The 57,671-nt window shown below is 56.9% G+C and carries 45 protein-coding genes and 1 pseudogene (2 of these 46 cut by a window edge); 25 read left to right on the forward strand and 21 right to left on the reverse strand.

Translation table 11 applies throughout. From position 1 onward, the window contains the following. From BXP70_RS16260 to BXP70_RS16270, 3 genes are all read left to right on the forward strand, one after another. On the forward strand, positions 1-5,379 hold the 3' portion of the coding sequence (locus BXP70_RS16260; RefSeq protein ID WP_086595161.1) for a carboxypeptidase-like regulatory domain-containing protein. 585 nt of this gene lie to the left of the window's left edge; only the last 5,379 of its 5,964 coding nucleotides appear in the window; its start codon lies beyond the left edge, outside the window; it ends in the stop codon at positions 5,377-5,379. Positions 5,380-5,518: 139 nt separating this feature from the next. Further along, positions 5,519-7,993: a M1 family aminopeptidase gene (locus BXP70_RS16265; RefSeq protein ID WP_086595162.1), complete on the forward strand. Its 2,475-nt coding sequence runs from the start codon at positions 5,519-5,521 to the stop codon at positions 7,991-7,993. A 187-nt stretch (positions 7,994-8,180) separates the two neighbouring features. Next, the gene (locus tag BXP70_RS16270) at positions 8,181-8,540 is read left to right on the forward strand and encodes a hypothetical protein (RefSeq protein WP_086595163.1); all 360 of its coding nucleotides are present in this window, start codon (positions 8,181-8,183) and stop codon (positions 8,538-8,540) included. Positions 8,541-8,631: 91 nt separating this feature from the next. Here BXP70_RS16270 and BXP70_RS16275 read toward each other — a convergent pair whose 3' ends face one another. Next, the gene (locus tag BXP70_RS16275; RefSeq protein ID WP_086595164.1) at positions 8,632-9,072 is read right to left on the reverse strand and encodes a winged helix-turn-helix transcriptional regulator; all 441 of its coding nucleotides are present in this window, start codon (positions 9,070-9,072) and stop codon (positions 8,632-8,634) included. A gap of 99 nt (positions 9,073-9,171) precedes the next feature. Here BXP70_RS16275 and BXP70_RS16280 point away from each other — a divergent pair, with 99 nt between their 5' ends. From BXP70_RS16280 to BXP70_RS16290, 3 genes are all read left to right on the forward strand, one after another. Beyond that, complete coding sequence (locus BXP70_RS16280; RefSeq protein ID WP_086595165.1) at positions 9,172-10,032, forward strand: SDR family oxidoreductase; 861 nt, start codon at positions 9,172-9,174, stop codon at positions 10,030-10,032. Between the two features lie 639 nt (positions 10,033-10,671). Next, positions 10,672-13,305, forward strand: a complete 2,634-nt coding sequence (locus BXP70_RS16285) for an MGH1-like glycoside hydrolase domain-containing protein (RefSeq protein WP_086595166.1) — start codon at positions 10,672-10,674, stop codon at positions 13,303-13,305. Positions 13,306-13,530: 225 nt separating this feature from the next. Further along, positions 13,531-14,313: a S1/P1 nuclease gene (locus BXP70_RS16290; protein ID WP_086595167.1), complete on the forward strand. Its 783-nt coding sequence runs from the start codon at positions 13,531-13,533 to the stop codon at positions 14,311-14,313. A 74-nt stretch (positions 14,314-14,387) separates the two neighbouring features. On the opposite strand, the gene BXP70_RS16295 is transcribed toward BXP70_RS16290, so the two are convergent. After that, entirely contained in the window at positions 14,388-14,591 is a 204-nt protein-coding gene (locus BXP70_RS16295; RefSeq protein WP_086595168.1) for a hypothetical protein, read from the reverse strand. Between the two features lie 246 nt (positions 14,592-14,837). Here BXP70_RS16295 and BXP70_RS16300 point away from each other — a divergent pair, with 246 nt between their 5' ends. Further along, entirely contained in the window at positions 14,838-15,557 is a 720-nt protein-coding gene (locus BXP70_RS16300; RefSeq protein WP_086595169.1) for a dienelactone hydrolase family protein, read from the forward strand. 57 nt (positions 15,558-15,614) lie between these two features. Here the strand turns inward: BXP70_RS16300 and BXP70_RS16305 are convergent, their stop codons facing one another. Next, entirely contained in the window at positions 15,615-16,604 is a 990-nt protein-coding gene (locus BXP70_RS16305) for a helix-turn-helix transcriptional regulator (protein WP_086595170.1), read from the reverse strand. 263 nt (positions 16,605-16,867) lie between these two features. Between BXP70_RS16305 and BXP70_RS16310 the strand changes: the two genes are divergently transcribed. The 3 genes from BXP70_RS16310 (at position 16,868) to BXP70_RS16320 (ending at position 18,260) form a co-directional block, all read left to right on the forward strand. Then, the gene (locus BXP70_RS16310) at positions 16,868-17,098 is read left to right on the forward strand and encodes a hypothetical protein (protein ID WP_245849656.1); all 231 of its coding nucleotides are present in this window, start codon (positions 16,868-16,870) and stop codon (positions 17,096-17,098) included. Positions 17,099-17,141: 43 nt separating this feature from the next. Then, positions 17,142-17,798 carry a head GIN domain-containing protein gene (locus BXP70_RS16315; RefSeq protein ID WP_179197717.1) on the forward strand — a complete coding sequence of 219 codons (657 nt, stop codon included), beginning with the start codon at positions 17,142-17,144 and terminating at the stop codon, positions 17,796-17,798. 141 nt (positions 17,799-17,939) lie between these two features. After that, a complete protein-coding gene (locus BXP70_RS16320) occupies positions 17,940-18,260 on the forward strand; it encodes a hypothetical protein (protein ID WP_143436532.1) in 321 nt (106 codons plus the stop codon). A 20-nt stretch (positions 18,261-18,280) separates the two neighbouring features. Here BXP70_RS16320 and BXP70_RS16325 read toward each other — a convergent pair whose 3' ends face one another. From BXP70_RS16325 to BXP70_RS16355, 7 genes are all read right to left on the reverse strand, one after another. Further along, positions 18,281-18,733 carry an ankyrin repeat domain-containing protein gene (locus BXP70_RS16325; protein ID WP_086595173.1) on the reverse strand — a complete coding sequence of 151 codons (453 nt, stop codon included), beginning with the start codon at positions 18,731-18,733 and terminating at the stop codon, positions 18,281-18,283. Between the two features lie 206 nt (positions 18,734-18,939). After that, positions 18,940-19,530 (reverse strand): DUF4202 domain-containing protein, encoded by a 591-nt coding sequence (locus BXP70_RS16330; RefSeq protein ID WP_086595174.1) that lies wholly within the window; start codon positions 19,528-19,530, stop codon positions 18,940-18,942. A gap of 88 nt (positions 19,531-19,618) precedes the next feature. Continuing rightward, complete coding sequence (locus tag BXP70_RS16335) at positions 19,619-20,686, reverse strand: bile acid:sodium symporter family protein (protein ID WP_086595175.1); 1,068 nt, start codon at positions 20,684-20,686, stop codon at positions 19,619-19,621. A 103-nt stretch (positions 20,687-20,789) separates the two neighbouring features. Then, positions 20,790-21,095: a DUF3861 domain-containing protein gene (locus tag BXP70_RS16340; RefSeq protein WP_086595176.1), complete on the reverse strand. Its 306-nt coding sequence runs from the start codon at positions 21,093-21,095 to the stop codon at positions 20,790-20,792. A gap of 36 nt (positions 21,096-21,131) precedes the next feature. Then, positions 21,132-22,436, reverse strand: a complete 1,305-nt coding sequence (locus BXP70_RS16345; RefSeq protein ID WP_086595177.1) for a PepSY-associated TM helix domain-containing protein — start codon at positions 22,434-22,436, stop codon at positions 21,132-21,134. Between the two features lie 119 nt (positions 22,437-22,555). Beyond that, complete coding sequence (locus BXP70_RS16350) at positions 22,556-25,060, reverse strand: TonB-dependent receptor (protein WP_086595178.1); 2,505 nt, start codon at positions 25,058-25,060, stop codon at positions 22,556-22,558. 250 nt (positions 25,061-25,310) lie between these two features. After that, positions 25,311-26,348 carry an LLM class flavin-dependent oxidoreductase gene (locus BXP70_RS16355; RefSeq protein WP_086595262.1) on the reverse strand — a complete coding sequence of 346 codons (1,038 nt, stop codon included), beginning with the start codon at positions 26,346-26,348 and terminating at the stop codon, positions 25,311-25,313. A gap of 183 nt (positions 26,349-26,531) precedes the next feature. Here BXP70_RS16355 and BXP70_RS16360 point away from each other — a divergent pair, with 183 nt between their 5' ends. Next, on the forward strand, positions 26,532-27,293 hold the full coding sequence (locus BXP70_RS16360) for a sulfite exporter TauE/SafE family protein (RefSeq protein ID WP_086595179.1): 762 nt from the start codon (positions 26,532-26,534) through the stop codon (positions 27,291-27,293). Between the two features lie 494 nt (positions 27,294-27,787). On the opposite strand, the gene BXP70_RS29520 is transcribed toward BXP70_RS16360, so the two are convergent. Further along, a complete protein-coding gene (locus BXP70_RS29520) occupies positions 27,788-28,162 on the reverse strand; it encodes a hypothetical protein (protein WP_143436533.1) in 375 nt (124 codons plus the stop codon). 532 nt (positions 28,163-28,694) lie between these two features. On the opposite strand from BXP70_RS29520, the gene BXP70_RS16365 reads away from it, so the two are divergent. Together BXP70_RS16365 and BXP70_RS16370 are read left to right on the forward strand one after the other, a co-directional pair. Beyond that, entirely contained in the window at positions 28,695-29,273 is a 579-nt protein-coding gene (locus BXP70_RS16365) for a TetR/AcrR family transcriptional regulator (protein WP_086595180.1), read from the forward strand. 86 nt (positions 29,274-29,359) lie between these two features. Next, on the forward strand, positions 29,360-30,151 hold the full coding sequence (locus BXP70_RS16370; RefSeq protein ID WP_086595181.1) for an SDR family oxidoreductase: 792 nt from the start codon (positions 29,360-29,362) through the stop codon (positions 30,149-30,151). Between the two features lie 545 nt (positions 30,152-30,696). On the opposite strand, the gene BXP70_RS16375 is transcribed toward BXP70_RS16370, so the two are convergent. The 3 genes from BXP70_RS16375 to BXP70_RS16385 form a co-directional block, all read right to left on the reverse strand. Continuing rightward, positions 30,697-31,638 (reverse strand): quinone oxidoreductase family protein, encoded by a 942-nt coding sequence (locus tag BXP70_RS16375; protein ID WP_086595182.1) that lies wholly within the window; start codon positions 31,636-31,638, stop codon positions 30,697-30,699. 43 nt (positions 31,639-31,681) lie between these two features. Further along, a complete protein-coding gene (locus BXP70_RS16380) occupies positions 31,682-32,419 on the reverse strand; it encodes an SDR family NAD(P)-dependent oxidoreductase (protein WP_086595183.1) in 738 nt (245 codons plus the stop codon). 76 nt (positions 32,420-32,495) lie between these two features. Further along, positions 32,496-33,065, reverse strand: coding sequence for a Crp/Fnr family transcriptional regulator (locus BXP70_RS16385; protein WP_086595184.1), 570 nt, complete (start codon positions 33,063-33,065; stop codon positions 32,496-32,498). Positions 33,066-33,585: 520 nt separating this feature from the next. On the opposite strand from BXP70_RS16385, the gene BXP70_RS16395 reads away from it, so the two are divergent. Further along, on the forward strand, positions 33,586-34,566 hold the full coding sequence (locus tag BXP70_RS16395) for a hypothetical protein (protein ID WP_143436534.1): 981 nt from the start codon (positions 33,586-33,588) through the stop codon (positions 34,564-34,566). A gap of 278 nt (positions 34,567-34,844) precedes the next feature. On the opposite strand, the gene BXP70_RS16400 is transcribed toward BXP70_RS16395, so the two are convergent. Beyond that, positions 34,845-35,258 (reverse strand): hypothetical protein, encoded by a 414-nt coding sequence (locus BXP70_RS16400; protein WP_143436535.1) that lies wholly within the window; start codon positions 35,256-35,258, stop codon positions 34,845-34,847. Positions 35,259-35,510: 252 nt separating this feature from the next. Between BXP70_RS16400 and porV the strand changes: the two genes are divergently transcribed. Next, positions 35,511-36,656 (forward strand): type IX secretion system outer membrane channel protein PorV, encoded by a 1,146-nt coding sequence (porV, locus tag BXP70_RS16405; RefSeq protein WP_086595188.1) that lies wholly within the window; start codon positions 35,511-35,513, stop codon positions 36,654-36,656. Positions 36,657-36,738: 82 nt separating this feature from the next. Here porV and BXP70_RS16410 read toward each other — a convergent pair whose 3' ends face one another. Beyond that, complete coding sequence (locus BXP70_RS16410; protein ID WP_143436536.1) at positions 36,739-37,233, reverse strand: hypothetical protein; 495 nt, start codon at positions 37,231-37,233, stop codon at positions 36,739-36,741. A 174-nt stretch (positions 37,234-37,407) separates the two neighbouring features. Here BXP70_RS16410 and BXP70_RS16415 point away from each other — a divergent pair, with 174 nt between their 5' ends. The 8 genes and pseudogenes from BXP70_RS16415 to BXP70_RS16455 all read left to right on the forward strand — a co-directional run bounded on the left by BXP70_RS16415 (position 37,408) and on the right by BXP70_RS16455 (position 43,023). Beyond that, entirely contained in the window at positions 37,408-38,442 is a 1,035-nt protein-coding gene (locus BXP70_RS16415; RefSeq protein ID WP_086595263.1) for an SDR family NAD(P)-dependent oxidoreductase, read from the forward strand. A gap of 206 nt (positions 38,443-38,648) precedes the next feature. Further along, positions 38,649-39,227, forward strand: a pseudogene (locus BXP70_RS30945) (DUF6770 family protein). Next, a complete protein-coding gene (locus BXP70_RS16430; protein WP_143436537.1) occupies positions 39,166-39,573 on the forward strand; it encodes a DUF6770 family protein in 408 nt (135 codons plus the stop codon). The pseudogene BXP70_RS30945 and the gene BXP70_RS16430 overlap by 62 nt, the downstream one beginning before the upstream one ends. Before the next feature lie 91 nt (positions 39,574-39,664). Beyond that, entirely contained in the window at positions 39,665-40,417 is a 753-nt protein-coding gene (locus BXP70_RS16435) for a prolipoprotein diacylglyceryl transferase (RefSeq protein ID WP_086595264.1), read from the forward strand. A 106-nt stretch (positions 40,418-40,523) separates the two neighbouring features. Continuing rightward, a complete protein-coding gene (locus BXP70_RS16440) occupies positions 40,524-41,039 on the forward strand; it encodes a hypothetical protein (protein ID WP_143436538.1) in 516 nt (171 codons plus the stop codon). Positions 41,040-41,063: 24 nt separating this feature from the next. Then, the gene (locus BXP70_RS16445) at positions 41,064-42,464 is read left to right on the forward strand and encodes a radical SAM protein (RefSeq protein WP_086595194.1); all 1,401 of its coding nucleotides are present in this window, start codon (positions 41,064-41,066) and stop codon (positions 42,462-42,464) included. Further along, on the forward strand, positions 42,461-42,739 hold the full coding sequence (locus BXP70_RS16450) for a hypothetical protein (protein ID WP_086595195.1): 279 nt from the start codon (positions 42,461-42,463) through the stop codon (positions 42,737-42,739). Before BXP70_RS16445 ends, BXP70_RS16450 begins: the two co-directional genes overlap by 4 nt. 17 nt (positions 42,740-42,756) lie before the next feature. Next, positions 42,757-43,023: a hypothetical protein gene (locus BXP70_RS16455; protein ID WP_086595196.1), complete on the forward strand. Its 267-nt coding sequence runs from the start codon at positions 42,757-42,759 to the stop codon at positions 43,021-43,023. A 41-nt stretch (positions 43,024-43,064) separates the two neighbouring features. Here BXP70_RS16455 and mutM read toward each other — a convergent pair whose 3' ends face one another. From mutM to BXP70_RS16480, 5 genes are all read right to left on the reverse strand, one after another. After that, positions 43,065-43,898, reverse strand: a complete 834-nt coding sequence (mutM, locus tag BXP70_RS16460) for a DNA-formamidopyrimidine glycosylase (RefSeq protein ID WP_086595265.1) — start codon at positions 43,896-43,898, stop codon at positions 43,065-43,067. Positions 43,899-44,224: 326 nt separating this feature from the next. Then, the gene (locus BXP70_RS16465) at positions 44,225-45,118 is read right to left on the reverse strand and encodes a PhzF family phenazine biosynthesis protein (RefSeq protein WP_086595197.1); all 894 of its coding nucleotides are present in this window, start codon (positions 45,116-45,118) and stop codon (positions 44,225-44,227) included. 116 nt (positions 45,119-45,234) lie between these two features. Next, positions 45,235-48,963, reverse strand: coding sequence for a PKD domain-containing protein (locus BXP70_RS16470; protein WP_086595198.1), 3,729 nt, complete (start codon positions 48,961-48,963; stop codon positions 45,235-45,237). A gap of 215 nt (positions 48,964-49,178) precedes the next feature. Beyond that, positions 49,179-52,901, reverse strand: a complete 3,723-nt coding sequence (locus tag BXP70_RS16475) for a PKD domain-containing protein (RefSeq protein ID WP_086595199.1) — start codon at positions 52,899-52,901, stop codon at positions 49,179-49,181. A 211-nt stretch (positions 52,902-53,112) separates the two neighbouring features. Then, complete coding sequence (locus BXP70_RS16480) at positions 53,113-54,003, reverse strand: M48 family metalloprotease (protein ID WP_086595200.1); 891 nt, start codon at positions 54,001-54,003, stop codon at positions 53,113-53,115. Between the two features lie 356 nt (positions 54,004-54,359). Between BXP70_RS16480 and xrtK the strand changes: the two genes are divergently transcribed. Together xrtK and BXP70_RS16490 are read left to right on the forward strand one after the other, a co-directional pair. Beyond that, positions 54,360-54,884 carry an exosortase K gene (xrtK, locus tag BXP70_RS16485; protein ID WP_086595201.1) on the forward strand — a complete coding sequence of 175 codons (525 nt, stop codon included), beginning with the start codon at positions 54,360-54,362 and terminating at the stop codon, positions 54,882-54,884. Continuing rightward, positions 54,868-57,671, forward strand: the 5' portion of a protein-coding gene (locus BXP70_RS16490; protein WP_086595202.1) for an MSEP-CTERM sorting domain-containing protein. It continues 55 nt past the right edge of the window; the window shows 2,804 of its 2,859 coding nt (coding positions 1-2,804); the start codon lies at positions 54,868-54,870; its stop codon lies off the right edge, out of view. Before xrtK ends, BXP70_RS16490 begins: the two co-directional genes overlap by 17 nt.

Below are 57,671 nucleotides of genomic sequence, written 5' to 3' on the forward strand. Positions count from 1 at the left end.
TACCTGAAGCGCCCGTTGCGGACCTTCTGGCAAGAACTTGCCCATGCCTCCTATACCAGTTCGGGACTGGTTGGGCTCTTGCGCTCTGCCTTCAACGAGGAGGTGCGGGACGAACGCCAGCAGCGCCGCGACGACAAGCGAGAACGAACCTGGACAGGGTACCTCGTCCTAAGCAAGCCGCGCTACCGCCCCACCGGCGATACGCTTCGGCTGAAAGCCCGCGTATTGCGCCGCCGTAACGGCCGACCTAGCTCCGCGCCACTTACGCTGTGGTTGAGTAGCAATGGTCAGGCTAAAAAGATAGTGACGTTGCACGCCGTCCGACCCGGCTCGTACATCTACGATTTGCCCCTGACCGATACCCTAGGTTTCCAGGCTGACCGCACGGTGCAAGTGCGCCTAGAAGATGAGCAAGGACTCACCCGCGCTAGTACGTCGTTTTTGTTGGAAGATTACGAGTTAAAGAGCACGCACTACAGCCTACGGGTCGCGGAGGCGGAGCAGCGTCGGGGCATGCCGCAAGCCTTGTTTCTGCGGGGTACTGATGCTAATGAACTGCCGCTACTAGATGCCCGCGTGCGGGTGGCAGTGGTGCCCGAGGGCTTAAAGGAGCTAGCCGCGCCTGTGGTGTTTGTGCCCGATACGCTTTGGACCGCCACCCAGCCGCTCGACCCGGTAGGCGAAACCCGTCTAAACTTACCGCCCCAGGTACTGCCGGCGGCGGAACTGCGCTACCGTGTAATTGCCACCTTTCTCAATGCCGATAACGAACGGCGCGTCGAGCAGCAAACGGTAGAATATCACCTAGACCCGGCTGAGCTACAGCTCACGCTGCGCCATGATTCGTTACAATTACGCTACTCCGAGCGCGGACAAAGCGTGCCACACGCGGCCACTTTGGAACTGTGGGCAGCTGGTTCTGCCACGCAGCCGTTGACGCAACAAGCGGTACAGCTTCCCTTGCTGCTGCCCGTGCAACCGCAGGTAGTGCGCTACGTGCTGCGAGACCTAGAAGGCCGCCGCGCCGAGTTACGGCTGAGCAGCAGCAACGCTGAGTTGGCGCTGCGCTCAGACCGCACCCGCGACTCGCTCCAGCTAGAAGTAGACAATCCGCGCCGATTACCCTTCTGGTATTTCCTTTATCGCGGCAATACGCTGGTGCAGCGTGGCTACGGCAAAAGTTGGCACCTAACTACCCGTACAGCCAGCCCAGAGCCATGGTTTGTATCGCTGCATTATTTCTGGGGCGGCCAGATGCAGGCGGCGGAATACAAGGTGCCGCTGCCGCAAAAGGCGTTACACATTCGGGCTGAGCAGCCCACAGTTGCCTATCCTGGCCAGCACCTGCGCCTGCGCTACACCGTGACCGATGCCAGCGGCGAACCAATGCCCGGCGTGGATCTGACGGCGTACGCCTACACCACCAAGTTTGAGCAAGCCGAAGCGCCCAACCTACCTAGCTTTGAACCGTCGGTGCTAGGTCGCTCCACGCGGCGGCGCTTCTCGCTCGGGGCTACGTTCGACAACAATCCGGCGCACGCCGCTACCCGGCCATTAGCCGCCGACTGGCCACATTGGCGCACGCAGCTAGGTCTCGACTCTCTGCTGTTCTATCAATTCCTGTATCCGGCTACCGGGCAGTTTCGCGAGTACCGACCCGCGCCGGGCGGCATTACGCAGCTAGCGCCTTTCGTCGTCGATTCGGGCCGCGTGGCGCCCGCTGCCGCCGTGTACATTGATGGCGTGCCGGCTTACATCCGGGAAATAAACCACACGGAACCCTACGCCATCGTGGCGGACAGCGGCTACCACACCGTCGCTATCCGGACGGCTACGCGGCTCGTGACCTTGCAGCGCGTGTATTTGCGCCACCTGCAAAAGCTCACGTTGAGCGTAGACCCCGCTCGCGTCCAACCGGAAGTGCAGGTAGTTCAGCAACGCGCTGTGTTTACCCCAGCCGAACAGGCCAACCTAGGGCGGTACGTGCTGCCAGTGTCGGTGGGCGTATCGGCTTGGCCCGGTGGAGCAACGCTGCGCCAAGGGAACCGCTTGCAAGTGATAAATCAGGGCAGCTACCAGTACGCAGGAGGTACCCGCTTGGCGGGTCCTTTCCGGCCTGATTCCGTGCTGTACCGGGAGGCAGCGGGCGGGCGGCGGAAGTTCTTATTTGAGCCCTACTACCGCTACCACTTTGCGCCGGGTTTGGTGAAGATGACCAGCACGGCGCCTCACCATTTTGCGCCGCTCAGCACCTTAGCGGGGCTCAACGATTCGGTGCCGCTGAAGGGTTTTGCCCTGACCGAAGCTGCCGTGCGGGCGCAAGTTGGCCGTTTGGTACCCGTGCAGCGCCTTGTGTTGGACGACACCATCCAGACCCGAGCCGGGCAGGGCACTCTGCAACTGTGGGTGCCACCAACAGAGCACGCGGCAGAAGCTGTGCCAGCGCCTCTATTTACCTTGTTAACGCAGCCGAGCAAACCTAGCTTCACTCGGTTGCTGCGCGGGCTAATGCCTGTGCGCGGACTGGCGCCCGGTCGCTACCAAGCAGTCGTGCTGCTGGCCGACAGCACTTGCCTCGTACCCGCGCAAGTGCAGGTGCAGGCCAATGGCACCACTTATCTGCAACTACGCCGCACCGATCAGCGGCAAGGCGACTCCGAACGGCAGCGCATTCGGCGCGTGGTGCAGCAACGGCAGCAGCTAGCCGCCGCTCAACCTGCTTTGCCAACTGTGCGCCCGCTAGCGCCACGTCCCAAAACCTCAACGCTGGTGCGAAACCCCGACTGGCTCATCGTGCAAGGTCGGGTAGTAGATCAGGGCTCAGAAGAGGGATTGCCGGGGGTGACGGTACTCGTGAAAGGCATTACCATAGGTGTCTCAACCAACGCCGATGGCAGCTTTGAGCTGGCCGTGCCGCCGCATAGCCTGCTCACGTTTGCTTCTGTTGGCTACGTCACTCAGGAACAATTAGTGGGCAGCGGCGGCGCGGTAGAAGTGCGCCTGCATCCGGACACTAAAGCGTTGGATGAAGTTGTAGTGGTCGGCTACGGCATGCAGCGCGTTGGGCAACTTCTGAGCGGTAAAGTTGCCGGTGTATCGGTTGCCTCCAGCGCGTCGATTCAAATTAGGGGCAATGCTTCTACGGTGGTTAGTATGCGCCCATTGCTGATTGTGGATGGGGTGCCTTTCGAAGGTCAGCAGAGCGACCTAGACCCTTCGGCCATTCGCTCGCTCAAAGTCCTGAAGGATGAACAAGCTGTGGCGCTCTACGGTGCCCGGGCAGCGGCCGGGGTAATCATTATCCAAACAAACGGAAGCGCTGCCCGCCGCGCACCTAGCCTTGCGGATGCGGCAACGCCCGCAGGAGCGACTGGGCAAGACACTCACTTTGCGCTTCGTCGCCGCTTCTCAGATTATGCCTGGTGGCGCCCGGTGCTGTTCACCGATAGCCACGGCCAAGCCACTACCGAAGTCACGTTGCCCGACGATGTTACCGGCTGGAATACCTTTGTACTAGGCTCCGACGACCACGGCCGCACGGGTAGTGCTACCGGGCGCTTGCGTTCCTTCAAGACATTGCTCGCTGAGCTGGCCGTACCCCGCTTTCTGGTGCAGGGCGACCGGGTGCAAGTGCTAGGCAAAGCTTTGAACTATCTGCCTGACTCAACGGTGGTTACTACCTCGTTTAGTCTGAATAAAAACGCGCCATCAACTCGGCAGCATCAACTAACCACGGCCGTCATCGATACGCTGACCCTGACAGCCCCCACGGCGGCCGATTCGTTGCAACTTACCTATAAATTGCAGCAAGCCAACGGCTACCATGATGGCGAAGTGCGCACGATTCCTGTGCTGCCACAGGGTAGCCGCGAACGGGTGGGCACCTTTGTCGTGCTCACCGCCGCCGATACTACCCTGCAACTGCCTATCAACCCGACGCTAGGGGAGGTGACATTGCGGGTGGAAAGTGACCCGCTGCCTCTGTTACTGGATGAAATCCGGCAAGTGCAGGCATACCCGTATTTGTGTAACGAGCAGGCGGCTTCCAAGCTCAAAGCCCTGCTGGTGGAGCAGCGCATCCGGAAAGTGCTTCAGCAGTCTTTCACTGCCGGCCACCAGATTCAACAGCTGATTCGCACGCTGTTACGAGGTCAGCACCAGCCCGAAGGGCTCTGGGGTACTTGGCCGGCTTCGCCCGTTAGCCCGTGGGTAACGCTGCACGTGTTGGAAGCCTTATTGGCCGCTGAGCAGCAGGACTTTGCGGTGAAGCTAGATCGTAAGGTCATGCAACAGTACCTGCTAGGGTTGCTTGATGCGCTTTTCGCCGATGATGCTTCGCGGGAGGACCCTCGCCGGTCGCGGCTCGCGGCCGACCGTATTCGGCTATTACAGCTGCTGCACCAACTCGGCACCGAAATCGATTATGCGACGTACCTGAAGCGGTTGGATCAGTTGGGGCGTAGCCGGCAGCTGCTCGATGTGTACCTAGCTGCCACGACGTTGCGCCAGCAGCTACACTTACCGTATCAGGTGGATACATTGCGCCGCTTTCGTCGTGCTACTGAGCTAGGAGGCATATTCTACGAGGACACGTTGCATGCGACCAATTCCTACTACCAGCAGCTACTACCAACTCGCATTGGTAATACCCTTCTGGCCTACAAAGTATTACGCGCAAAAGGCGGCTATGAGACGGAGCTGTTGCGCCTGCGTACGTTCTTGCTGAACCAACGCGTGGGTGGTCACTGGAGCAGTACCTACGAAGCGGCCTGTATTCTCGAGACGATTAGCCCTGAGTTGCTGCTAGGAAAGCAGTCTATCAAAGAAGTAGCGAGCACCGTAAAGTTGAGCGGCCCACTCACTCAGGAAATTGCCCGCTTCCCTTTCCAAACTACACTACCTGCCACCAGTAGCAGCCTGTCGTTACGGAAGCAAGGCCCCTTGCCGGTGTATGCTACTGCGTATCAAACCTTTCTCAATCCTAAGCCTGCCGCTGTTCAAACACCTTTCCGAGTAACTACCGCTCTTGCCGGCCAGACGGGGGCCCGCGTATCGTTGCGCACCGGCCAGCCCGTCGAGCTGGTAGTGACGGTGGATGTGCCGGCGGAGGCCCGCTACGTGCTGGTGGAAGTGCCGATTCCGGCCGGCTGTTCTTATGGTTCGGCGGCGCCCACCAACCGCTACGAAGTACATCGTGAATACCTGCGCCAGCAAACTGGCATCTTCTGCGACGTCTTGCCGGCTGGTCGCCACGTTTTCCGCGTGGCGCTGCAACCTAGGTTTCGGGGGCATTACACACTTAATCCAGCCAAAGCAGAGCTTATGTACTTCCCGACCCGCTTTGGCCGGGCGGCTAGCAAGCAAGTTGTGATGGAATGAGCTAGGGGTTTACGAGCCTACCTAATTGCACAAGGGCGCGGGGTTTGAAATTGCTGTTCGTTGAAGACAACCCGTACTTAAATCGCTGCATCTGATAGGTTATACTACCTTGCTGTTCCAGATCAGCTCTCCCAATTCCATGAAGAAAATCTACCTGCTCGCCTTTGCTGCCAACATCAGTGCTTCGGCATCGGCGCAACAGCCAAGCGCTGCAACTGCTAACACCTTTGCGACCAGCTACCGCGCCACGCCCGCCAAAGTTAACGACTTGGTACACACCAAGCTGGATGTGCGCTTTGACTATGCCAAGCGCTACCTCTACGGCAAGGAGTGGGTGACGCTAAAGCCGCACGGCTACGCTACTGATTCGCTCCGGCTCGATGCCAAGGGCATGGACATCAAAACGGTGGCCTTAGTGCAGAACAGCAAGCAGCAACCGCTCAAGTACGACTACGATCAGCAGCAATTGCTCATCCACCTAGGTCGGACGATGAAGGCAGGGGAGAGCTACACCGTTTACCTGGAGTACACCGCCAAGCCCGATGAGCTGGAGGTGAAAGGCAGTGCCGCCATTAGCGACGCGCGAGGCTTGTACTTCATCAATCCCGATAGCACCGTGAAGGGCAAGCCCGTGCAGATCTGGACGCAAGGCGAATCGGAGTCGAACTCGGCGTGGTTCCCGACCATCGACAAGCCCAACCAGAAAACCACCACGGAGCTGAGTATGACGGTGCCCAGCAAGTACGTCACGCTGAGCAACGGCCAACTCACGTCGCAGACGCCGGCCGGGGCAGGGCTGCGCACCGACACCTGGAAGATGGACCAGCCCTACGCACCCTACCTGGTGATGATGGCCATTGGGGACTTCAAAATTGCGAAGGAGCAGTGGCGCGGGAAGGAAGTGAGCTACTATATGGAGCCGCAGTATGCTGCGCAAGCGCAGCGGATATTCGGGCGCACGCCGCAGATGCTGGAGTTCTTTTCGAACAAGCTAGGGGTGGAGTTTCCCTGGAATAAGTACGCTCAGATTGTGGTGCGCGACTACGTGAGCGGGGCCATGGAAAACACCACCGCGTCGTTGTTCGGAGAACAAGCCCAGGGTACAGCCCGCGAGCTGCTCGATTGGGAATACGCGGGCGTGGAGCGCGAAATTGCCCACGAGCTGTTCCACCACTGGTTCGGCGACTACGTGACCTGCGAAAGCTGGAGCAACTTGACGGTGAATGAGTCCTTCGCGAATTTCTGCGAAACCGTGTGGGCCGAACACGCCTTTGGTACCGACGCTGCCGAGGCTCAGGGCTACCGCAGCATCTCGCGCTACTACGGCAACCCGGCCAATTTCACCAAGCCACTCGTGCGGTTTCAGTACGCCGACAAAGAGGACATGTTCGACGCGGTGACCTACCAGAAGGGCGGCAACATCCTGAACATGCTGCGCGTGTACCTAGGTGACGACGTATTCTTTAAAGGCTTGAACCTGTACCTCAAGCAAAACGCCTTTGGCAACGGCGAGGCTCAGCAAGTGCGCTTGGCGCTGGAAGAAGCGTCGGGTCAGGATCTAAACTGGTTCTTCAACCAATGGTACTACCGCGCCGGCCACCCCATCGTTACTATCGACTATCGTTGGGATGCGGCGCGCAAGATGCAAGAAGTAACCATCAAGCAAACGCAAGCGGGTCAGCCCTTTGTCTTGCCGTTGAAGGTAGATGTATACGTGAATGGCAAGCCCGAGCGCCACGCCGTATGGGTGCGCGACGCCGTAACGACGCTCCAGCTCCCGGCCGCTTCGAAGCCCGATCTAGTGAACGTCGACGCCGAAAAAGTGCTAGTGTGGCAAAAAACCGATAATAAGAGCCTCACCGAATACGCCTACCAGTACGCCCACGCGCCGCGCTACCTCGACCGCCTCGAAGCGCTGAAAGCGGGCAAGGAAAAGCAAACCGACAAGCTAGCTCGCCAAACCGCGGTAGCCGGCCTCAGCGATAAGTTCTACAACATCCGCGTGGCCGCCATCGAAAACCTAGACCTGAAGAACAAAGCCACCCGCAAAGCCGCCGCGCCGGCCTTACAAAAGCTAGCTGCCGCCGATTCTTCGTTGAAGGTGCGGGCGGAAGCACTTAAGGCATTAGCCGAATTCAAAAGCAAACGCTACGAAAAGCTGTTCGCCGACGCCCTGCGCAGCCAATCCTACGCCGTGCAAGGTGCTGCATTGCAGGGGCTAGCTTCGGTAAACTTAAAGCAAGCGCAAGCGCAGGCCAACACCTTGGAAGCCGATAACAAAGGGGAGCTAACCCAGGCCCTCGTGGCAGTATACGGCCAAAGCGGCGACCCAGCAAAGTGGCCTTGGGTGCTAGCTCGGTTTGACGCCGGCGATGCAAACGACCGATTCGGCATGATGCCGGGCTTCAGCAGCTTACTAGCCCGGGTGCAAGAGCCGGCAGCCTTTGCCCAAGGCGTGAGCCGTATTAAAGACCTAGGTGTGAAATACAAGCAGTTCGGAGTGGATAAGCGGCTGCTGCCGCTGCTGGAATCGTTGAAAGCGGGCAAAAGCAACGACGCGGCTGCGCAGCAAGTTGTTGATCAGGCAATAAGCGCAATACAAGCAGCGAAGTAGAAAAATAGAACCGCGTGCTATATAGTTTGGCTGCTATTTTGACGGGGACGATGCTCACCATTTTATTCTTCAAAAATAGCTCGTGAGAAAAGTTCTATTCTTAGTAGCAGCAGGCTTACTGCCTTTTTGCGCATCAGCCCAGTTGTCGGTTGGAGGGTTCACGCACTTAGCCAGTGCCGGCGTTAGTATGGCCACGCGTAAGCACAACCCGAAGGCTAGCTCAAACAAGCCAGACGCAACCGTGACGCACTTCCGGGCGGGTAACAAATCTATTCCGCAGAAGCGCACCCCAGAAGATCAAATTCGCGGCAGAGCAGCCGAAGACATCAAGACGTTGGAAGGATTCCTGACGGCTGCGCAAGAGGCGTATGCTCGCCCTGAGGAGAAGAATGTCTGCCATGATCCTTCGTTGGCCCAAGCTCTTATCGCTAACATCAAGAAGCTACAGCCCAGTTGGAGTGTGGTTCCTTACCAACAGGAGCTAGCTTTTTACGTGCAAGAACAGAAGCGGCGTCAGCAGCCAGAGCCAGGAAGTGTGACTCCGTAGCCTTTTAGCTTTGCTAATTACCAAAACAACAGAGCCCAGGACTGCGGTCCTGGGCTCTGTTGTTTTGGCTGCGCCGTGCGGATGCTTGTACCTAGCTTTCCACTTCCTCCTTTTCTCTGGCTGCGAAGGCTTTACGAGCTTGTGCAATAGCGGGCGCGTGCTGGCTGGCCCAGTTGCCAAACTCGATAACAGCTCCCAGCAAACCCTGACCTAGCTCGGTGAGGCGATACTCTACGCGGGGCGGCACCTCGGCGTATACGGTGCGCGTCACAAGGCCGTCGGCTTCCAGGGTGCGGAGCGTCACAGTGAGCATGCGCTGCGAAATACCGTCGATGCGCTTGCGCAACTCGTTGAAGCGCAGACTACCCGCGCTACCTAGGTGCAGGATGGAAAACAACGACCACTTGTCGCCGAAGCGGTCGAGGATGTCGCGTATGGGGCATAGGCCGGGGCCATTTTCCGGAACGGCGAGGATTTTTTGCGCGGCAGCCGCAATTTTATCTACCTGATTATCAGCAATAGTTACGTACATGTGCCTTAGGAAGCGAAAGATGCCTTCTTGTACCAGGCTGACTAGCCCAGTACCTTTGAGTTACTAAAAGTAACCATTGAACTTTTACTCTCCAAACATATGCTAGCTATTACCGGCGCCACCGGCCACCTTGGCCGTGCTACCATCAACGCCTTACTGCCCAAAACTGCTGCCGATCAGATTGTAGCTCTTGTTCGCGACCCGCAAAAAGCCGCTGACCTTAGCCAGCAAGGCGTGCAGGTGCGGCAAGGCGACTACAGCGACCTAGCTTCCTTAGAAGCTGCCTTCCAGGGTGTGGATACGGTGCTGCTCATTTCCGGCGACGACCTCGCCAACCGCGCCCAGCAACATAAGAACGTGATTGACGCCGCTAAGCAGGCTGGTGTGAAGCATGTTATCTACACCAGCGTGGTGAAACCCTCACGTGAATCGCACTTCCCGGCCTCGCCCAGCCACGTCGATACGGAAGAATACCTAGTGGCTTCGGGCCTCACCTACACGCTGTTCCGCAATGCCCTCTACCTGGACTTTGTGCCGATGATCATTGGGCAGGAGGCAGTGCCGAGCGGCAAAATCTATTCGGCCGCTGGCGATGGCAAAACGAGCTACGCCCTACGCAACGACATTGCCGAAGCGCTAGCTAACGTGCTGACCTCCAGTGGTCACGAAAACCAAACCTACGACATCAGCCTAGGTACCGCGTATTCCATTCAGGATATTGCCACGGCGCTGAGTGAAGTAACGGGCAAAACCATTGAGTACGTACCGATTTCGGGCGACGACATGGCCGCCAGTATGCGCCAGCACCACGTGCCCGAGCCCATTGTGTCGATGATGGTGGGCATGACCGAAGCCATGAAGCAAAACGAGTTCAACGAGCCTAGCCCCACGCTCGAAAAGCTACTCGGTCATAAGCCAACCGATTTGAAGCCGTTCCTCACCAGCGCATACGGCAAGTAAGCAGCCAGCTAGTCATTCCGAGCAGCACCCTAAAGCTGAGTTGGTAGTAGCAAACTATCACGCTTGCTTACTTGCGTCGCCCGAAATGACTAGCATGCATCAGAAGCGCCCAATAGTACTAATTTAGGTTGCACAGCCACTACGCCTAGCCCCAGCAGGGCGGCATGTTGGTAGCAACCAGCACACCAATACACCCGAGCCCCAGCAGGGCGACCCATCGTTCAACGAGAGGTGTCGCTCCGCTGGGGCTCAGTCGTTTTTGCAGGGTAGCTTCTGTTGGTATAGCCTGCTGAAATTCGGTCCAATGACTGCGCAACTTCTTGGAATAGCAATACTGGACGCCTTCGTTTTACGAAGGTCTCCTACGGGTTGAGGAGCTTTTTGGGAAGACAGGCGCCGCTTGGCGGAAGCAGCAAGCGCTCAATAGAAATAATTAACCCTACCTTCACACAGCCGTATTGGCAAACCAAAAACGGCCTGAAAACTACTGCTGAGCTTGCTTTCAACCTGAATAGCTCGCAAAATCGGCGGTACAGAATGCCGGCAGGAGCCTGGCTAATTTCCGTATTTTACGGCCTCCCTATTCGAAAAGCCAGCTGCTGAAGGTAGCAGCCACGCCGCGCGCCCCACCTACGTTGCATGACACAAGAACAAATACGCTTAGCGGAAACCAAGACCAAAGAAATCGATTGGCAGCGCTTTGGCCCTTACCTCTCTGAGCGGCAGTGGGGCACCGTACGCGAAGACTACAGCGCCAACGGCGACGCCTGGAACTACGTGACCCACGAAATGGCCCGCAGCTACGCCTACCGTTGGGGCGAGGAGGGCATTGGTGGCATCAGCGACCATCGGCAACTGCTGTGCTTTTCGGTGGCGTTGTGGAACGGGCAGGACCGCGTCCTGAAGGAGCGCCTGTTTGGCCTGACCAATAACCAAGGCAACCACGGCGAGGACGTGAAGGAGTGCTACTATTACCTTGACAGCACGCCTACGCACTCCTACATGAAGATGCTGTACAAGTACCCGCAGCGGGAGTTTCCGTACGTGGAAGTGCGCGACGAAAACATGCGCCGCACGCGTCAACATCCGGAGTTTGAGCTGATGGATACCGGTATCTTCAATGATGGGCGGTACTTCGACGTCTTCATTGAGTATGCTAAAGCCGGCCCCGAAGATATTCTCATCAAGATAACAGCCCATAACCGTGGCTCCGAGGAAGCTAGCCTGCACGTGCTGCCGCAGCTCTGGTTTCGCAACACGTGGGCCTGGGGACACGATGATTATAAGCCGCAACTGAGTACGTCCGCGCCCGGCGTAGTGCAGATCGACGAGCGGGAGCTAGGTCGCTACAAGCTCTACTGCGACCAAGCGCCCGACCTGCTCTTCTGCGACAACAGCACGAATGGGGCAAAGCTCTACGGGCTAGATCCGGACGGCCACTACTTCAAAGACGGCGTCAACGATTACCTGATCGACGGTGATACGGCAGCCCTTAACCCGGCCCAAAAGGGTACGAAGGTAGCCGCGCATTATCCGCTGACCCTAGGTCCTGACGAGGCGTACACCGTGCGTTTGCGCCTGAGCAAGGAGCGGCAGGAAAGCCCGTTCGAGGACTTTGAAAACCTGTTTGCACTGCGGCAGCACGAGGCCGATGAGTTTTATCACTGCATTCAGCAGGAGATAAAAGACCCCGATGCGCGCAACGTTCAGCGACAGGCATTTGCGGGGATGATGTGGAGCAAGCAGTTCTACTACTACGACGTAACGCAGTGGCTCGACGGCGACCCGGCCGTGCTAACGCCCCCAGTGGAGCGCCTGAAGGGGCGCAACAGCACCTGGCGTCACCTCTACAACGCCGACATCATCTCGATGCCGGATAAGTGGGAATACCCGTGGTACGCGGCTTGGGACTTAGCTTTTCACTGCATCTCGCTGGCCATGATCGACTCGCAGTTTGCCAAGAGCCAACTGCGCCTGCTCACCCGCGACTGGTACATGCACCCCAACGGCCAGCTGCCGGCCTACGAGTGGGCCCTCGGCGACGTGAACCCGCCGGTGCACGCCTGGGCTACGTGGCGCGTATATCAGATGGACCAGAAGCAAAATGGAGGCGAGGGCGACACGGCCTTTCTGGAGTCCGTATTTCACCGTCTCACCCTCAACTTTACGTGGTGGGTGAACCGCAAGGACCGCCACGACCACAACATCTTCGAGGGTGGCTTCCTGGGGCTGGACAATATTGGCGTATTCGACCGCTCGGCGCCGCTACCCACAGGCGGCTACATCGAGCAGGCCGATGGTACCTCCTGGATGGCTATGTACGCCCTGAATTTGATGCGCATGGCCCTGGAGCTAGCCAAAACCAGCCCCGTTTACCAGGACATTGCCAGCAAGTTCTTTGAGCACTTTCTCTACATCGCCGAGGCCATGACCAAGGTCGGCGATGAAGCCTTCAACCTCTGGGATGAGGAAGACGAGTTCTTCTATGATGTGCTGCATACCCCTGATGATCAGCGTGTAAAGTTGAAGGTGCGCTCCATCGTAGGGTTGATTCCGCTGTTTGCTGTGGAAGTACTCGATGAAGAGCTCTTGGAAAGCATGCCCGACTTTACGCGCCGGCTGAAGTGGTTCCTGGAAAACCGCCCCCACCTAGCCGAGCTGGTTTCGCGGTGGCAGGAGCCGGGTAAGGGCGAGCGGCACCTGCTGTCGTTGCTGCGGAGCCACCGCATGAAAAAGCTGCTGCAGCGCATGCTCGACGAAGGCGAGTTCCTGGCCGACTACGGCATTCGAGCCCTCTCGCGCCATCACCTAGATCACCCGTACGTGTACCGCACGCTGGAAGCCGACTTCACGGTGAAGTACGTGCCTGGCGAGTCAGAGTCAAGCTTGTTTGGCGGCAACTCCAACTGGCGCGGCCCGATTTGGTTTCCGATCAACTACTTGCTCATCGAGTCGTTGCAGCGGTTTTACTTCTACTACGACGATTCCTTTCAGGTGGAGTACCCCACAGGTTCGGGCGAGATGCATTCGCTCAAGGAGGTAGCCGGGGCCCTTTCTCAGCGACTCACGCGCCTGTTTTTGCGCAACGCCGAAGGTAAGCGGCCAGCCATGGGCGACAACCCCTTGCTCCAGCACGACCCACACTTCCGCGATTATTTGTGGTTTCACGAATACTTTCACGGCGAGAGTGGCTGCGGCCTAGGTGCTATTCATCAGACGGGTTGGACGGGACTCATTGCCAAGCTGTTGCAGCCCAATGGAAAGGACCAGTAGGCAAGACTGCGTACCTACTGTCTAGAAGTAAGCAACAGTGTTGAAAAGAGCAGCCTGGCTGTGCTGCCCCTAGGTTGTGCCATAAATTTGTGACTAGATGCAGCCTTTGGGCAGCTAGGTTGTTCTTGTGCTTTACTTTTTCTTTGCACCTGCACTTTCCTATAGAACGAGTCCTGCCACTGGGTATTCGCTACTCAGTACCAAAAACTCACTACGCACACCTTCATGCTCAAAAAGTATTGCGCGCTGTTTTTACTAGCGCTGTTGCCCTTTAGCCTTCGGGCGTGGGGCGTAATGGGGCACCGCACGGTGGCCAAGATTGCCCAAAACCATCTGAAAAAGAGCACCAAGCGGCAAATAGCCCAGCTGCTTGGCACCGAAACCATTCCGCTGGTAAGCACCTGGGCCGATGAGGCCCGCTACTCTTCTGAGTACAAGGAAACCGCGCCCTGGCACTTCGCCAACCTCCCCGACGGCCTAGGCTACGAGCAGTTTTCCACCCAACTCAAAGCCCTAACGGTGCCAAACGCCTACCAAGCGTTGCAGCAGAACATCCAAATCTTAAAAGACCCAGCAAAGAGCAAAGACGAGAAGGTAGTAGCCCTCAAATTCGTCATTCACCTCGTTGGTGATGTGCACCAGCCCATGCACGTGAGCCGGGCCGAGGACCAGGGCGGCAACAAGATTCAGGCGAAATACCAGGGCAAAGAAACCAACCTGCACAGCCTCTGGGACAGTGGGTTGGTAGAATACCAAGGCTACACGTACAGCGAAATGGCCCAGGCCTACGACCACGTGCGCGGCAGCCAGCAGAAGCAGTGGCAAGCCGCCGACCCCGTGCAATGGATGTTTGAGTCGTACCAAATCAGCCAGCAACTCTACGCCGAGGCCGCGAAGGGCACCGACTTCGACTTCCGTTATACGCCCGCCCACCTGCCTACCGTGCAGGAGCGTATCACCCAGGCCGGTATCCGGCTGGCGGGCGTGCTCAATAGCATTTACGGTTAAGACCTAGGCTAGACCTTAACTGCACGTCCCTATAAGCCGCTGCTCTTCAGAAGAGTGGCGGCTTTTCTATGTGATTATTTTTTTCGGTTTTGCACCGTAATAACTGATTTACCGGCGGTGTCGCGGCGAGCTATATGGTGTTGCTGCGCGCGTTGCTCATCGGTTTCGCTGTGGATGGTGTTCTCCCTGGTAGCCCAGAAGAGCGCCAACACGGCTACTACCACCATCAGAACGTAAATAACCCGGGTCTGCCGCGGGATGATCTCGCTTGGTTTCATTGTCGTAGGCGATGCGTACAACCCCCTAACGGCAATGGCGCATTGGAGTTGCTGCGACCAGCCAAACGGCCGAGCTTGTACCTCGGCTACGCGGGGCGGAGGCGAGGAAAGCTAGGCCGTGACTCGAAACCGAGAGCCAGAATTTGAGTTTAAGCTAGCAAACGCGCAAAACAAGCCACTGCCTAGCAGCACTGAGCTAGGTTGCGGAGTTCAAAGACAACATCAACCAACCCCTCTAGCCTACCCATGAGTTATCCCAATGCCGTGTCGCTGCAAGTCAGTGACGGCACCGAAATGCAAGCCTACACGGCGCGCCCCTTAACGGCCGGCCCTTTTCCCGGCGTCATCTTACTTCAGGAGGCCTTTGGCGTAAACCACCACATCCGCAGCGTGGCCGACCGGCTTGCCGAAGAAGGCTACGTGGTAGTTGCGCCCGAGCTGTTTCACCGCACGGCCGCGCCCGGCACCGAAATCTCGTACTCCGACTTTGCCAGCGCCGCGCCGCACTACCAGGCCATCAATCCCCAAGACCTCACGGCCGACTTGCAAGCCGCGCACGACTGGCTGCAAAACGAACCCGGCGTGGTGAATGACCGCATAGGCAGCATTGGTTTTTGCCTCGGTGGGCGTGTGTCGTTCCTGGCCAATGCGGTGTTGCCGCTCGCGGCGGCTGTTTCATATTATGGCGGTGGCACGCACCTGCTCAAAGATCGGGCGTCGGCGTTGCATGCGCCGCACTTGTTTTTCTGGGCTGGGCAAGACCAGCACATCTTGCCCGCGAACGTGGCCGAAGTGGTGCAAGCGCTGGATGCGGCCGGCAAACCGTACATCAACACCGTCATCTCCTACGCCGACCACGGTTTCCACTGCGATGAGCGCCCTAGCTACAATCGGGAAGCCGCTCAGGAAGCATGGGCCTTCACCATGAGCTTTTTCAACGAAAAGTTACGCTCCCCCGAGTTTTAAGGCTTAACATCAGCTTGCAAGACAAAAAGCGCCGGATCGACACGTCCGGTGCTTTTTTTATGTCCTGTGCTCGCGCAACTCCCGCGGCGATACACCAAATTTCTTTTTGAACGCCGCGCTAAAGTGTTGCAGCGACGAGTACCCTAGCTCAAAGGCAAGCTCACTGGCGGTTTTGTGGCCGTCGAGTAGCTGCGCCTTGGCCTCCGTGAGTCGAAAATCGGCTAAGTAGCCAAACACCGTTTGGCCAAACTGCCCCTTAAATCCTTTCTTCAGCTTGAACTCATTGAGGCCAGCCAAGCGAGCGAGCTCAGGGAGCGTGGGTGGGAGCTGCAGATGCTGAACGAGGTAGTCGCGAGCAAACAGCAGCCGCTCCTGGTCGTATTCGGTGCGGGCAAAGCGACGGGGTGTACTGGCTTGCGCAAAGGCATCCGCCTGCAAAACCAGGATTTCGATGGCTTTGGAATACAAAAACAGCTTCTTGAGGCGACCCTGAAAACGACACGTAAGTACCTCCCGGATAGCCGTGTGCAAAGCCAGACCTAGGTGCAGGCTCTCTTCCCGGAGCACCGCCGGTCGGCCGCGCCGTACGTCATTGGCAAGTTGACGTAGGGGCGCAGAAGCTTCCTGGGCCAGCGCCAGGAAAGCCTCTTTGCTAAATTGTAGGATGAACGTTTCCGATTCCAGCTCCTCGTAGCGCATAGTGGCTTCGAAGCCGGGGTGGTAGGCGAGGTAGTGCTGGTAGCTCGCCAGGGTGTGCACCCGCCCCGACAGCTTATTTTCAATAACCACCCGGCCGCGCAAATTGAAGTGCAGGTGTACCACATCGAGGTCGGTACGCCAAGTCGTTTCGAAGGGCTGATGGTAGTGCCAATGCGAATAGCCCATCCGGATGCCATCGAAGTACCAATGCGCCATGTAGCCGCGGCCCACGGGCAAATCTAGCGTCTGGGACGCTTCCACTAGCTCCGACGAGTCAAAGTCCGCCGTTACGTAGTCGTTCTGATGAACGAGGCTGTGGTCGGTACGATGTCGAACTTCGAGCGGCATACTAAGTCAAGAAGTGAAGCTAGCTAACCAGGAGTAGGCACAAGCCAAAAGTCGTTGCCTGCGCAGGCAAAGGTGCAAACTCCTGCCGCGAATAAGTTATGAATAAAGGAGTTGTGTTTACGCCAAACGGAGCCTTTACCGAGGTGCAAGCAAGCGTTAAGATAGTCCGGCGCTTGTAACTGAGATTCCCGCTGGTGTAACGCATTAGCTAGCCACCCAACGCAATTTTGCACAGGCTCCGAGCAAGGTAGCAAGCGGAGCCCATGGCTATGCAAGAAATAGAAGTCTTTCGGACCAACGTAACGTGCCGCCGGGTGGCGGCCGGGCTCCTGCGGCAACTACTGGCGCGCTATCCTGCCTGGGGCATCACCTTCGACCTCACCGATTGCGACCGGGTACTGCGCGTGCAAACCCCCGGCTGCCCCATCGACTCTGCCACCATCATCCATGTACTGCAGGCCAGTGGTTACTTGTGCGAGCCGCTGCCCGAGTGACCCGCTTTGTCTTATGGTCTCCTTCAAACAACTTCGTCAGCTTATGAAAACGCAAGGAAGCGGCACGATTGCCAGCCAGCAACACGTAGTGAGTTCCTTTACCCGCCTCCACCTCAGCGTGCGTGGCACGGTGGAGCTTTACCAAGGCCTTGAGGAAAAAGTAGTTGTAGAAGCCGATGATAACCTGCTCGACTACGTGCAGGTGGTCAACTCCGGCCGCACGCTCTACGTGACCAGTGAAAACAAGCTGCGGGCGCCGGCCTTCACTCGCCTGCGCGTGCAAGTGTACTTGCGCCAGCTCGATGAGCTCTATATTGCCTCCCAAGGCGCTGTGGTGTGCGCAACGCCGTTAGTGGCGGCCGAGTCGCTGACGATCAAAGTGTACGCGCAGGGCGATACGGCGCTCCATATCGTTGCTCCCAAGCTGGCGCTCACGGCGGCCAGCCAGGGCAACCTGAGCGTCGCCGGCCAAGCAGATGAGGTAGTCATTAAGCTAGCCAGCGAAGGCAACTTCGACGGCCGCGACTTGCGCGCTCAGCACCTGCGCCTGCGCAATATGTCGGAGGGCAACATCGACTTGTACGCCGAGCAGACCATTGCCCTTACCCACCTAGGGCAGGGCTACATTCATTACGGTGGCTCCGCCCGGCTCGCCGACGTGCACCAGTACGGGGCCGGTGAAATCTGCCACGTAGCCTAGCTAACCTTATGACTGCCAAACGAATCTTGCTAGTGGGTAAACGCCCACGACTTTGACCTGATCGGGCTAGGAGGCGGGCTTGAGCAACCGGAGCGCCAAGCCCTGACGGCGGAGTTTCGGCGTTGTAACCCCACGGTGGAAGTGGTGGATTTGGTCGCGCCGCTCGTGGTAGAACAATTGCGCTATCATATCCAAAAAGTGGCCGCGCCGCTATTGTCCGACTTAAAAGCGCGCGTGCTACGCGAAGTAGAAATCAGCTTTAGCGTGGCGGAAGCGTGCACGCTGGAAGCTAGACTGTACCACTACAATCCGCAGCCAGTGATGCAAGTAGTATTTGTCGGGGAGGTGCCACGGGGGCTAAATATGCTGGAAATCAGTAAAAGCCTGCTAGGTGCCGGACCAAACTTTGTGGCGCTACAAACAAAGACCGGCGAGATTCTCGCCGGTCGGGTTGGTGGATAGCCTTGGCAACGCTGCTTGCCTTACTTCATCTTTTGTTCTAACAAGGCCGTTACGTCTGGCTTGCCAGCTTCTTTGGCTAAGGCCAAGGCATCTTTGCCATCGTCGTCTTTGACTTTGGCATCGGCGCCGCTGGCTAGCAGAAACTCTACCACGGCCTTATGGCCTTTGCTCGCCGCCGTCATGAGCGCGGTAGCTTTGAAGGCATCCGCCTGATTTACTTGCGCTTTGTGCTTCAGCAGGAGCTTGACCATATCTAGGTTGCCACTACCCGCGGCGGTGATGAGGTAGGTGGTCGGCACGCCCGGTACAATCTCGATGGTGGTGTTGGGATTAGCGCCCGCCACTAACAATGGCTCGGCGGCGGCGGCATTGTTTTTCATAATGGCCGCGAAAAGCTCTTTATTTTGAGATTGGCCTTTCGTAACGAGTGTAAAACACAAAAGCGTAGCAACAAGTAGTATACTTTTTTTCATTTTTAGTGTATAGGAATAAGCCAAATTTTCGGCAAAAGTAAAAACAAAAACCAGAAAATGGATTCTACCTCATACACTACCGGCAAAGCAGCCATATAGCGAGCAGTAGAAGCCGAAAAAAGGCTTGCCCCTTGCAATAAGCGTGCTGCGTTAGCCTGTAGCTAACGTTATAGGAGCTGTACTTAATCTTTTTACTCTAGGTTCTTCTAAGCCAATGCCTTGGCGACAAGCGCTTGCGCTGAAGGAGGTAAATCCAATTCCAGGGCTAGCTGATGCCCGCGGGGCGTCATCTTGCGCCACGTCTTTTGTACAATATCGATTACCTTTTCTTCGGGGTACTGACTGGCAAAATCGAGAAAGTAATACTCCAGAAAGACCAAGCAGATAACGTCTTCTAGCAGCTGCATCTCGGGGTCCGTTTTCAGCTGTTGCTTTTGGAGGAGTTGCTGCACGCGGTCAATCGTTTCGGGTTCGTAGCCAGCGGCTTCTAAGATTTGGCCGGCTAGCTCGGCGTGCAGACGCTTGAGACTGTTGCGCCACTTATGGTAGCCTGCCGTGTCCATCGTAAAGGCGTTGCGGGGAATGCTCCAGCGCCGAATGTGCTGACAGCGGGCGGCCAGTTGCAAGGCTTCCGGGGCATCGGGCGCCACCCGACCTAGGCAGGCACTCATGCGCTGAGCGTACAACACCTCTTTGGGGTAGGGCTTGCCGTCGGCAATTTCTACGTTAGGATCTTCGCTATTGGCTTCGTCGAAGCGACGAATAGCTTCCTCAAACCGGGCTTTGTCAGCAATCATAAGGCACAACCGTTTGGGGCAATTTAAACAAGTAGCGCGGACTTTGCAGTCCGCGCCGTGCCGAAACGAAGCTAGGTGACTACGCTGCCTAGGAAGGCAACGCGACTGGTTGCGCCGCGGCTTGCTCGACCTTCCGGCCCTGCGCGCGGGCGATGATGCTGGCAATCAGGATCTGAATGGCGTGGTAGAGCATGAGGGGCAACAACAGCGCGCCCGTGGCGGCCGTGCTCGGAAAGAGTAGGTTGGCCATCACGGTACCGTGCACCAACGACTTTTTGGAGCCACAAAACACGGCCGTAATTCGGTCTTCGTGGCTAAAGCCGAGCAACCGGCAAACCAGCGTAACGAGGCCATATACCAGGAAAAACAGGCCCGCCATACCTAGGCTCAACGCCGCAATACCGAGGGCGCTGTAGCCCTCGAACACGTGGCGCGCGAAGGATTCGCAAAAGGCCGTATACACAATGAGCAGAATCACAAACTGGTCGGAGAGGCGCAGGGCGTTGCTGTGCCGGGCGGCAAACGCGCCGAAGCGGGCGTTGAGCAGCACACCCGCCACCACGGGCAGCACCACCTGCAACAGCAAGTCGGTGATTAAGCCACCTAGGTTGACGCCGCCGGTATCGGTGTTGAGCACCAGGCTTGTGAGTAGCGGTGTGGCCACAATACCAATGAGGCTGGAAATACTAGCGTTGAAGATGGCCGCCGGAATGTTGCCGCCGGCAATGGACACCATCACCACCGAAGTGGAAACCGTGGAAGGCAGCGTCGTTAGAAAGAAGATACTGCTCCACAGCGTAGCGTTTTCTTCGTGCGCGAAAAAGGGCCGGGCTGCTAGCGCCAGCAGCGGAAATAGCACAAACGTGGTAAGCTGCACCAGCACGTGCAGGCGCCAGTTGCGCATGCCCGCCCGCAGCTTGTCTAGACTCAGGCGGAGGCCATAGAAAAAGAAAATCAGCCCGACGCCGAACGTGGTGATTTGGTGCCACGGAATGGGGCTCTCGTCGCTGCCGATGCTGGGGGCTAGGTAGGCTAGTCCCACCGCGCCGGCTAGCGCCAGCAGAAACGGATCGAGCCCAACACGGGCAAGCAGCGCCGAAAAGGGATTGGTAGGACTAGATTTGGTAGGGGGGGTAGGGGTGTTAGAAGTAGGCATGCACTATCGTACGGCGCCAATTATCAAGCGGTTGAAAAACCCCGCGCCGCACTAGGTTAACCCAATGCGGCGCGGGGTGTTCAAGATAAAACCTAGGTTGATACTACTGCGGATGCTGATTTAAGGCTTTGAGCTTCATGATTAAGTCGCGGAAAGCACCGTGAAAATCAACGAATAAGGGGTTGTCGCGGTAGGCAAGCTGGGCGTTGCTGAGCAGCTTCACGCCCAAGGCTAGCGAAGCCGCATTCTGGGCGTCGAGTCCCGAGTTTTGCTGCACCTTCTCCAGAATCTCGAACAAGTTATCATGGTTCGTGAAGGTGTAGGTGAACGACTCGTGGGGCGTGTTCTCCGCGTTAGCGTCTGCTAGGTGCTCTAGGGTGAGCCGGTACTCGTGGTGTCGTTTAGCCATTAGAAATGATGTTGAAAAAAGAGCAGCGAGGAGTTGCTATGACAACGCAACGGCCAGCGGCTTCTGTTGTTTTTTCTTGCTCTTGTTGGTGCGGTTCCACCACAAGATGGTACCCGTGATGGGGAAGGTGGCGCCGAGAAGCACAATGACAAAAGCTAGGATCTTGGTAGGCAAGCCGAAAATAGCGCCGGTGTGCACGGGTTTAAATAGCCCGCGGATCTTCTGGCCGGCCGGGCGCTCCGCGTAAGCCTGCTGGCGCAGAATCTTCCCCGAATATTGGTCGAGGTACACCTCATCGGTGGCGTTTTCGGTGGGAGCGCCGGGGCGGAGCATGGCCACGCGGATGCTGCCGGTGGGCTCCTTGGGTAGCTGGACGGAGAAGCTTTCTGCATCAGGCGCTTGCTGGCGGGCAAAAGCTAGCACGGCGTCGGCGGCTATGGTAGCGCCCGTGCCCGCGGCTCCCGACGTAGGCGGCTCTGGCCGCTGCTGAGGCGAATGGGTGAGTGTGTTGATGGTCTTGGTAACCCAATCGAACGACATGCCGACGCCCGTAATGGCCATGATGAACAAGAACAGGGAAGTGTAAAACCCGAGCACAATGTGGAAGTCATGGTTCAGGCGCTTCCAGCTGCTGCCCCATTTGATCGTCAGGCGTTGGCTGAACATACGGCGCGCAGTAGGCCACCACAGAATCAGCCCCGTACCTAGGATAAACAGGAAAAAGATGGAGTTGATACCCATCACCGTTTTGCCCACACGCCCGGCCACTAGCCCCCGGTGAATCTGCTCGATGGTATGAAAGAACGACTCCCGTGGGTTTATCTCGCCAAGCACAGCGCCGGTATAGGGGTTTACAAACACCCGCGGGCCGTTGTCGCCGCCGCGGCCGCCTTTGCCACCCGGTCCGCCGGGGCCACCTTGACCTGGGCGGCCCTCTCCGCGCTGTTCGCCCTGCTGGCCACGGGCGCCTTCACCCCGGTTTTCACCCCGTTGCTGACTCGTGGCCTGCCCTGGCCCTTCCCGGCGGCGCTCGTCTTGGCCAGCGCCGCCTGGGCCGCCTGGCGCGCCCGCTAGGCTCACTTCCATCGTGCGCGTGGGGTCGGCGTACACCTTCATCCCGCTGATTTTAGCCTTGGGCTTGTAGGCGCGCACCGCATCTGAAATCTGCGCTAGCGTCAGGCGGGGCGTTGTAGCGGCCTCTACAAAGTAGCGCTCAGGGTGCAAGGCTTGCTCTATCTCTTTCTCGAATACCATGAGGGCACCCGTAAGGCACACCATCACCAGAAACAGCCCCGAAACCAAGCCTAGGTACAGGTGAATGCGGCGAAAAAAGACTTTCATAGGAGAGGGGCTGAGTAGCTAAATAACTGAAGGGAACAGGCCAGGGCTTTTGCAATTAACCCACCGGACAACGAAGTGCCCGGTGGGTATAGCGTGTGAGGAAATGCTTGCGGGAAAGCTTACAGTTTGTAAGATACAGTAGCTTGGAAGTTACGTGGCGCGATGGGGTTCACGCTGTTGTCGTCGTGCAAGTTATAGCTCAGTTCGTCGAGGATGTTGGCTAGCTTGAGGCGCACCGTGAAGCGGTTGTAGTTGTAACCTAGCGAAGCATCGAACAGCATATAGTCGGGAATGGAAATGAGCTTGAACGCATCCGCCGACGCCGCAATTGGCTTGCCATTCACGAAGGTGCGCGGGTTGCGGCCCGCTATTTTATCACCCACGTAGTACCCCGTCACGCCGGCGGTCAGGCCTTTGAAGAAGGTATTGTCGCCGAAGGAGTTGCTGAAGTTGTAGAACAAGCTCAGGTTGGCGGTGTGCGCGGGGTTGTAGCGCAGGCGGCTGCCGTTTTCGTAGAGGTTGCTCTTGGTGTAAGCCGTGTTGTTGTAGCTATAGCCCGCAATAAACGTCCACCCTAGGTACGGCTTGCTTTGCACGTCCAGTTCCACGCCTTTGCTAGTCACTTGGCCCGCTAGCTCCTGAGCCGTCGGGATATTAACGTTGTAGTTTGGGGCGCCCGGCAGAATCGTCTGCGACTGGTTGCTGTTCACGATCTTATACGCCGTTACGTTGGCCGAGAGCAAGCCGTGGAACAGGTCGTTCTTGATGCCTACTTCGTACTGGTCGATGATAGAAGGAGCTAGGTTCTGCCCCGTCGCATCGATGCCAGAATTGGGCGAGAAGGAGTTGGAGTACGAGGCAAACAGCGACGTATTTTTCACCGGCTGGTACACCAAGCCGAAGCGGGGCGAGAAGGCGTTGTCGTAGCGGCGGTTTTCAACCACGGTGGTGGCGCTACCTTGCTTGTAGGTGTACACGTCGCTGGGCGTTTCCTGGTAGCTCCAGCGCACGCCCACCAGGGCCTTTAGTTTGTCGCTGAGGCTCAGCAGATCTTGCACGTAGAAACCCGCGCGGCGGGTGTTGCCCTTGGTAAGCGTGTTGCGCAACAGTTCATCGTAGCCGCCCACGCGGGTGCGGGGCTGCCGCAGCTCCGTGTTGCGGTTGAAGACGTTGATGGAATCGTAAACGGCACTTGTATAGGCCAGGGTATTGGTGTTGTATTGGTCGGCATCGGCCCCGATGAGCAACGTATGACCTAGGAAACCAGTGCGGAAGGTGCCGCTCAGGTCAACTTCGGCTAAGTAATAGTTCTCGGCGGTTTGGGTGCGCTGCAAGCTGCGCTGCCAGTCGCCGTAGTATTGGCCGGGCTTCGCTACAATGCCGATGGGGCGGGAAGCACTGCGGAGCTGGTTGTCATAGCGTTGAAAGCCGGCCACGGTGCGCAGCTGCCAAGCGTCGGTGAGGTGCGTGGTGAGGGTAGCCGTCGCGCTGGTTTGCGTGGTAGCGTTCTTCGCATCCGACGTGTTCAGGAACCGGCTGCGCGACTCTTGAATCTCGTAGTTGATAGCCCCAATGCCGAAGTCAGGCGTGCGATGGTCGCGTAGGTAGTCGCCCTCTAACACCAAGCTAGTCTTAGGCGTGAGCTTGAAAAGCAGCGAAGGATTCACGTACACGCGGTTTGACTTCACTCCGTCGCGGTAGCTGTCGGCGCGCTCGTAAGTGCCGTTGAGGCGAAATGCTACTTTGTCGCTCTGGCCTACGGCACCGTACACATCAAAGATCGGCTTCACCAGGCCAAAGCTGCCGGCGCGAAGGCTCACCGAGCCGCCTCGCTCAAACCTAGGTTTCTTGGTCACGAGGTTCAGCACGCCGCCAGGACCCACGTTGCCGTACAGAATGGCCGCGCTGCCTTTTAGCACTTCCATGCTTTCGAGGGAGCTAGCTTCGGGCATCACGCCGTTATTAAAGCGCACTCCATTTTTAAAGGTATTGTTGCTGTTGTAGGCAAAACCACGGCTACCTAGCTCTTCCTGCGTGCCGCCAGTGGCGCTGGTTACGTAGATGCCGCTCACGTTCACAATGGCGTCGCTGAGACGCAGTACTTGCTGTTGCTCAAGTGTTTCCTGGTTTACGGTGACCACGCTCTGCGGCAAGTCGAAGGGGCGGATGGGCATTTTGCCCACGCCCGTCGGCCGCTGGTTGATGGTACGCGTCTCGGTCACGGTTACTTCCGAAAGCTGCTGGGCGCTTTGGGCGAGCTGCACGGTGGGCAGCGTAGTGGTTTCGCCCGCCGTTACGGTTACGTTGAACTCCTGGGGGGCAACCCCGAGGTAGCTCACGACCAGCACGTGGCTCCCGGCCGGCACCGCCAACCGAAAGCGACCATCTACCCCCGTGTTGGTGCCGAATGAAGAACCCTTTATCAGGATGCCAACTTGCTCGGCGGGCTGGCCATCACTCGTCGTCACCTTCCCCGCAATGATTCCCTTGTTCTTGTCCGGTACGTCTGCGTAGTGGACGCTACTTGCAGGCGGTGTAACCATCGCTAGCTCATGCTGAGCCTGAATGGTCAGGGGCAAACCTAGTAAGCAAAGGAAAGGCAGGATAGGGGTAGAAGAGGGCATATGTTTATTTAGACTGTTTAAAAACAGTACAAATGAACACGCTATTTAGATTCGCTCAAAATAGCTGCCCGTAATTTTTAAGATTATTTCTAAATAAGCCGTAGCTGTGCCCGGAATGAATCCAGTAAGTAATTGTATGGTAATGGTTTATAAACAAATTGGTGTTTAATGTAAGATTAAAAAAAGAGCGTCTCGGTGGTTACACCAGACGCTCTTCCCTGCTTTGAAACAAAACAGAATGACTTGTTGCCTACACCGCTACGGCCACCTGGGCCGCTTTGGGCGTTAGCTCAAACACCTGCGCGAGCAGTTCGTAGGAGCGAAGCCGGTCAGCAAAATCATGCGTAATCGTGACGGCTACGAGTTCATCAACGCCGTAGTCAGCAGCTAGCTTGGTCAGCTTGGCGTGTACCTGTTCGGGGGTGCCGCTTACCATGCGCTGGCGTTGGTGGGCGGCCCGGGCCAGCTCTTCGGCAGAGTAGCGGTAATCTTTGATTTCCTCGTAAGGCGGAAAGCCTACCCGCTCGCCCCGTTCCAGGCGCATCATTTGCAGTACCATCGTGTCTTCGAGCTGCTGGGCCTTCTCCGCCGTATCGGCACACAGCACAAAAATGGCAACGTTGGCTTGGGGTGCGCGCAACAACGGGGAAGGACGGAATTTTTCCTTATACAGGCGCATCATCTGCGGACCGCCGTTGGGGTTGATGAAGTGCGCAAACGAAAACGCCCAACCTAGGTACGCAGCAAACAGCCCGCTTTGCCCACTGGAGCTGAGCAGCCAACGCTCTGGTACCGTATCCGTAACGGGTGCGGCCTGCACGAATGGTCCGTCGCCCTGCTCGTCGGTGAGGTAGCGGTCGAGGTCCTGAAGCTGGTCGATGAAGTCATTTTCATCAAACTTATTGGCCGGGTTCAGGATAGAAGCCGTGAGTCGGTCGGCACCAGGGGCCCGGCCAATACCTAGGTCGATGCGGTTGGGGTAGAGGGTTTCAAGCATTCGGAAGTTCTCGGCCACCTTCAGGGCGCTGTAGTGCGGCAGCATCACGCCGCCCGAGCCTAGACGTAGGTGCTCCGTTTCGGCACCTAGGCGCGCGAGCAGCACCTCGGGCGTGGTGCCCGCCAACGACCCCGCATTGTGGTGCTCCGATACCCAATACCGGGTGTATCCCAATTGGTCGGCAAGCTGCGCTAATTCAATTGTCTGTTGGATAGCCTGCCGTGCGGTAGTGCCCTGCGGAACAGGCGACTGATCGAGCACGCTAAGGCGGATTTGCTTTGTTGCGTCCATAGCCATGAAAGTTATATCTGGTTAAACAAGCAACCGGAACAAGGGTTCAATAGTCGGCTGCGCAGCAAGAAGGAGGGTAGCTTACTGCGTGAAATATTTGTGCCAAGCATCGTTGTGGCGTATCGTTTATGCAGCGCCAGGGTGCGTGTTTAAGTCGCAAGCTAGGTTACCTTCGCGGGCATTATGACCCTCACGCTCGTTCTGCTCTGCTGCTTTGCCTTTTTAGCCGGCTTCATCGACTCCATTGTGGGTGGTGGTGGGCTGATTCAGACGCCAGCTATGCTGTTGCTGTTGCCTTCCGTACCCGTAGCCACCGTGCTTGGCACGGGCAAAGTTTCCTCCATCTCAGGCACGGCCATGGCCTTGCAGCGTTTCGCCGGCAAAGTGCCCATTCGGTGGCGCTCGGTGGGCGTGGCGGCGGTGGTAGCAGGTAGCATGTCGTTCGTGGGGGCACGCGTGGTGTCGTTGTTGCCTTCAGAGCTGCTGCGGCCGCTAGTGCTTGGGCTGCTGGTGGTTATTGCCATCTACACTTTCTGGCGCAAAGACTTCGGCGCCATCCACGCCCCGCGCCTCGACGACCGCCGCGAGGTGCTGTTTGGCATCGGTATTGGCCTGGTTATCGGGTTTTACGACGGCTTTTTTGGGCCGGGCACGGGCAGCTTTCTGCTGTTTGCCTTCGTGGGCCTGTTTGGTTATGACTTCCTGAGTGCATCGGCCTCGTCGAAGGTGGTAAACGTGGCCACGAACCTCACTAGCCTAGCGTATTTTGCTTACACGGGGCACATCATCTGGCACATTGCCCTGCCTATGGCTGCCTGCAACGTTACAGGTTCGGTGCTCGGCACCCGGGTGGCGCTGAAGCAGGGGGTCGGCTTCGTGCGAATCTTATTCCTGGTAGTGGTCTGCGGAATCATCATTCGCCTAGCCTACGACACGTTCAAGTAACTCAGAATGATAGCTTCAGGAAGTACGCTGGTTACGCCACTTAGAGAAAAGAATTAGTAGAAAGTAACCCACTCCTTTCTGAACAAGCAACTGGATATTGTCCCAACAATCTGTCGGCTGCGAGCGAAGTCCTTGCTGCCAAGCCGCGAACCAGGAACCTCTTCTGAAGCAACAAGAGCTGAGTACTTGGATAGTTGGCTCTTGTCGACTGCGTAAGCGTCATCCATTATTCGATGATCCACTCAGGTACACACTGAAGGTGTTGCCCAGCAAGTTGGCTGTTTCTAGGTCCAGATCCTCAGCGTGCTGGTCTGACGTGAGGCGCGGAAGGCTAGATTTGATCAAGGGCAAAAAATAGCCCAGTCGGCGGGTCGCACGCTCGTGAGCGTTGGTACAAACTCTGCCATAAAAGGCAGTGATACCCTTAGCAGAGGGACTAGCAGGTGAGAAAGTCAACTTATTGTAGCCTAGAGCACTTCAAGTGCTTTTACAACCTAGGTTTCCATTCGGTGTGGCCTAGCGAGCACCTTTTCTGGTTTGCCTAGGCGGTGATCCGAGTACAGGCTCGTTCCGTTTCGATGGCTGGGAGACCCTATTCTGGGAGGGTGGGCGGTGCCCGCGCCGGCACGGCGCGGCACTGATGCATTCTTTTGCCGGTCGTGTTGCGCCTGCGCAACGACTGCGCAGGCCGGGCAGCCTTGTCCTAGCAGGTGGTGGTTCGCCGCCTGCGCAAATCGCCCATGTACCCCGCAGCCAATGACGACCACAGTGGCCGCTGCGCGATACACCACCAGCGAATAATCATAGCGCGAGCCATGCACAGCCCGAGCGCGCGCAATCCAGCCTTTGGTGGTCAGTTTAGCCGGCATGACGCATCTGGTTGACTGGACGAAGGATACTCGGAGGTGCCTGAGGCAGGCCAACACGGACTACATGGTAGAAACTTCGTGCAAATAGCAACAGAACGAGTCGTCTGGTTTGCGCGCTGGGGCACATCCAGGCTCCATAACCTCTCACCAGTCTAGTCAGGATCAGCACCCCAGCAGTCAGCAGCACGACAGTTAAAACATCCATTTTTGAAAAAGTAAGCGACAGCGAAAACAGTACTGATCGCCAACCTAGTGCCACGCTGCGTCAAGCTGCTGCTAGGCCCAGAATCCCCCTTTTGCGGGAAAGGCCCCCTAGCATTTTGCACCAGCAACCTAGCAAAACAGCAAGGGGCTAATTCAAGAAGAGAAATACTGTTTCCCTCAAAGTGGAGGCCTTTGTCAACGGCAGAGGGGGCGCTTCGCGTGCTAAGATTTTCATTTCCTGAAAGCTTCTTAGAAGACAAGAATCAGAAAACATAATTCTGAATTGATCGTTTCATAATTTAATATACCTTTGTTCTATTAACTGGTTATGGCAAGAAACGTCGAATTCAACGAGGCAGAAGCAATCCAAAAGGCCATGCGCGTCTTTTGGGAGAAAGGCTACCATGGCGCGTCGCTTCGGGATTTGACCACCGCCATGCAGATTAACAGCAGCAGCCTTTATAATACCATTGGCGACAAGGAAGAGCTCTTTGTCCGGTGTGTGCAACATTACACGGACCTGCGCAAGCAGGATTGGCAGCTGCGCTTAGCGAGCGAGCGGCCAGCGCTAGAGGTGCTGGTGGAATACATTCAGTGTGCGGTCGACATAATCATCGCGGAGGAAAACAGCTGCTTAGCGATTAAAGCTGCGTTTGAAATGGCCACAAGCGACGAGCGCGTCCGAGCTATCTTGAAAGCAGACAGCGAGTATGGGGAAGCCTTTTTGAGAGAGTTGCTCAGAAAGGCCGTAGCGCAGGGCGCGATACAGACCGAAGAGTCGCCGGAGTTGTTGGCCGACTATTTCAACAGTACGTGGAAGGGCTGGCACGAGTCCTATATTCTGCATAAAGACCCTATACGAATCAAAAAAATGGCCCAATACTTTATTAAACAGATAGGCAAATAATTTTTTTTGCCCTTTTCTGAAACGTTTGATTCAGAATAAATCATCCACCTCATTTTTCCTAACAGCTTCATTTATCATTCACCCCCATGCAGAACGCAATAACTAACACAGACCTTCTAGGCAAAAGAGCTTTAGTAACCGGCGGCAGCAAGGGCATTGGCAAAGCCATTGCCGAAGAGTTGGCCCGGGCCGGGGCTGAAGTCATTATTTCGGCCCGAACTACTGCAGGCGAAGACCTCAGTGGCTATTATTTCATCGCGGCGGACCTCACCAAACCCGACCAGGTGGCGAAGCTTCAAGAAGAAATTGCGGCGCGCTTCGGCGGCCTTGATATTCTCATCAATAATGTGGGCGGCTTGACGACCCCGAGCGGTGGCTTCAGCACGTTGACCGATGAGCTATGGGAAAGCGAACTGCAGTTAAATCTGCTGGCGGCCGTTCGCCTAGACCGCTTATTCGTGCCGGACATGATTGCGCAGAAAAGCGGCGTGATTATCCATATTTCTTCGGTTAATGCCCGCCAGCCTTTATGGAACGTAACCATGGCCTACGGAGCAACGAAAGCTGCATTGAATAGCTACAGCAAAAACTTGTCGATGCAACTAGCCAGCAAACAGGTGCGGGTGCTGACCGTTTCCCCCGGCGCGACCCGAACCGCCGCCATGGAAAACTTCATTGCAGGGTATGCAGCCCAGCTAGGTATGACGGTGGAGGATGTGACGCAACAGCTACTGGCCCAGATGGGCGGTATTCCGATGGGCAGAATGGCTGAACCAGAAGAAGTAGCCTCGTTAGTTCACTTCCTGGTTTCACCATCTGCGGCCTACCTAACGGGGGCAAACTATGCCATCGACGGGGGCGCGTTGCAGGTGGTGTAAGCTCCCCCAAGAATAGAATACGGTGCCGCGTCGAAGCGCCTCGGAGGCAGATCGTCGAGGTCCGCCTCCGGGGCGCTTCGGCGCGACGTAGCAAGCGTCGAAGCCGTTTTGCTTACGCCGAGGTGGTTGGGCAGGCGCTGCAACAAGTCGATACCTTCCCTGCAAAAAAGCCTCGTTGGCTACTACCACCGAAAAAATGATGTCCTGGTTGCCAAGCAGGGATGAGGGGCAGGTAGACACCTAGGCTATTACAACCAAGAAATACACCTTCCGTCACCATAATTGGCTTGCTGTATGCGCCTTGTGAAGCTGTAGCAGCGTAAAACCATTCCTGCTTATGCGCTTTCTTATTCAGCGAAACTACGGTGGCCCTTGTACAACCTAGCTCGTTTCCTAGTAAAATGAGAGTTGACTAAGAGCATTGCCAACTAGCCTTTCAGGGCTATGAGCGCCATTCTTTGGGCTTTCTGATTGTGAGATAGATTCCAGTCGTAATGCCAATCTCTTTTTGTAGTCAACTGCTGGTGCTTCCGTGCTGAAGGCCCTCAAAAGAGCAGCACTACTTTCCCCTGCGTCCGGCGTGATTCTAGGTCGCGTTGCGCGGTTTGAACTGCCGTAATTGGGTAGGTCTGGACGGGCAAATGCAACTTGCTGGCCCGAAAGTAGCCCAGCAGCTCCTGGGTATATTCTCCAAATCGGGCTAACTCGGCAAACACTGTGTAGCCTCGCACCACCTGTCGTTGCCCGATCAGCTGCTGGGCATCCAGCTGAGTCGGTTCGCCGCTGGCCGCGCCATACACGACACTGGTGCCCCCGGCACCAAGTGCTTGCAGGGCCTGCGCGCCTACGTGGCCGCCCACGGCATCAAAGACGGCCGCCACGCCCTGCCCCGCCGTGGCCGCACGGACCTGCTGTACCCAGTCGGCCTCGGCGTAGTTTACGACCAGATCGGCCCCGCTAGCGTGGGCAGCCGCTTTTTTCGCGTCGCTGCCTACGCCAGCGAGTACCTGTAACCCTCGGTTTTTGGCCACCTGTACCAGCAAGGAGCCCACGCCCCCAGCCGCCGCTAGCACCAGCACCGACGCATAGGTGCCCGTGTTGAGCAGGCCGACCGCCGTCGGGCCCTGAGCCAGCAGGGCCGTGGCCTCAGCGTCACCTAGCTCCGCCGGCAAGGGCATTACCTGCGCGGCCGGAACCACCACATACGCAGCATAGCCGCCGCTTGGCAGCATGGCCATCACCCGCTGGCCCACCTGCACTGTCGTCACGCCGTTGCCTAGCGCTGCAACGGTGCCTGCTACCTCGTAGCCCGGTACATAAGGCAACGGTAGGGGCGTGCTGCCCTTGCGCTGCCAGATGTCCGCGTAGTTGACGCCGGCGGCGGCTACTTTCAGCAGGACCTGGCCCGCCTCGGGTTGGGGTATGGGCAAGTCGACCAGCTGCAACACCTCGGCCTCGCCATATTCAGAGAATTGTACTACTTGCATTAGGATACGGAATTAGGTAATTCGGTTAGGGATGTAGCAGCGGTTACCACGGAATTTCGCCCGTCACAGGGGTATGTTCTTCACTAATGAATTTGCCCGTAGGACCGTCTGCGCCTATCAGCACGTATTTCGCTATCCGCGTCCCAGCCTGCCCCACGGTGCCGGTGCCGCGGTGGTTATTAAGGTCAGTAGCCGTAAAGCCGGGATCTACTACGTTCACCTTAAAGGGGGTATCGCGCAGCTCATAGGCTAGCGTGATGGTGTACATGTGCAGCGCCGCTTTGGAGGCCGGATAAACTGCTGCCTTATGGTGATAGTATTTCCAGGTCGGGTCGCTCTGCAAGGTCAAGGACGAGCCGCTGGAGCCCACGTTGACGATGCGGGGCTGGGGTGCACGCTGGAGCAGGTCGATAAAAGCCTGTGTGACTTGCACCACCCCCAGCACGTTGGTAGCAAATACTTGCTGGAATACATCGACCCTAGCCCCGAGGGCCGCTTGGGGCATGCCACCGGTAATGGCGGCGTTGTTGACGAGGGCATCAAGCGCCTTGGTCTGGCGGCCTATTTCGGCGCGCGCGGCTTGCACCGAGTCGGCACTGGTAACGTCCAGTTGGATGGCTTCCACCTCGGCTAGGCCTTCGGCGTGGAGTTGCTGGGCCGCCTGCTGGCCCTTGACGAGGTCGCGGCTACCTAGGTACACGTGGTAGCCCTGTTGGGCGAGTTGGCGGGCGGTTTCAAGGCCGATGCCTTTGTTGGCACCGGTGATCAAGACGGTTTTCATGAGTGAGGCGGTTTGTTTACCTCACAAAGGTCCGCTACCCAAAACGGCCGTCATTTGCCATTTGGCAAAAAGCGCGTCAGCGGATGTTTTTTCGTATCCGGCTTAATGACGACTGCGTGATGCCCAAAAACGAGGCTAGGTAGGACAGCGGAATGCGGTTGGCCATGCGCGGGTAGTTTTCGATAAACTCCTGGTAGCGAGTCGTGGCATCTTGGGCCACCATCGGGCTGATGCGTGCCAACTTCTCCCGCAGGTGCTTGGCTGTCATCTTGTGCACCATCTCGCTCCACCCCACAATGGTATGGGCCAAGTCATCCCAGTCGCGCTTGGAAAATAGGAGCAGCCGACAATCGGTCACGGCCTGTACGTACTCCGGGGAGGGCAAGCTGTATTCCAGCCCGCGCAAATCGGCCACGAGGTGCTGCTCGTCGACAAAGTTGCGGGTAATTTCGTCGCCCTTGTTGTTGTAATAGCAAATGCGCATTACCCCTTCCAACAGAAATCCGACGTGCCGGGCTACGTGTCCGGCTTCCAGGAAATACGCGTCCTTGGGTAGGAGCAAGGTCGTGGTTTTGCTAGCAATCAAGTCCAGTTGCTGCTGGTTAAGCGACCCAAATTGCAAGAGGTAGGTAAAGAGTTCATCCATGGGGGCAAGTTACACGAGCGGCGGGAGGCCGTACTTGCCATTTGGCAAAAAGCGGACTTCAGTCGTTCCGAAACACGGCATTTAAACCAACCTTTTGTCCAAGCTCACGCCCAGGAAGTTTCGCTACAGGGCGTGCGGGTGCTGACCGTGTCCTGAGGGTTTATTCGGACAGCGGCGGTCAAGGACCCCAGCCAACTGAAGTAGCCGAACTCGTTGCCTTGCTGGTTTCCGACCGGGCTGCCTACCTTACGGACACCGAATCCGTTATCGACGGCGGCACCATCCCAATCGTTTGACGGGGTGGCTTACCCGCGGCGGGTGCAGCTGATCTACGGAGGCGAGGTTCGCCACTCCCCGCGCGTCCGCTGACGTTCGTAATGGCTTACCCGGCCGACGAAACCACCGAGAACCGTCCGTCGACTGGCAAGCTCGTGGTGTCTGGTGCTAGGTCAGCTGTTAGGCTAACCGGCTTGATACGGCGTCGGCCGACGTGCTTTTATGTTTCTCTTTCTTGTTTGCTATGTTTCCTCGCTCGCCTCTGCCCCGGCTTATCTGGGCTGCTCTCTTTCTTGCCGGGTTTTTCTGCGCTAGCCGCGAGTGCGCGGCCCAACGGCCCGAGGCATCTAAGCTCGGTTCCCAGGAGGCGTCCCCTAGGCCAGGCGCGGAATTGACTTTGCCTCTGACGGAGCGGATCGGACGTACCTCAGATGAGGTATTGCAGAAATTCCGCGAGGCCGGCATGACGCCCCAGCCGCACGAACTCACGGCGGCCGAACGCCGCTTGGTTGCCAACGCGCTGGCAGCCTTGCCTTCGCTGCACCGGCCGGTACTCACGACGCATTTGCGCAGCCTGAGCTTTCTGGACCATATGCCGAACACGGCCCTGACCTCCACTGTGCCCGCCCCGTACCCGCTCTTCGACATCACCATCCGGGCTGCTATTCTGCCGCAAACCGCCACCGAATGGCTAACTGAAAAGGAGCGGACGTGTTTTGCGGCCACCGATTCGGCTTGGCAGGTGGCTATTGAGGCAGGAGTGCGCTCCGCCCTCGACTACGTGCTACTGCACGAGGCGACGCACGTTGTAGATGCCGCGCTGCACCTCACGCCAGCCTATTCTGCCGCCGGCCAACGCCTTGACAGCGCCGCGGCCAAGCCTTTTACCGCTGGCATTTGGCAAGACCGCACCCAGCCCGCACCTAGGTTTCGGCACGCGTTGCTAGAGCACATCCGCTTCCGCGGCGGTCCGCCGCTGCCTATGGCCCAAGCGGCGCCGCTGTATGCGCTGCTGCAGCAAACCCCGTTTGTCTCTCTGTACGGCAGCACCGGCTGGACGGAAGACCTAGCGGAGTACGTGACCGTGTACCACTTCACCCAGAAACTGCGGCAACCCTTTCGCCTCGTGATCCGCCGAAATGGCCAGGAAGTGTTCGGGTATGAGCCCATGAAGTCGGCCCTGGTGAAACGCCGTATGCGCCAGATGAAGCGCTTTTACTCCTGAATGCGCCTGCCCACAGGCCTTTCCTTTCGGGTGCGGATGGGGCAAAACAGCCCGCAGCGGATCCGTTAAAGGCGCATGGGACCTTGTTGGCTATCGTGTAGGGCCTTGGAAGGGACCCTTTAGGTTGCCTGGTAAACGTACCTTCGTTTAACTAAGAAGCAGTTAAGTAAAACGGTACGGGCCGTGAATAAACCAGCCGAGAAACGGCTCTCTTCGTCCAGTGAGGCAGTGGTAAGCTACTCTTGAGGCCTGCCTATTTGTACTAGCGAAACCCGAGCCTACTCTTTTTTGGGAGCTGCCGCCGACTTATAGGTTTTGCGCGGCGCATCTAGGCACAGACCTTGGTCAATTATTAGCACCCCATCGCGAAGGGAGTAGCTGGCCGTAGGAGCATAGCTAGGCCACGTGAAATTGATCAGAGTGGTGTCGGCTGCGCAAGAGGTTGAGCCCTGCGCTAGCTCGTACGTGCCAGTTTCCTGGACTTGGCCATCCTTGTACATAGTTACCTTGCCCGTGGCGTCGAAGGCAATGGCTTCGTTGGGCGTAGGCGTGTTGGCCGGGCAGTAGCATTCGAGTTTGGTCAATGACCAGTACCCAATCAAGCTGGTTGGTTTTGGAGACGCTTCCTTCGATTGGCAACCACTGATAGCTAGGCCACTGAGTAAGCAAGCAGTACGTAAGGTCGTATTCATGGCAGAATAGTAGCGGCGATGAGTGCAGCAGGAAGAGGCTAGCAAGCGGGCAAATGGTTGCATGGTCACGACGTACTGCTATTTCTGTGCAGTGCACTTATACTATTTGTTACTGCGAATCAGTTAGATAGAAAAGCGGCGCAGAAGGCCTAGCTAGTGCCTGCCCCGCTACCTAAGCTATAACTATACTAGCCGCAGCATGCGGATACACACCTTATAGTACGATCATGGTGCCATCTTACTTATATCCTTATGGTATTACCACAACTATTCTGGCGCCTTGCGCCCCTGACGGTTGGTTTAGCAGGCGCCGCTACGGTGGCCGCGGCCCAGCAACTCCCCAACACAATTATCACGGCCGTACCGTTTCTTCGGCTTAGCCCCGATGCTCGTTCAGCTGCGCTCGGGCAAGCCGGGGTCGCACTTACCCCCGACGCCAATGCCGCGTATTACAATGCCGGAAGACTAAGCTTTATCCCGGCCGCCTTTGGTGTTTCTGCGTCTTACCTGCCTAGGTTGCGCACCACTACTAGCTCTCGGGGGCTAGCTTCCGCAGCCGGATATGGCCGCCTGAGCCAACGGTCGGTCGTGGGGGCCTCCGTGGAGTACTTCGATACGAAGCTAGGTGGTTGGAATGGCGCCATCAACAGTGAGTATGCCATTAGTGCTTCCTACGGTTACCGACTTAATGAGTATCTGGGAGTAGGGACAACCGTGCGTTACATTCAAGTTAACTTGAGCAACATGAATGCGCCGAGTCAGGCAGCCGCCATGGATCTAGGGCTATACTACACCAAAGACCTGCACCTCGGTATCAACCACTACGCGTTAGGCTTGGGAGCCGCCTTGACCAATGTTGGTGATAAGATGACGTACACCAACCCAAGTCAGAAGGACTTTTTGCCTACGACCTTGAAAGTAGGTGGGGCCCTGACCCGTGCACTTGGCTCGCGCAGCACGCTTACGTTTGCCGCGGACGTCCACAAACTGCTCGTGCCCACGCCATATTATGTCAACGGGTTGCCAGCCAACAGCCCAGCCGTAATAGCGCGCAACCAAAACCTAGCGCAGCAGAAGGTATTCAAGACGTTAATAAGTACCTTTAGCGATGCGCCAGGCGGTTTTCGGGAGGAAGTGCGAGAGATTATGCTCTCCACCGGCTTGGAGTACGCCTACAACAACACCGTCTTTGTGCGGGCAGGCTACTATTACGAAAGCCCGAAAAAGGGTGATTTGCAATACGCAAGCGTCGGGGTGGGTGCACACTACCGCGCACTAGGGTTGGATGGGGCTTACCTTGTACCGAACACACGCCAGAATCCGTTGGCCCAAACGCTGCGGCTGTCGCTGCACGTTACCTTCGGCAAACAAACGCCCAGCCTTAAGCAAAGTAGCTAGCTGAGAAGCACCTGGCTACAGCTCGTGCGGCGTCTCTTGACCTAGAGCACACGGCTTGTAGCCAGGTGTTGTTAGCAGCTGTTTACTCCTCGCCCCGGCCGGCGGGCAAGCCTGGGGCCGAGTTGCCTTGGGCCCCACGTGTGCTAGGTACGCCCATCTTCTGCTCACGCTTTTGCTGGTAGCGGTTAAATTGGTCGGGCGTGAGTACATCCTTGAGCGCGGCTACGCGCGAGGCGCCAATATCCTGCGCCATGCGGTTTAGACCCGGTAAATCGGCTTTGTAGCGGTTGCTGGCCGTTTCCATGTTGCGCACGCTGGTCAGGTTGATCTGCCGTACCTTCTCCACCTGCTGGGGCGTGAGGGCAAGTCCTTGGCGCATGTTTTCGGTGAGGGCGTTGGCTCTTTCTTCCACGCGCGCCGAACTGGGCGCTGATGCAGCATTAGCAGCAGGCAAGGTGACTTTTGTTTTATCGGAAGGGCCAGCGGCGGGCTTTACTTTGGTCTTAACGGTGGTTTGAGCCTGGCTAGCGGTGGCAGTAGTCAGCACGAGCAGCAAGGCAAACAAAGAGATCTTCATGATGTGGGAAGAAGCGAGAAACGGGAAAGTCAGCGCAAAAATTGGGCAATTTGCCGCCAAAAGAAACAGCATTTCGTCGCTAACGTTCCCCAATACCACTTTCATGTACCGTTGCGCCAAAATCTGATCGAACGCAAGCGCAACCTTTCCGCCTCCGTTTCCTTACAAGTTGGTATGAAGCGAGAAAATCAAAACAACTGGCTCGTGGCCGCGGCGGCAGCGGCCGTTTTTGCAGCTGCCACCGTATGGCGCAATCGCCGTGGTGCCTACGACTTAGAGGGGCGCGTAGTTCTTATTACCGGCGGGTCGCGCGGGCTAGGTCTGGTGCTGGCCCGCCAAGCCGTAGCTGAGGGTGCGAAAGTAGCTATCTGCGCCCGCGACGCGGAGGAGCTAGAGCGCGCCCGCCAGGAGCTAGCCGCCGACGGCGCCCAAGTCATTGCCTTGCCCCGCGACCTCACTGATGCCGACGCCGTACGCACGCTCGTGGAGGAAGTTCAGCAGCAGCTAGGTCCTATTGATGTGCTGGTCAACAACGCGGGTATCATCACCGCTGGCCCCCTCGACAACACCGAGCTGCGCGATTACCAAGATTCAATGGACACCCACTTCTGGGCGCCGCTGCACGCTATGCAGGCCGTGCTACCCGCTATGCGTCGGCGCGGAGAAGGGCGCATCGTGAACATTGCCTCCCTGGGTGGCAAAGTAGCTATTCCGCACCTAGCTCCGTACAGCGCTAGCAAGTTTGCGCTGGTCGGTTTGTCGGAGGGCTTCCGCGCCGAGCTGTCGCAGCATGGCATCATGGTCACCACGGTATGTCCTGGCTTGCTGCGCACGGGTAGCGCCCGCCACGCCATTGTGAAAGGCCAGCACAAGAAGGAGTATAGCTGGTTTACCATCGCCGACTCTATGCCGTTCTGGACGCTCAGCGCCGAAACCGCCGCTCGTCAGATCTGGAACGCCTGCCGCCGAGGCGACGGTGAAATCATCCTGAGCGTGCCGGCCAAGGTGCTCGCTGCCTTCCACGGCCTCATGCCCGGCGCCGCCACCGACATCCTAGGTTGGGTAAATCGCAGCCTTCCTGGCCCTAGCGAACGAGGCAACGAACGCCGCCACGGCTACGAAAGCGAGACTCCACTGACACAATCGTGGCTTACTACGCTCACGCGCAAAGCCGAAAAGCAGAACAACGAGCTGAGTAGCAACCGCTAAGCTGCTGCAAATAAATGTAAAGACCCTCTTGCCAGGCTTCCTCAGCTCGGTAGGAGGGTCTTTACATTTGAGATGTTGACGTGTTTGCTAGGTTGAATATATTATTAGTTGTAGGCTGCCTAATTAGATAAAATAAAACACACATAGCATCCAGTTAAACATCGAATTAGTTCGAAAAACTTAAGTTTCCAGCATATGACAAGTACATTCTAGGCATGATGGTGCGCCGGGATGGAATGATGTCGAAGCAGGTCACTTCCTCCATGGTAGCCATTGCTGCTGCAACGGGCAAAAAAATAATGGACTTGCCCGTGGAAACCAGCAAGACAGAGCATCTGTCATTAAGCTCCTTTACTTTTGACCCCGATAAGCGTGAGTTCATTGCAGTTGGAGAGTATTACAAGCCTGATGATAAGCCTTTTGTAAACAAAAGCTAGGGATTCTATATCAAGCGGTTTTCCGAGGCAGGAAAGGTCATAAGTGCCAAAAATTACGGATGGCAGAAGGAAGTTATGTCGCTCATGCCCGCCGAAGCAAAGGCTAGCTTAGAAGACAACTTTGTGAACTACACACACTCTATCGCGAAGGGTGCCGATGGTAAGCGCTACATTGTAGCCGAGCAGTACAAGATCGTCGCCGATGGTATGGGTATAGCGTTATCTGCCCTAGAGGGTGGTAGAGGCCCTAGTGTGTCGAAGGGTAAAATTGGTAATCTGCTGGTCTTTGAACTTGACCCCCCAAGCAAAGCTCTCGGGCGTGAAGTTTTACCAGAAAGACCCCTCTAATGCCACGTTGCCTGCTGGTACGGACCTGATGAGTGCTGGCATCCTCGGCCACGTCATTAAGTCGCAGGGTGGCTTCGACTACCAGTTCATGCAGCGCAACGATACGAATACTCAGTTTAATGTGGTGTACATCAACTTTGATAAAGAGAAAGGCGAAGGCACGAAGCGCATCATTGGCAACATTGCTTTTGGTGACAACGGCAAGTACGCAGTAGACAAAATTGACCTGACGAGCGCAGCCAATTACTCGTACTTATATCCGGCCAAGCCTGGCTACGTGATGATTGCCGATTACTATAAGAAGAAAAATCAGCTTGGAATGAAACTGGTCAAGCTTAATATTTGATACTAGTTGCTCACAAAAAGCCCGGTTGATAGCCGGGCTTTTTTGTTGGTGGCTTACCTTGAGCCATCAAGCTTCTACCAACCATCGCCTCGTGACGTTCCCTGTTCAGCTGGCGCTCGGGCCGCTGGTGTTGCCGGTGCATTTGCTCTGCGAAGTGCTGGCGTACTCGCTCGGCTACCGCCTCTATAACCGCCTACGCAACCCCGCCCAAGACCGCATCAGTACCGAACATCGGCTCTGGATATTTGTGGGCGCGGCGACCGGTGCACTGTTTGGCTCACGGGTGCTAGGTCTACTCGAACACCCTGATTTGCTGCTGCACCCGCCCGGCGGATTTATTTATTATCTCACCAACAAAACTATTGTGGGCGGCTTGCTGGGCGGCCTGATAGGAGTGGAGCTGACGAAGAAATACCTTGGCGTCACCGCGTCTTCCGGCGACCTGATGGTGTACCCGCTGCTGCTCGGCATGGGGCTAGGTCGCGTGGGCTGCTTCCTTAGTGGCCTCGAAGATGGCACCTACGGCACCGCCACTACGCTGCCCTGGGGCATCGACTTCGGCGATGGAACACGCCGCCACCCGACGAATCTCTACGAAATCTTATTTCTGCTTGCGTTCGGCCTAGGGTTGTGGTTGCTAGAACGCCGTCGGCTGCTGCCTGATGGCTGGCGGTTTCGGCTATTCCTGGCTTCCTACTTGCTGTTTCGCCTGTTGGTGGAGTTTATCAAGCCCACACCGCCGCTGCCGGGGCTAGGTCTCACGCCTATTCAATGGGCCTGCGTGGCGGGGCTGGGGTATTATGCGTGGTTGTTTGGGCGGGAGAGACAGGCAAGCAGGAGGTGAAGTATCTGATTGTTTTTCTGTCTAATGACATTTCGTTACTAATCTATTTGATCATAATCTTTAAAGTAACAGGAAAAATTTGTTCAATTTTAAATTATTCAATAACGTGAAAAAGCATTTTAAACGTTGGCTGATGAGTAGAATGAAAACATCTGGTAGCGAGCATAGGTATGTGGTTAATGAACGATATGCAGATGAAAGATATAAATGGAAAAATACTGATATTGACGCACTGCCTATAATCGAAAGTATCAAATCGTCTTATAAATTTTACAACGGTAAAATTAATTACGGAATCCTTGTGCGTTTCTTGCGTGGCCGAATTGGAAAAGACTGGAATGATGTATACTCGGAAATTATCAATCGCATTCCAATAAAATTGCTTGATTATAAAGAGATGATTTTTTGGTTTGTAGCCAATGATGTTGAAATAACCAGCGAAGGATTATGGAATAAGAAAAGTCAAAAATTTATTTGGACAAACGGATTATTTGAGTCAAAAGATATTGCAGATAAGTGGCATCGTCTGCAATTTATAGAGTTTTATGTAGATCCTAAAACTAACTTATTAATGCATATACCACAGAAATCAGTAATAAAAGCAATAAATCATAGAAGTTAGTTTTGAAAACCATACATTAATATTATGCCCGAACGCCCTTATACCTACTACGACTTTACCCTGAGCCTGTGCCCGCATTGCTTGCGGCGCGTGGAAGCCAAGATTGTTTTTGAAGACGGCGGCGTGTACATGCTCAAGCGCTGCCTCACGCACGGGCGGCAAAAGGTGCTCATTGCCACCGACGTGGAGTACTACAAGAGCATCCGCAACTACGTGAAGCCCAGCGAAACGCCGCGTCGCTTCAACACCGCCACGCACTACGGCTGCCCCTACGACTGCGGCCTCTGTACCGACCACGAGCAGCACAGTTGCCTTACTGTTATTGAGATAACCGACCGCTGCAACCTGACCTGCCCCACTTGCTACGCCGAAAGCAGCCCCACGCACGGGCGTCATCGGACGCTGGAAGAAGTGGAAGCCATGGTGGACGTGCTGGTAGCCAACGAAGGTGAGCCCGACGTGGTGCAGATTTCGGGTGGCGAGCCCACGCTGCATCCGCAGTTCTGGGAAATCCTGGATATGTGCAAGCGCAAGCCCATCAAGCACCTGATGGTGAACACCAACGGCGTGCGCCTAGCCAAAGACGAAGCTTTCGTGGCGAGGCTAGCCACCTACGTGCCGGCCTTTGAGGTGTACTTGCAGTTCGACTCGTTCCGCAAGGAAGTGCTCGAAACCATGCGCGGCCGCGACCTGCGCGACGTACGTCTGCAAGCCCTAGAGCACCTGAATAAATACAACTTGAGTACCACGCTCGTGGTGACCTTACAAAAGGGGCTCAACCACGATGAAATCGGCGAAATCATCGACTTTGCCCTGAAGCAACGGTGCGTGCGCGGCGTCACGTTTCAGCCCACGCAAGCCGCCGGCCGCCTCGACCATTTCAACCCCGAAACCGACCGGTTTTCGCTCACCGAAGTGCGCCAGGAAATTCTGCGACAAAGCCCGCTCTTCACCGCCGCCGACTTGCTGCCCGTGCCCTGCAACCCCGACGCGCTGGTGATGGGCTACGCCCTGAAGCTAGGCGGGGAGGTGTTCCCGCTCACGCGCTACATTCAGCCCGCCGAGCTGCTGCAAAACTCCGGCAACACCATTGTGTATGAGCACGATCCGCGCCTGCGCAACCACTTGCTGCGCCTGTTTAGCACGGCCAATACCGTGGATACTGTCACGCCCGAGCTAAACCAACTGCTCTGTTGCCTGCCGATGGTGCAAGCGCCTAACTTGCGCTACGAAAACTTGTTCCGCGTGATCATCCTGCAGTTCATGGATGCCTGGAACTTCGACGTGCGCGCCGTCAAGAAGTCCTGCGTGCACATTGTGAGCAAGGATTTGAAGATCATTCCGTTCGAGACGATGAACATCTTCTATCGGGATGCGGAGAAAGTAGCTAGGTTGCAGGAACTGCGTGATATCTCGGTACTATGACGGAGCCCGTAAAACCGAAAAGTTACTTTGGCCGTGTGCTGTTGGCCAACATAGGGCTGGTGTTGGTGCTGCACCTAGGTCGCACAGTAGTAGCACCTGATTCAGGGATTTACGGCGCCTTGTTCTTCTTAGCATTCATCGATTTTCTGTTGTTTATAATCGCTTTGCTAAGTGGAAAGGGAGAAACAGGCCTTGCGTTTTTCCTATCGATGCTGTTAGTTTTTCTCGTTGGCTTTAGTGATTGTGGTACTCATTTTCACTTGGATGTGCGTTAATTAACCTAGGTTTTGCTATGCCTGAACCAACGCCCTCAAATCACATCCTGCGTAATAACTTGCTCGGCCTGCTCGTCGGGGCAGTGCTGGCAGGCTCCTTGGTTCGTGCCACGGGTGGTACGACGGTCATTGTATTCGTACTCTGTTACTTACTGCAAGTGCTTGTAAACTTAGCGCTTGGCTATAAGTACCGCGGGCAAAACTCTGGACCTTATTTACTGAGCGCGCTCTTGGTTATGCTGATTGGCTTTGGCGCGTGCTCGGCTATGTTCTTTGTGAATTAGGAGCTAGTGTCGTTCAAGTAATTGAACGACACTAGCTAAACCTAGCTAGCTTCTTCCGCTGGGGCGGGCTGGCAAACCGGGCAGAAATACGTCGCGCGGCCACCCACATACTTTTTCTCAATCTCGACTTTAGGGTGGCGGGGGCAGTACTTGTGTTGGTCGGTGCCAGGCGTGGCAGAGGTGTCCCACTCGCGGGCGTGGATGAGGAAAGAGGCGGGAAAGTGCCGGTAGGTAGCCTCGTGCCGGATGGCGGTGGTAAGTACCAACTGAATAGCCCCGCGTAGGTCTTCAAACTCCTGGTTGGTCAGTGTGTTGGCACGACGCTCGGGGTGAAGCTTGGCCTGAAACAGCACCTCGTCCACAATCCAGTTGCCGAGGCCGGCGGTGATGCCTTGGTCAAGCAGCAAGGGCTTAATGAGCTGCTTCTTAGCGCCAAGAACCTTCTGCAAGTGAGCCGTCGTGACGTCGAGTGCATCGGGACCTAGCTTTTTGGCTTTTTGGTAGTGCTCCACGCTCTCCGCCAGCCGGATGCGCCCAAACTTGCGCGGGTCGATGAAGGCGATGCGCAGGCCGTCGGCGAGGTGCAAGGCCACGCGGGTGAAGCGCGGGGCGTCGTGGTCGTCGCGGTAAGCACCCACGTCGCCAGTCATGCCGAAGTGCAGCGCGAGAGCGGTGCCGTCAGAAAGCTCTAAAAAGCAGTTTTTACCAAGACGGCGAGTGGCCGTAACGTGCTGGCCTACTAGGCGCTGGCGGAGCACTTCTTCCTCCACCGCCAACACGTGGGCGTCGCGCACCTCTACGGCCGTGATGGGTTGATGCAATACCAGCTCATCGAGGAAGCGGCGATAAGTTTCAACTTCAGGTAGTTCGGGCAAGGGGTAGAGGCTAGGGATGAGGCTGACAAAAGCAGCGGTTCCTGATAACAGCATTCCGGCGCCCGAAGTTGCCTAGCTAGCTCAGCTGTTAAACAAACCTGAGCGCCCCGGCCTAGCTTACGCCTGCGGTTTCCATTGCATAACGCGCCCGGCTTGGCCCTGGCCCTAGGTATCCGATCCGTATCATAGAATGAGTGGGAAGAACGACCGGAGATAACAATCATCGGGCACCTAGCTTTTCTACTGCCTCGTTGAACGACACTCGGCCCGCTATCTAGGTAGCGGGCCGAGTGTCGTTCAACGAGGCACAAAGCCTTAGCTCCGCGCTACAACTTCAAGGTGCCTTCAGCGACGACTACGGCTGGGCCTCCGATTTGCACCGCGCCAATATTATCCCGCAGCCCGGCAATAATGACTTGTACTGCGCCAGGACGACCCATCCAGTGGCCTTGCTCGGCAATAAATTGCGAATGCTCGAGATAACCATAGTGCCAGAGGTAGGCCGCCATGCCACCAGTAGCGGAACCCGTTACGGGGTCTTCGGCAATATCTGGTGGCGTGCCGAAGTGACGGGCAAAGGTTTGGCCCGCAGGAGTGGCGCCACCCAAGCAAAATAGGTGAGGACTGAAAAAATCACTGCTAGCCCGGTAGCGACCTAGGCCCGCCGCATCGGCGACGTGGGCGCGGCGCAATGTGTCGTGGTCGCGCAGCAAGATCATAAGCTGCGGGGTGCCCGTGCTCACCGTCTGAATCGCTGCACCGGGCAGCAAGTCGTCGGGTGAAAGGCCAAACAGGGGAAGAACCACCGCCGGGTCGTGGACCGCCCCGAACACCGGGCGGCGTTGGGTCATCCGGATTTGTAGGGGCTGCTCGGCCGTGGCGGCCCGTACCTCCACCCGGATGGGGCCTTCCAGCAACTCTAGCTGCAGCATGGTGCGAGCACCCGTGAGGGGCAAGCGGCCGGTATGTACCAGCGCGGCTACGGTGGCAATAGTCGGATGGCCCGCTAGCGGAATCTCCTCAGCCGGCGTGAAATAGCGCACGCCAAATTCTGCTACCGTAGAGCGCCGGACAAACGCCGTTTCGGACTGGTTGAATTCGCGGGCGATGCGCTGCATCATCTCGGGGGTAAGATCGTCGGCGTCGAGAACCACGGCGCACGGGTTGCCGCCGAGGGCTGTTTCGGTGAAGGCGTCGACGAGGAGAAAAGGGTAAGGCATTGGGGTGCCGGGGGAAGCTAGGTGGACTAAACGGAGCGCGAAAGTAAGCAGCATCTATCAACAAAAAGCCGGCCTCACTGGTGGAGAAACCGGCTTTTTAAAAGGTAAGCTACTGCTTATTGTACAACAACGCGGCGGGAGAATAGCTGGCCGTCGGCGGTGCGACATAATACCACATAAATACCCGCCGGGCGGACACTAGGTAGTGAGTAGGTAGTGGCCGCAGCGCTGGTGAGTGCTACTTGCGCCTGCCAGCACGTGCGGCCGACGGCATCCACCAACTGCACGGTGGCGGGGCCTTTCACGGGCGGCAGTTGCAGCGTGAGCGTAGCGCCGCTTTGCACGGGGTTTGGGTACACTTGCAGGGCCGGCGACTCAGCCACGGCTTGGGTAGTAGCTAGCACTGTGTTGTCTATGCGTACGTTGCTTAGGTACAGGTCATTGCCAAATCGATTGTAGGCAACAAACCGCAGGTAGATTTGCTGGTTGGCGTAGGCCGACAAACTAACGTCCTCTTGCCGCCACTGATCGGCAGCGGTAGGCACAAAGGCGGCAGTAGAAGTAGGACGCGCTGCCGTGGTCCCGAGGCCCGTTTGCTGCGACTTGATGTACACCCGACCTAGGCGGGTGGTGGTGCAGGCTGCGTACACATCCACGGCCAGCGAATCGTTGAAATTGCTGCTGATAGGCGCGTAGGCTACGTCAAAATGCAAGATGGCCTGGCCTTGGTTGCGCAAGTCCAGGATGGGGGTTTGCAGAGAATCTTTCTGTCCCGTCACTGAGTAGTCGAAGAAGGGCATAAATGCAGCCGGGCCGGTCGTACCGTCTTTGCGCACGACGCTTGCGTTTGCGCCCCACGTGTACGTATTATCTGGGTTGAGCACCGTCCAGGAGCTAGGTAAACCCGAGGCAAAGTTCTCGACGTAAGGTAGTCCCGTGGGCGTTTGCACCCGAACGGTAAAGGTTTTGCTGGTAGAGCCGTTGGTGTTCGTGGTGGTGAGCGTGGCCGAGTACGTACCCGCAGTGGCGTACGTCACGGTGGGACTGAGGGACGTGCTGTTAGCGGGCGTGCCGCCGGGGAAGCTCCACTGATAGCTCACCGGACACTGCGTCGAGGTATTGGTGAAGGTAAGCGAACCGCCAGGGCAGATCGGCGTTTGGCGGACGGAGAAGCTAGCTATTGGAGGAGCCGCTGACACATTAATCAGCCCCGAAACGGTGCGCGTAGCCGTGCCGTTGGTATTGGTCACTTGCAGCGTCACGGCGTAGCTGCCGGCAGTAGCATACGTAACGAGCGGGTTCGATCCGGTGCTGCTGGCAGGCGTGCCGCCAGGGAAGGTCCATAAGTAGCTGGTGGCGCCGTACAGGGAGGCATCCTGAAACTGCACTGCCGTGCCGGGGCAAATTGGATCAGCTGTCACCGAGCTAGAAAACAAGGGCACGGGTGCAGCCGTGGCCGTGGGCCCACTCACCAGAATGTCGTCGAAGGCCCGCCCGCCGAGGCGGGTGGAGGCGTACGAGTCCACTTGGCCGCGGCCGTAGCGCTGGAAGCGGATGCGCGTGTCGGCCGCGAGCGTCAGCCCGGCCGCTTGCGCGGCTTGGCTCAGGTTCACCGTCACGGTCTGGTAGGTGGTAGTGGCGGCCGTGCCGGTCAAATCCACCAGGCGGTACCAGTTGGTACCGTCCACGCTGATGGCTACCCCGTCGGTGGCGCTGGTGCCGGTGAAGGTGGCCGGCATCTGCTCATCGGTCTCACCAGCGAACTTCTTCTGGCGGAAGGTCAGCACAAAGCCACCAGCTGGAGCCGCAGCTAGGTTCAGGTGCAGCGTGGCCTCGTTGGTGCCGGTGCCGGTGGCCAGTCCGTTGAGGGTGCCATAGTAGGGGAACACGTTGTCGAGCACGAGCTGACCGGGGGCCGAGGCCGGATTAAAGTCCGAGCGCACCAGCGTGCGGGCTGCCACCCGATCGGTGAGTTCCCAGTACTGCGCCAGGCCAGTGTTGTCGAAAGCTTCCAGCAGGGGCGTGGCGGCCACGGTGGGGTTGCCGAAGATGGCGCGGTAGGCGTTGATCAGGCCCGCGCCGGTGAGCTCATCGAAGCCGGGGGTGTTGACGTCCTGGGCCGTGGCTTTGAGCTGCGCGATAACCTGGGCCGGGGTGAGGCTAGGTTTGGCCTGCCGGAGCAGCGCCGCCACGGCGGCCGCATTGGGCGCCGCAGCCGAGGTGCCAAAGAACAGGGAGCCATCCTTGGGATCTGGCGTCAGCGAGCCGAAGAAAGAAGTGCTTACACCATCGACAGCGCTGAAATCAGGCTTCGGGCGCGTGGTGGGCGTAATGGCGTTTCCGAGTGCGTCGAAGAGGATGATGGGCGAGCCTTTCGAAGTGTATGTTTCCGGTGTAAGGCGGCTATACGACGGCGTCGCTGCTACCGACGCGGCACTTGCGGCGGCCGTATGCCCCACAATGGTGCCGCTGCTCGTCCAGTATTCCGTCGCGATTTGGTCATTGAAGCTGATGTACTTCAGGCGGGCCGGGTCTGCCGTGTTGCCGCGCCGCCGAATAACAAGGTCGAAGACGGTGCCTGTGCTGGAATTTGTGTAGGAGATTAATTCGGAAGGCGTCTGTATACCTAGGTTATTATCAACGCTGCTGGCTACGATGGTACCATCCTCACGCTTTAAGTAGATGTCGAGGTCTGTCTTAACGCCATTGGTTGTGTAAAACGGGTCACTCCATTGCAAAGCCATCGTAAAGGTCTGGCCGCGCGGAATGGTGAAGCGCTGCAGCGTATCGACCGCGCCGCTAGGATTGAAATTTAATACGCCGGTGCTCGTTGCTGTAGCCGCCACAAAGCCTGGCGTTATGTATTCGGAGGAGTTGCTACCGGTGTTGCCAGCCGAGGAGAAATAGACCACACCACGTTGGGCCGTCACTTCTTCCACGGCTTGGGCAATCACGCCGTCCTGGAACATGGGTTCCTCGAAGTAACTCACATCATCGACCAAGATCTTGCAGTTGCCCAAGCTAGGGTCGGCCAGCCGGCGAATCTGAGTGGCAAAGTCGGCTTCGCCTTGGTATACACTGCTGAAAGCTAGGCCTGCGCCGGGCGCAATATCGTGCACCAGTTCCAGCATGGCTCGCCCTTCGTCGGTACCGTCGGCAACGTCTTGCAGCACCTGCACGTTGGCAGGCAAGTCGCCGGAAGCCACCCCAGCGGGTGCCGTGCCTAGGGAGTTATAGGAGTCGCTCATCACGCCGATGCGCGTGCCCGTGCCATCGTAGCCAGTAGGGGAGGCGTTGCGCACTCGGCTAGCTTCCAAAACATAATCTGCCTGATTCTGCACCTTGCCCGCGTGGTTCTGCGGCCGGGCCACGGGGCGCACTCCAAGTAGCCCTTGCGCGGCGAGGCTGCTGATGCCTGCCGTGCCCGGCGCAAGCTGACGAAGCGGCAGCAGCCCTTCTATAAAGTGCAACTTGCTTTGGTCCGACGTTACCGCGAAGCCACGAGCTACGAGCAGGGGCTGAAGCGCGGCTACATCCTTTGCCGTAATGCGTACCAGCACAGTCTGCTTTTCGGGGTTAACCAGCAGGTCTGGGAAAGTGCTCTGCAACCGTACGGCCGCGCCGCCGCGGGCAGCTCCTGTGCCTTCCCACTCCTGGTAAAGCTGCTGTAAGTTGCCGCCTATGCGCGAGTTAGGATCGAGCTGTGATTTGACCGTGGGCGATGTGGCGGCCACCTGCCGTGCCTGATGTCGGATAGGAAAAGCTCCTTTCGCAGCAGGATCTGACTGGGCGAATATCGGCTGAGAAAGCAGCGTCAGAAGCAATGCCGTAGCAAGTTTCTGCATATCGAAAGATGATAAGTAAAAAAGGATTAGCAGCTGGAAAGTACGCTATGAAAAGGACAATTAAGCTAGTAAAATCATATTCTCTGAGTTTACTCTTCCACACCGTATTAGTTACCGATTAACACCTCGTTTTTATAGATGATTTTGGCCCGGCAAAAAAAGAGGGCTGCCCAACTGGGCAGCCCTCTACTTGACTGATAAGGCAGCAATACAAACTATTCTACCACCACGCGGCGCGAGAAGAGTTTGCCGTCGGCGGTGCGGCACAGCAGCATGTACACGCCCGCTGATTGCGCGCTGCTGAGCGTGTAAGTAGTCGTGGTGGTGCTGTTCAGCTCCACCTGCGTTTGCCAGGTGCGACGACCTAGGCCATCTACTAGCTGCACGCTAGCAGCACCCTTGATGGCGGGAAGCTGCAACGTCAACTGGGCGCCGCCGCGTACGGGGTTCGGGTACACTTGCAGGGCCGAAGACTCGGCTACTGCCTTGCCCGTTGCCAACACGATATTGTCGACGCGCACATTGCTCAGGTACAAATCGTTGCCATACTGATTGTAGGAAACAAAGCGCAAGTAAATGGGCTGGTTTGCGTAAGGCGACAAGTCGGCATTTTCCTGGCGCCACTGGCTAGCAGCGCTAGGCACAAACTTAGTCGTTTGGGCAGCTGTGGTAGCTAGGCCCGTACGCACCGACTTGAGATACACCCGACCCAGACGCGTGGTCGTGCAGGCCGCGTACACATCCACCGACAGCGAGTCGTTGTACGTGTTGTCGACAGGAGCGTAGGCAATGTCGAAGTGCAAACCAGCGCGGGCCTGCGTGCTGAGGTTCAGCACAGGCGTTTGCAGCGAGTCTTTGCGGCCAGTGGTAGCATAATCGTAGAAAGGCATGAACACGGCGCCACCACGGGTGCCGTCTTTGCGAACCACGTTGGTAGCGGAAGACCACGTCAAGCCATTGTCGGGGTTAAGCACCGTCCAGGAGCTAGGTATGCCGGAGGAGAAGGTCTCCGCAAATGGCACCGGCGCGGGAGCTTGCACGCGCACTGTACCCGTTTTGGTGGTAGAGCCGTTAGCGTTGGTAGTCGTGAGCGACACCGTGTAGGTACCCGCGGCGGCGAACGTCACCGTGGGGTTGGGCACCGTGCTGCTAGAGGGGGTGCCACCAGGGAAGCTCCACAAATACGTCTGGGTACACGTGGTAGGCGCGCTGGTGAACTTGATGGAGCCACCCGGGCAGATCGGCGTCTGGCGGAACGTGAAATCCGCAACTGGTCGTGCCGCTGAGATGTTGACCACGCCTTGTACCGTGCGCGTAGCCGTGCCGTTGGCATTGGTTGCTCGCAGCGTCACGGCATACGAACCAGCAGTTGGGTACGTCACCGTCGGGTTCGGTAGGGTGCTGCTAGAAGGCGTACCGCCTGGGAATGTCCACAGGAAGCTAGTAGCGTCGAACAGAGACGTATTCTGGAACTGTACCGTCGTGCCGGGGCAAACCTCAGTAGTTGTAACCGAGGCAGTAAACAACGGCACAGGAGCAGCTGTGGCTGTTGGGCCACTCACCAGAATATCGTCGAAAGCCCGCCCGCCGAGGCGAGTAGAGGCGTACGAGTCAACTTGACCACGGCCATAGCGCTGGAAGCGGATGCGCGTGTCAGCCGCGAGCGTCAGGCCAGCCGCTTGCGCAGCTTGGGTCAGGTTTACCGTCACGGTCTGGTACGTGGTGGTAGCGGCTGTACCGGTCAGGTCGACTAGGCGGTACCAGTTAGTGCCGTCCACGCTGATGGCTACCCCGTCGGTGGCGCTGGTGCCGGTGAAGGTGGCCGGCATCTGCTCATCGGTCTCACCAGCGAACTTCTTCTGGCGGAAGGTCAGCACAAAGCCACCAGCTGGAGCCGTAGCTAGGTTCAGGTGCAGCGTGGCTTCGTTCGTGCCAGTACCAGTGGCAATTCCGTTGAGGGTGCCATAGTACGGGAAGACGTTGTCGAGCACAAGCTGGCCAGGTGCTGAAGACGGGTTGAAGTCGGAGCGCACCAGCGTGCGGGCTGCCACCCGATCGGTGAGTTCCCAGTACTGCGCCAGGCCGGTGTTGTCGAAAGCTTCCAGCAGGGGCGTGGCGGCCACGGTGGGGTTGCCGAAGATGGCGCGGTAGGCGTTGATCAAACCAGCGCCGGTCAGATCATCGAAGCCAGGGGTGTTAATGTCTAGGGCCGTGGCTTTGAGCTGCGCAATTACTTGTGCTGGCGTGAGGCTAGGTCTGGCTTGGCGCAACAACGCCGCTACAGCCGCTGCGTTGGGCGCTGCGGCCGAAGTACCGAAGAACAAGTAACCATCTTTCGGGTCGGGAGTGAGCGAGCCGAAGAAGGTGTTGCTGCTGCCATCCGTAGCGGCAAGGTCAGGCTTCGGACGCGTTACCGGAGTAGGGAGTGGCGTGCCATTAGGAGCAAACAGGAAAGTCGGTGAACCTTTAGAAGTAAAAGGCTCGGGCGTGCGACGGTTACCAGAAGAGGTTGCGGCCGTCGAGCCAGCGCTTAAGGCGGCTGTGTGCCCTACAATTGCTCCAGCGCGCGTCCAGTATTCGGCGGGCGCGGCAGAGCCACCATTGTTTAACACAACGTACTTAATACGGGCTGGATCAGCCGTGCCGGCGCGGCGCCGAATGACCAGATCAAAGGCCGTACTAGTAGTCGAGTTCGTATAAACAATAAGCTCAGAAGGCGTCTGGTTGGTGATGTTTGCATCAGTGCTGCGGGCTACCGTGTCACCAGCCGCATTCAACAGAAACATGTCGAGGTCCGTCTTGACCCCGTTGGTTGTATAAAACGGGTCGCTCCACTGCAAAACCAGCGGCATTCTAGCGCCGCTCGGAATAGAGAAACGCTGCCGTGTGTCGGCAACCCCCGTGGGATTGAAGTTCAGGTAAGCGGTGGTGTTGGTACCTGCGGTGAAAACCGGTGAGGTGTATTCCGCCGCATAGTCAGCATTGTTACCAGCTGAGGAAAAATACACAGCGCCTTGTGCCGTTACTTCCTCAATAGCCTGGGCAATGACACCATCCTGGAACATGGGTTCCTCGAAGTAGAAAATGTCGTCGACCAGCACCTTACAGTTACCAATGCTCGGGTTCGCTAGGTTGCGGATCTGCTGGGCAAAGTCGGCTTCGCTAACGAAAACACTACTGAAAGCTAGGCCTGCGCCGGGTGCCACGTCGTGCACCAGCTCCAGCATAGCCCGGCCTTCATCAGAGCCGGCAGCATAGTCTTGTAACACTTGTACGTTGGCGGGCAAGTCGCCGGAGGCTACGCCAGCAGGCGCGCCACCTAGCGCGTTGTACGAGTCGCTCATCACCCCGATGCGCTGCCCCGTGCCACTGTAGCCCGTCGGTAATGCGGCGCGCACGCGGTTAGACTCTAGGATGTAATCCGCTTGGTTCTGGATGCGGCCGACATAGTTCATGGGGCGGCTCACCGACTTAATCCCCAACAGACCATTACTAGCTAGGGCACTAACGCCTGCTTTGCCAGGAGCAAGCTGGCTTAAAGGCAGCAGGCCTTCAATGAAATGCAGCTTGCTTTGATCAGAAATTACTTTGAAACCGCGGGCCGCTAGCAGCGGACGAAGTGCCGCGACATCTTGCGCTGTGATGCGTACCATCACCGATTGCGCCTCATCATCGATATTCAACTGCGAAAAAGCAGTCTGCATCGAGGTAGCTGCCCCGCGCGAGGCGCCTGCGTTCTGCCATTGGGCATACAGTTGCTGCAGAGAGCCGCTGATGCGTGAGTTAGGATCTGGGCGTTTTAAGATGAGGTCCGGCGCTGCTGCCGTCACCTTGCTGCGTTGTAGCAAAGGATTATCTCCTTTGGCCGCGCCTCCGGTTTGGGCAAGAAGCGGGGCAGAGAACAGCGTTAACATGAACGCTGTAGCAAGTTTTCTCATAGGGTAGAGGTTGTGAGCGATAGGGTAGAAGGTATGGTTGGTAATCGCAGGTAAAGTACCTTATTAAAAGACAATTAAAAATAAGATCGATAATAAGATTTTGGGTTGCCATTGTTTAGGTTCGGAGGCCTCAGTATGGCGGGCGTAGCAAACGCAAAAAAGCCGGCTCCCCGCTAAGGGAACCGGCTTTTTCTGATGGGAAGTACGAGCGCTAAGAAGGGTCGGAAACTTGACCTATCTCTTCGCCGCGGTTGTTGTACACACCGCCTTCGGCACTCACGTAGAGCCGACGCTCCTGGCCATCCACGAGGATGTAAGGAAAGGAGCGGCTATTGGAGCGTGTTAGCTTCCCCACGACCTGCACGGAGCGCGAGTTTTGCTGTAAACGCACCACACTCAGCTTATTAGTGAGATAATACAATTCGTCGGGGCTGTCGTGGAAAGTGATCTTGCCGACAACACTCATCGGGCTAGCCGACGTTTGGGTAATGGGCGCTTGGTTTTGGGCCGGACGGGGCGCAATGGCTACCGGTGCCGACGAAGGAGCCGCCGTGCGGGTGCTGGCCAGGATCTGGTCGTTGGCTCGCTTCCAGCCGTCGCCAATTGCTTTCAGGCGCGGGGCTTGGCTGGGGTGAGTGGCCGAAGCTCCTTCATCCGATACTACCGCCATCGCCGTTTGGGCCTGCGCGAGACTAGCACCCATTTTACGCAGCACAAAGCCCGAAAACTCGTCGGCTTCTAGCTCGTCGCTGGGGTTGCTGCCGCCAGCTTGTAAGGTGTGGCCATTGAGATGGTGACCCATTTCGTGCGCCAAGATGCTAATGCCTGCCCAATCGGTGTGACCGGCGCGGTTCACGGCCGCCACAAACTGAGGATTATAAAGTAAGTAGCGCTTGCCGCCGTACACCACAGCCGCTGCATTCTGAACGTCCGTAGTGGCCCGCAACTCAAAGCGGGGCTTCAGGCCGACCACATCCGTAATTTCACGCAGCACGTCGCGGGTGCCGGTCGTGGTTTGGGCCACGGCCACAGTTCCCGTCAGGAAAAGCCAGCCGGCAAGCAACAGGCCTGCACAGTGGCGGAAGATGCGGTTGGTTTTCATGAATATTCTTTGGGTTAGCTGGACTATAAGAAGACAAAAATCCTGCCGGACGCAGAGTCTCTGCCACTTTGGCCCTTGTAGGGATATAACGTAAAATAGGCATGCTTTAGTGCCTAGCTTGTCATCTTGGCGAACGACTTCACTCACATAGTATACATACAGTTTGTGTGAGCTACACGTGCCAGTGATGTCAGGAGAAACTGATTCTCTGGCTAGCAACAAGGCTAGCTCTACCCTAGGCCTCGGATTTAGAGGCACGAGCATAATCTTTTTAGTAACAACTTTGAAATACAAAGTACTTTATAGTATGTTTGTTGTCGTTGTATTATTCCCGTTGCCTTATCTCGCTCTATCGAATGAAACAGCCCACGGTGTGGCTTTATTATGCATGTCTACTTGGGCTCTTCTGCCTTCTTAAAGTGGCATACATCCAGGCCAGCAGCACGGACCTATACATGCTGCTGGCCCCTACCAACTACTTAGTTGAGCTTACCCTAGGTTCTACTTCTGTCTTTGAGCCCACCGTGGGCTTTGTGCATCCTAGCCTGCACATCAGCATCGACAAATCCTGCTCTGGCTTTAATTTCTGGGCCATGTGTTGGCTCATGCTGAGCGTGGCCGCCGTGCAACAGCGCTTGCGTCTGTTGCTGCCTGTGTTGCTCGCGCTGCCACTAGTAAGCTATGCCCTCGCTTTGCTAATCAATACTTCTCGCATTCTGACGGCTATTCTGCTGCGTAGGATGCTGCCTAGTACGCAGCACTACGAGTGGCTGCACCAAGCTGAAGGGGCAGTTCTATACCTGTTTTCTTTGGTGCTGATCTATTTGGGGTTTGTTGCTATGTGTTCTTATCTCCACACTCGTTATGCGCCATCTGCTTAATCCAAATTGGGTATTCGGACTTGCTGTGTTGCCGGTGTTGGTGCTTATTAGTCTGTTGTCAGCGCAGTACCAGTTAATCAAAAGCTTACTGCCACCAGAGAGTGTTATGTGGTGGCAAAGCCTAGGCGTCACGGTAGTTCTGTTAGTGTTTTTGCAAGCAAGCTATGCCGGATGGTGCCGTTGTAAACAACAGGCATTGCCGAAAGCATACGGAGCCATTACAGTAGTGGTGTACGTCGGTTTTTTGTACGTGTACGCTAGTCACATCGACACGCTATTCCCGCGTACAATAGCGAATTGGATGCTTTTTGATGTGGTTCCGCTGTACCCGGTGACGTTCTTAATGCCTACGCTCGCCCACGCCACCTTGGTACTCATCATCTGGTATACGCCCGAGGAACAGCCCCACAAAGCCGGGCCTACCTTTTTGGGCGCGCTGGCGGTGCCCGTAGTGTGGTACTTAGTGCTTCAGGTAGTATTACCTCTGTGGAGAGGCAGTGGAAGCAAGTTCGGAGAGCATGTGCTTGTGGTAGCGCTGGTGGCAGGCACCGTCATCTTCTTGTTTTTGCTGGCTCGCGGCGTGTATATCTTGGGGGTGCAACGGGCCGGGATTTGGATTAAGTGCCAGTTGGTTTGGAAGGTGCTGATTGGGATAGTATTGCCGCTGCTAGGGCTGCTAGTGAACAACGGCGTGCTGTTTTCCCCACATTTTGGAGCTAGCACTGGCATCTTTGGCAACTTCACAAGTCCCTGGTTCTACGGGTTGGCGCTGCTCAACGGTATTTTGCTGTGCCTGCCCGTGCCGCGTTCCGCTGGGCTGCACTTGGTGTTATACCTAGGTCGGGGCCTGACGCTGGCTTACACCCTTTACTTCTTCCTGGTTTTTCTGCCATTTTTGCCGCTATCCATTGTGGCTGTAGTGGCTGTTGGTACAGGCTTCTTACTGCTGACGCCTTCGCTACTGCTGTTGGTGCAGTTGCGCGAGCTAACGAACGATTACGCAGTGCTGCGGGCGTTCTTCGCGAAAGGCTGGTTGGTGGCGGGCCTCTTGCTGAGCAGTCTGGTGCTGCCGGCAGTCATTACACTCTCGTACTGGCATCAGCGCCAAGTGCTGAACCAAACCCTAGCGTACCTCTACCACCCCGATTATAAGTGGCACTATGAGCTAGATACAACGGCCCTAGCTACCACGCTGGAAGCTGTGCGGCACCACAAAAGCAACAACGCCGACGTGCTGTTTGGTACGCATTTGCCATATTTATCAACGTACTACAACTGGCTCGTACTCGACAACCTTACGCTCTCAAACGAGAAGCTCGACCGTATCGAGCAGGTGTTTTTCGGCGCATTACCCTCTAAACGGATGCTGCTCCCATGGCCCCGTACCAATGTGGCCGAACAGAAACCTCGCCTCACCCGCTTGCGCAGCCATAGCACTTATAACACGCAACAGGGGGCGTGGGTAAGCTGGGTCGATCTGGAAATTACCAACCCCGCCGGGAACTCCTCGCAGGCGGAGTTTGCCACCACCCTGGCGCTACCCGTGGGGTGTTGGGTGAGCGGCTGTTACTTATACGTAGGTCGGCAGCGCGTAAAAGGACTACTGACGGAAAAGAAGGCTGCCACTTGGGTTTTCTCCCAGATTAAAGAGGAGAGGAAGGATCCTGGAATCCTCTATTATACCGGTGCTAACGAAGTGACCCTACGCGTTTTTCCCTTCGCCGCGCCTGAGGTCCGCCGCACCGGTATTCAGTTTTTGCACAAAGAGCCCGTGACCTTACAGGTAGCAGGGCAGCGGGTAACCCTAGGAAATACCAACCACACCTTCTCCCCAACACCGGTTACAGCCACAAGCCAATCTTCCCAGGTGAATTATATAAGCGCGCAGCAAAAAGCTAGGTTGCCACTGGTTACTCGCAAGCCCGTCTTTCACTTCTTGTTAGATGTATCGGCCCAGCAAGCGGCAAACCAGGGAAGCTACAGTGCGCGGGTAGATGCTTTTATGCAACACCACCACCTAGAGGCAGCGCACGTGCAGTTCAGCTTGGTAGATGCCTACGTAACGCCAATCGACTCAAGCAAAGCATGGAAGCGGTGGGTAGATAACCATCATAGCACGGGTGGTTTCTACTTGGCAGGTGCCTTGCAGCGCCTCCTCGTTGATGCCGCCACCGTGCCCCGGCCTACGTACCCGGTTATTGTCGTCGCAACAGATAGCCTGAACCACGCTGTGCTCAATACCGATTTTTCAGAGTATGCGGCGGCTTATCCGGAGAGTGACCTGTTCTACGTCTTAGGACCTGACGGGAAAGTAGAAGCGCATTCGCTTCGCAACCGGCCGCTCGATGCAGTTGACAATGCCGGCTTCGTAGCACTAACAGAAACTCCCGTGCGAGCTTGGCCAACTGCGCAACGTCCACGAGCCTATCTACCCGACGACGGACAAGCTAGCCTCGTGCTGCCCACGACGGACGTAGACCTCACGGCGGCCAACCTAGCCCCTGGCAGTTGGCACAGTGCGCTGTTGCTGCATGGACACTGGCTGGCGCAGGTCCTGCACCCTGCCACTAGTGAGCCCGAGCGCACCCGCGCCGTGCGGGGTAGTTTCCGTGCGGGCATCCTGACGCCCCTGACAGCTTATATGGTTGTTGAAAACGAGGCGCAACGCGCAGTGCTGCGCCGCAAGCAAGAGCAAGTGTTGGCCGGCAACGACGCCCTAGACCTAGGCGAAGAAACCCAGCGCATGACTGAACCAGGCGAAATAGTGCTGCTCTTGGTGCTGGCAGG

Origin of the sequence: Hymenobacter crusticola (assembly GCF_002154225.1) — a bacterium.
Classification (GTDB): Bacteria; Bacteroidota; Bacteroidia; order Cytophagales; family Hymenobacteraceae; genus Hymenobacter; species Hymenobacter crusticola.

Bases quoted from the DNA above. Each gene is read 5' to 3' on its own strand.
- BXP70_RS16265 (WP_086595162.1), top strand. From the start codon at position 5,519: ATGAAGAAAATCTACCTGCTCGCCTTTGCTGCCAACATCAGTGCTTCG.
- BXP70_RS16385 (WP_086595184.1), bottom strand. From the start codon at position 33,065: ATGGATGAACTCTTTACCTACCTCTTGCAATTTGGGTCGCTTAACCAG.
- BXP70_RS29520 (WP_143436533.1), bottom strand. From the start codon at position 28,162: ATGCCGGCTAAACTGACCACCAAAGGCTGGATTGCGCGCGCTCGGGCT.
- BXP70_RS16315 (WP_179197717.1), top strand. From the start codon at position 17,142: ATGAAAACGCAAGGAAGCGGCACGATTGCCAGCCAGCAACACGTAGTG.
- BXP70_RS16480 (WP_086595200.1), bottom strand. From the start codon at position 54,003: ATGAAAACCAACCGCATCTTCCGCCACTGTGCAGGCCTGTTGCTTGCC.
- BXP70_RS16415 (WP_086595263.1), top strand. From the start codon at position 37,408: ATGAAGCGAGAAAATCAAAACAACTGGCTCGTGGCCGCGGCGGCAGCG.
- BXP70_RS16470 (WP_086595198.1), bottom strand. From the start codon at position 48,963: ATGCAGAAACTTGCTACGGCATTGCTTCTGACGCTGCTTTCTCAGCCG.
- BXP70_RS16295 (WP_086595168.1), bottom strand. From the start codon at position 14,591: ATGAAACCAAGCGAGATCATCCCGCGGCAGACCCGGGTTATTTACGTT.
- BXP70_RS16360 (WP_086595179.1), top strand. From the start codon at position 26,532: ATGACCCTCACGCTCGTTCTGCTCTGCTGCTTTGCCTTTTTAGCCGGC.
- xrtK (WP_086595201.1), top strand. From the start codon at position 54,360: ATGAAACAGCCCACGGTGTGGCTTTATTATGCATGTCTACTTGGGCTC.
- BXP70_RS16450 (WP_086595195.1), top strand. From the start codon at position 42,461: ATGACGGAGCCCGTAAAACCGAAAAGTTACTTTGGCCGTGTGCTGTTG.
- BXP70_RS16400 (WP_143436535.1), bottom strand. From the start codon at position 35,258: ATGAATACGACCTTACGTACTGCTTGCTTACTCAGTGGCCTAGCTATC.
- BXP70_RS16410 (WP_143436536.1), bottom strand. From the start codon at position 37,233: ATGAAGATCTCTTTGTTTGCCTTGCTGCTCGTGCTGACTACTGCCACC.
- BXP70_RS16280 (WP_086595165.1), top strand. From the start codon at position 9,172: ATGCTAGCTATTACCGGCGCCACCGGCCACCTTGGCCGTGCTACCATC.
- BXP70_RS16475 (WP_086595199.1), bottom strand. From the start codon at position 52,901: ATGAGAAAACTTGCTACAGCGTTCATGTTAACGCTGTTCTCTGCCCCG.
- BXP70_RS16380 (WP_086595183.1), bottom strand. From the start codon at position 32,419: ATGAAAACCGTCTTGATCACCGGTGCCAACAAAGGCATCGGCCTTGAA.
- BXP70_RS16375 (WP_086595182.1), bottom strand. From the start codon at position 31,638: ATGCAAGTAGTACAATTCTCTGAATATGGCGAGGCCGAGGTGTTGCAG.
- BXP70_RS16345 (WP_086595177.1), bottom strand. From the start codon at position 22,436: ATGAAAGTCTTTTTTCGCCGCATTCACCTGTACCTAGGCTTGGTTTCG.
- BXP70_RS16325 (WP_086595173.1), bottom strand. From the start codon at position 18,733: ATGAAAAAAAGTATACTACTTGTTGCTACGCTTTTGTGTTTTACACTC.
- BXP70_RS16365 (WP_086595180.1), top strand. From the start codon at position 28,695: ATGGCAAGAAACGTCGAATTCAACGAGGCAGAAGCAATCCAAAAGGCC.
- BXP70_RS16445 (WP_086595194.1), top strand. From the start codon at position 41,064: ATGCCCGAACGCCCTTATACCTACTACGACTTTACCCTGAGCCTGTGC.
- BXP70_RS16290 (WP_086595167.1), top strand. From the start codon at position 13,531: ATGCTCAAAAAGTATTGCGCGCTGTTTTTACTAGCGCTGTTGCCCTTT.
- BXP70_RS16465 (WP_086595197.1), bottom strand. From the start codon at position 45,118: ATGCCTTACCCTTTTCTCCTCGTCGACGCCTTCACCGAAACAGCCCTC.
- BXP70_RS16305 (WP_086595170.1), bottom strand. From the start codon at position 16,604: ATGCCGCTCGAAGTTCGACATCGTACCGACCACAGCCTCGTTCATCAG.
- BXP70_RS16370 (WP_086595181.1), top strand. From the start codon at position 29,360: ATGCAGAACGCAATAACTAACACAGACCTTCTAGGCAAAAGAGCTTTA.
- BXP70_RS16395 (WP_143436534.1), top strand. From the start codon at position 33,586: ATGTTTCCTCGCTCGCCTCTGCCCCGGCTTATCTGGGCTGCTCTCTTT.
- BXP70_RS16335 (WP_086595175.1), bottom strand. From the start codon at position 20,686: ATGCCTACTTCTAACACCCCTACCCCCCCTACCAAATCTAGTCCTACC.
- BXP70_RS16355 (WP_086595262.1), bottom strand. From the start codon at position 26,348: ATGGACGCAACAAAGCAAATCCGCCTTAGCGTGCTCGATCAGTCGCCT.
- BXP70_RS16270 (WP_086595163.1), top strand. From the start codon at position 8,181: ATGGCCACGCGTAAGCACAACCCGAAGGCTAGCTCAAACAAGCCAGAC.
- BXP70_RS16340 (WP_086595176.1), bottom strand. From the start codon at position 21,095: ATGGCTAAACGACACCACGAGTACCGGCTCACCCTAGAGCACCTAGCA.
- BXP70_RS16275 (WP_086595164.1), bottom strand. From the start codon at position 9,072: ATGTACGTAACTATTGCTGATAATCAGGTAGATAAAATTGCGGCTGCC.
- BXP70_RS16310 (WP_245849656.1), top strand. From the start codon at position 16,868: ATGGCTATGCAAGAAATAGAAGTCTTTCGGACCAACGTAACGTGCCGC.
- BXP70_RS16350 (WP_086595178.1), bottom strand. From the start codon at position 25,060: ATGCCCTCTTCTACCCCTATCCTGCCTTTCCTTTGCTTACTAGGTTTG.
- BXP70_RS16285 (WP_086595166.1), top strand. From the start codon at position 10,672: ATGACACAAGAACAAATACGCTTAGCGGAAACCAAGACCAAAGAAATC.
- BXP70_RS16330 (WP_086595174.1), bottom strand. From the start codon at position 19,530: ATGATTGCTGACAAAGCCCGGTTTGAGGAAGCTATTCGTCGCTTCGAC.
- porV (WP_086595188.1), top strand. From the start codon at position 35,511: ATGGTATTACCACAACTATTCTGGCGCCTTGCGCCCCTGACGGTTGGT.
- BXP70_RS16300 (WP_086595169.1), top strand. From the start codon at position 14,838: ATGAGTTATCCCAATGCCGTGTCGCTGCAAGTCAGTGACGGCACCGAA.
- BXP70_RS16455 (WP_086595196.1), top strand. From the start codon at position 42,757: ATGCCTGAACCAACGCCCTCAAATCACATCCTGCGTAATAACTTGCTC.